The sequence below is a fragment of the Andreprevotia chitinilytica DSM 18519 genome (assembly GCF_000711875.1).
GTDB classification, from domain to species: domain Bacteria; phylum Pseudomonadota; class Gammaproteobacteria; order Burkholderiales; family Chitinibacteraceae; genus Andreprevotia; species Andreprevotia chitinilytica.
This window is the reverse complement of sequence record NZ_JONM01000012.1, coordinates 1-57,671: the sequence shown is the minus strand read 5'-3', so window position 1 is coordinate 57,671 and position 57,671 is coordinate 1. Positions and strand designations below refer to the sequence as shown.

General features: G+C 60.9%; 28 protein-coding genes (1 of these 28 running past the window's edge). 17 read left to right on the top strand and 11 right to left on the bottom strand.

All coding sequences use genetic code 11. The features are described from left to right. The 7 genes from BR41_RS15490 to BR41_RS23695 form a co-directional block, all read left to right on the top strand. Positions 1 to 367, top strand: the end of a protein-coding gene (locus BR41_RS15490) for a methyl-accepting chemotaxis protein (RefSeq protein ID WP_051711083.1). 1,331 nt of this gene lie to the left of the window's left edge; 367 of the gene's 1,698 nt are visible here — the last part of the coding sequence; the start codon falls outside the window, past its left edge; it ends in the stop codon at positions 365 to 367. 227 nt (positions 368 to 594) lie between these two features. Further along, on the top strand, positions 595 to 2,067 hold the full coding sequence (locus BR41_RS15485) for a sensor domain-containing diguanylate cyclase (RefSeq protein ID WP_035058656.1): 1,473 nt from the start codon (positions 595 to 597) through the stop codon (positions 2,065 to 2,067). Positions 2,068 to 2,906: 839 nt separating this feature from the next. Beyond that, complete coding sequence (locus BR41_RS15480; RefSeq protein ID WP_035058654.1) at positions 2,907 to 3,398, top strand: hypothetical protein; 492 nt, start codon at positions 2,907 to 2,909, stop codon at positions 3,396 to 3,398. Positions 3,399 to 3,405: 7 nt separating this feature from the next. Further along, on the top strand, positions 3,406 to 24,552 hold the full coding sequence (locus tag BR41_RS15475) for a CARDB domain-containing protein (RefSeq protein WP_035058652.1): 21,147 nt from the start codon (positions 3,406 to 3,408) through the stop codon (positions 24,550 to 24,552). Between the two features lie 663 nt (positions 24,553 to 25,215). Next, positions 25,216 to 35,583, top strand: coding sequence for an RHS repeat-associated core domain-containing protein (locus tag BR41_RS15470; protein ID WP_169741313.1), 10,368 nt, complete (start codon positions 25,216 to 25,218; stop codon positions 35,581 to 35,583). After that, positions 35,543 to 36,007: a hypothetical protein gene (locus BR41_RS15465; RefSeq protein WP_156970742.1), complete on the top strand. Its 465-nt coding sequence runs from the start codon at positions 35,543 to 35,545 to the stop codon at positions 36,005 to 36,007. Before BR41_RS15470 ends, BR41_RS15465 begins: the two co-directional genes overlap by 41 nt. A 53-nt stretch (positions 36,008 to 36,060) precedes the next feature. Then, positions 36,061 to 36,624, top strand: a complete 564-nt coding sequence (locus BR41_RS23695; protein WP_084187251.1) for an SMI1/KNR4 family protein — start codon at positions 36,061 to 36,063, stop codon at positions 36,622 to 36,624. A gap of 94 nt (positions 36,625 to 36,718) precedes the next feature. Here BR41_RS23695 and BR41_RS15460 read toward each other — a convergent pair whose 3' ends face one another. The 6 genes from BR41_RS15460 to BR41_RS15435 all read right to left on the bottom strand — a co-directional run bounded on the left by BR41_RS15460 (position 36,719) and on the right by BR41_RS15435 (position 42,097). Further along, entirely contained in the window at positions 36,719 to 37,204 is a 486-nt protein-coding gene (locus BR41_RS15460) for a hypothetical protein (RefSeq protein WP_035058646.1), read from the bottom strand. Between the two features lie 258 nt (positions 37,205 to 37,462). Beyond that, the gene (locus BR41_RS15455) at positions 37,463 to 39,007 is read right to left on the bottom strand and encodes an alpha-L-arabinofuranosidase B (RefSeq protein ID WP_035058645.1); all 1,545 of its coding nucleotides are present in this window, start codon (positions 39,005 to 39,007) and stop codon (positions 37,463 to 37,465) included. A gap of 820 nt (positions 39,008 to 39,827) precedes the next feature. Further along, positions 39,828 to 40,103 (bottom strand): hypothetical protein, encoded by a 276-nt coding sequence (locus tag BR41_RS15450; RefSeq protein ID WP_035058643.1) that lies wholly within the window; start codon positions 40,101 to 40,103, stop codon positions 39,828 to 39,830. Beyond that, a complete protein-coding gene (locus tag BR41_RS15445) occupies positions 40,096 to 40,362 on the bottom strand; it encodes a hypothetical protein (protein ID WP_035058641.1) in 267 nt (88 codons plus the stop codon). Before BR41_RS15445 ends, BR41_RS15450 begins: the two co-directional genes overlap by 8 nt. Before the next feature lie 455 nt (positions 40,363 to 40,817). Beyond that, a complete protein-coding gene (locus BR41_RS15440) occupies positions 40,818 to 41,237 on the bottom strand; it encodes a histidine kinase (RefSeq protein WP_156970741.1) in 420 nt (139 codons plus the stop codon). 41 nt (positions 41,238 to 41,278) lie between these two features. Beyond that, complete coding sequence (locus BR41_RS15435; RefSeq protein ID WP_211251770.1) at positions 41,279 to 42,097, bottom strand: COG4705 family protein; 819 nt, start codon at positions 42,095 to 42,097, stop codon at positions 41,279 to 41,281. A gap of 615 nt (positions 42,098 to 42,712) precedes the next feature. On the opposite strand from BR41_RS15435, the gene BR41_RS15430 reads away from it, so the two are divergent. From BR41_RS15430 to BR41_RS15390, 9 genes are read left to right on the top strand one after another with little or no spacing between them, the layout of a single operon-like run. Further along, on the top strand, positions 42,713 to 43,900 hold the full coding sequence (locus tag BR41_RS15430) for a type II secretion system F family protein (protein ID WP_035058724.1): 1,188 nt from the start codon (positions 42,713 to 42,715) through the stop codon (positions 43,898 to 43,900). After that, positions 43,897 to 45,555, top strand: coding sequence for a GspE/PulE family protein (locus tag BR41_RS15425; RefSeq protein WP_035058639.1), 1,659 nt, complete (start codon positions 43,897 to 43,899; stop codon positions 45,553 to 45,555). The genes BR41_RS15430 and BR41_RS15425 overlap by 4 nt, the downstream gene beginning before the upstream one ends. After that, entirely contained in the window at positions 45,542 to 46,864 is a 1,323-nt protein-coding gene (locus BR41_RS15420; RefSeq protein ID WP_035058638.1) for a hypothetical protein, read from the top strand. Before BR41_RS15425 ends, BR41_RS15420 begins: the two co-directional genes overlap by 14 nt. Next, the gene (locus BR41_RS15415) at positions 46,852 to 47,469 is read left to right on the top strand and encodes a hypothetical protein (RefSeq protein WP_035058636.1); all 618 of its coding nucleotides are present in this window, start codon (positions 46,852 to 46,854) and stop codon (positions 47,467 to 47,469) included. Before BR41_RS15420 ends, BR41_RS15415 begins: the two co-directional genes overlap by 13 nt. A gap of 8 nt (positions 47,470 to 47,477) precedes the next feature. Further along, positions 47,478 to 47,990 (top strand): hypothetical protein, encoded by a 513-nt coding sequence (locus tag BR41_RS23080; protein ID WP_051711081.1) that lies wholly within the window; start codon positions 47,478 to 47,480, stop codon positions 47,988 to 47,990. After that, on the top strand, positions 47,987 to 50,368 hold the full coding sequence (locus BR41_RS15405; RefSeq protein ID WP_051711079.1) for a secretin GspD/PilQ domain-containing protein: 2,382 nt from the start codon (positions 47,987 to 47,989) through the stop codon (positions 50,366 to 50,368). The genes BR41_RS23080 and BR41_RS15405 overlap by 4 nt, the downstream gene beginning before the upstream one ends. A gap of 5 nt (positions 50,369 to 50,373) precedes the next feature. Beyond that, positions 50,374 to 50,847, top strand: coding sequence for a type II secretion system protein (locus BR41_RS15400; RefSeq protein WP_035058634.1), 474 nt, complete (start codon positions 50,374 to 50,376; stop codon positions 50,845 to 50,847). A 3-nt stretch (positions 50,848 to 50,850) separates the two neighbouring features. Beyond that, on the top strand, positions 50,851 to 51,246 hold the full coding sequence (locus BR41_RS15395; protein WP_245615926.1) for a type II secretion system protein: 396 nt from the start codon (positions 50,851 to 50,853) through the stop codon (positions 51,244 to 51,246). A gap of 34 nt (positions 51,247 to 51,280) precedes the next feature. Then, complete coding sequence (locus tag BR41_RS15390; RefSeq protein WP_051711077.1) at positions 51,281 to 51,868, top strand: type II secretion system protein; 588 nt, start codon at positions 51,281 to 51,283, stop codon at positions 51,866 to 51,868. On the opposite strand, the gene BR41_RS15385 is transcribed toward BR41_RS15390, so the two are convergent. The 5 genes from BR41_RS15385 to BR41_RS15365 all read right to left on the bottom strand — a co-directional run bounded on the left by BR41_RS15385 (position 51,869) and on the right by BR41_RS15365 (position 56,973). Beyond that, the gene (locus tag BR41_RS15385; protein WP_035058629.1) at positions 51,869 to 53,071 is read right to left on the bottom strand and encodes a glycosyltransferase; all 1,203 of its coding nucleotides are present in this window, start codon (positions 53,069 to 53,071) and stop codon (positions 51,869 to 51,871) included. It lies immediately after the preceding gene. Between the two features lie 48 nt (positions 53,072 to 53,119). Next, positions 53,120 to 53,941: an HvfC/BufC family peptide modification chaperone gene (locus tag BR41_RS23075; protein WP_051711075.1), complete on the bottom strand. Its 822-nt coding sequence runs from the start codon at positions 53,939 to 53,941 to the stop codon at positions 53,120 to 53,122. Further along, positions 53,925 to 54,887, bottom strand: coding sequence for an MNIO family bufferin maturase (bufB, locus tag BR41_RS15375; protein WP_051711073.1), 963 nt, complete (start codon positions 54,885 to 54,887; stop codon positions 53,925 to 53,927). The genes BR41_RS23075 and bufB overlap by 17 nt, the downstream gene beginning before the upstream one ends. A gap of 276 nt (positions 54,888 to 55,163) precedes the next feature. Continuing rightward, positions 55,164 to 55,637: a hypothetical protein gene (locus tag BR41_RS15370; protein ID WP_156970739.1), complete on the bottom strand. Its 474-nt coding sequence runs from the start codon at positions 55,635 to 55,637 to the stop codon at positions 55,164 to 55,166. A 70-nt stretch (positions 55,638 to 55,707) separates the two neighbouring features. Continuing rightward, a complete protein-coding gene (locus BR41_RS15365; protein ID WP_035058625.1) occupies positions 55,708 to 56,973 on the bottom strand; it encodes a ferritin-like domain-containing protein in 1,266 nt (421 codons plus the stop codon). Between the two features lie 337 nt (positions 56,974 to 57,310). Between BR41_RS15365 and BR41_RS15360 the strand changes: the two genes are divergently transcribed. Continuing rightward, positions 57,311 to 57,671, top strand: a 361-nt coding sequence (locus BR41_RS15360; RefSeq protein WP_211251769.1) for a hypothetical protein, incomplete at its 3' end; no start/stop codon positions are given.

Below are 57,671 nucleotides of genomic sequence, written 5' to 3'. Positions count from 1 at the left end.
GATCGATGAAATCCAGAAAGCGACCAGCGGGGTCGTGCTCGCCATCGAGCAAAGCAGCAAGGCCGTTGAAGCCGGCGTGAAACGATCCGGCGAGGCAGGGGAGTCGATCCGCGGCCTGACCAAAAGCCTGGCGGATGCGGCCGCGGCGGCCACTTATATTGCCACCTCGGCACAGCAACAATTGGTGGGCATGGGGCAGGCGGCGATTGCCATGCAAAGCATCAAGGAAGCCAGCGAGCAGAACGTCGCCAGTACGCGGCTGACTGGCGATACCGCGCAGACGCTGCACACGCTTGGGCAAAAATTGAAGGATTTGCTGGAGCAATATCAACTGTCGATTACAGAGCCGGTATTGCCAGTGGTCTAGAGATCGATTTGGTCCATATATGCTTCGGGCTGCCTGATTAGATATGCATGGATATTGATAGGTAATATCTGAGTGCTTGATCGGCCAATCATGGCGATCGTTTGCGCCAGCACGCCAATTCATTGCGCGCCGTTGCTGATAACAGGTGAAGCAATCACAGACCCGCTGTATGCTTTCGGTCGGAATTACGGCCACACGATCCAATAACCCGGCGATAGAGATACCAGATGCAGCCAGGCACCCATAGCAGCGGAAACAATATCGACACAATGGGCGTCGCCCTGATTGATTTCTTTGATGTCACGCCGACATCGTTGTGGCTTGAGGATTACAGCAAGCTGTATGACCTGTTCGAAACCTGGCGCGCCCAAGGCGTTGCCGATTTGCGCCGCCATCTGGAAGAAGATCCACGCCGTATTGCCGCCTGTTCGGCCTGTATCCAGGTACTGAAAGTCAACCAGCGCACGCTGTCGCTCTATGGGGCCAGATCGTTTGACGAATTGGCGGCCAACCTCGATCTGGTATTGCGCGACGATATGCTGGAAGCGCATCTCGATGAATTGCTGCAGCTTTGGAACGGCAAGCTGGCGTTCCAAAGCAAAAGCGTCAACTACACGCTGGATGGCCGCCGTCTCGACATCCTGTTGAAGGGCGTGATCCTGCCGGGGCATGAAGCCCGCTGGGATGGCGTGCTGGTGGCGGTGGACGACATCACCGAACTCGAAGACGCACGCCGACGCGCCATCGCCAGCGACCAATACGCACGCGGCGTATTCGAATATGCGCCCGTGTCCTTATGGGTCGAGAACTTCCAATCCGTCAAACACCTGCTCGACGACGTGCGTGCGCAAGGCATCACGGATTTCCGCACCTTTACCGATGTGCATCCTGAATTCGTCGAACGCTGCATGGCCGAGATTCAGGTGCTGGACGTGAACCATTACACGCTCGGCTTGTTCAAGGCCGCCGATAAAGCCGCGCTGCTGGGCCGTTTGCCGGAGATATTCCGCGACGATATGCGGGCCCATTTTCGCGAGCAATTGCTGGATTTATGGGACGGACGCCTGTTTCAGCAGCGGGAAGTGGTCAATTACGGGCTCGATGGCGAAGTGATCAACGTGCATTTGCAGTTTTCCGTATTCCCCGGCCATGAAAAGAATTGGGATCTCGTCCTGCTGGCATTGACCGATATCACCGCGCGGAAAAAGGCGGAGTCCTACCTTGAATTCCTGGGCAAGCACGATGTGCTGACCAAGCTGAAAAACCGCTCGTTCTACGTGGATGAACTCAACCGGCTGGAAAGAAAAGGCCCGTTTCCGGTGACGGTGATCATGATCGATCTGAACGACCTGAAAACCGTGAACGATCAGCTGGGCCATGCCGCTGGCGATGCACTGTTGCGGCGGGCAGGTGAGGTGCTGATCAAGGCCGTCGATAAACCGTTGCATGCGGCACGGATCGGCGGCGACGAATTCGCGCTGCTGCTGCCCGGCGCCGACACGCGGGCTGGCGAGATGTTGATGGACAATATCCGGCAGCTGATCGAGCTCAACAACCAGTTCTACACCGGCCCCGCACTCAGCCTTTCGATGGGCTGTGCAACCTGTCACAACGGCGAGCGCCTGGAGTCCGCGCTACGCCAGGCGGATGCGGCGATGTATGAAGACAAGCGGGGGCATTACGAAGGGACGGAGGCGTAGCAGCGGGTTTGAGCGCTGTTCACGATCTTTCAAGTTATGCGCCTGCGGCGCGGGTAAAGGCGTTACAGGCTACCCTCGGTCGGTCCGCTTTGATGAGAACGACCTCCTAAGGTCTCGCGACACTCCCTCGGCGCTTAGCGCGAAGGGGTGAAAAGCCCGCAGTGCAACCCACGTGGTTACGAACAGCGGTCGCTGCTTTTGTACGATGAGCTGCGCACAACAGCAATCTGTTCCCTCGCCCTCGCGTGCAAGGCTTTAGCCTTGCTCAGCTATTGGTGGGAGAGGGCTAGGGTGAGGGTGGTGAAAAGAGCTCGGCCAGTGGTAGTGCCCTCACCCCCAGCCCCTCTCCCGTAAACGGGCGAGGGGAGAAAACCAGTTCGTATGGTGCCATCCTCTGCCACACCCCACACCCCACACCCCACACCCCACACCCCACACCCCACACCCCACACCTCATACCAGTTCGTAGGGCGCAATCCCCGTAGGGCATTGCGCCGCACCTGTTCACTGGGGCGCGACATTTCAAAAGCGCGTGAACAGGTTCTGAAAGTCCGCCGTGCCGTTTCTGTTTTCATCCTCCCCCGCTCGATCAAAAGCCCCCCGCATAGCGTCTTTCTACATACCTCACCGCCCTGTCAGTCAAAACGTCCATACCGAGAAATTTCGCAGCTCGGATTTTTCATAAGCTGAAATATGAATGACGTTGACATGCAGAATGACAGTGGTTACATTCCGGCCATTATTTTTGTAATTGCCCAGTAATCAACTGGGAATTTCTAATAAATTTCTTGCCAGTCGTGCTTTCAGAGAACGCGGCGGCATCCAGGGGGCATCTTCGAATGCGCTTGTCAGCGTACGCGTGTCGCTGCGTCTTTCTCCTGCTCGCCTGCTGCCCGCTGCTTGCGCTGGCGGCTGCTTCCCAGAAGCTGGCCGCGCCCAAGCCGGCCACCTCCCAAGCCGCCCCGCATCTGCCCGACAACCTGGAATCCATCGCGCTCATGGCCTTGGCGCCAAACGATGGCATGGCGGTGGTACGCCTGCCGGATGGCAGCCTGCAGCAGCTCAAGAAGGGCACTCAGGCGGACAAGTCCGGTGCAAGGCTGGTTGATGTGCTTCCCGATCGTCTGGTCTTGCTGCGGCCGACTGCCGCCGGCGACGAGATGGTCTGGATGTTTCCCGCCGGCGCAAATGGTAAGGCCGCCCCGTTGCGGGTGATTTCCAGCGCAAGGCCCAAGGCCGAGCTGCGCATGGTCCCGGTACGGACCATTTCCCAGGCAAGTGGCGCAGCGGGTGCTGGCCAGATGTCTCTCCTCCCTCCGTCCACAAAGTAACCGCCAAATGCAGCGCACATTCCGACTCTTCAATTGGCTTGCTGCGCTGTTGCTTTTGACGTCGCTGCAGCTGTTGTGGCCGACCACGGCAGGTGCGGATGCGCTGGTGGTGACGGATTTCCCGACCACGGGTTTCTTCACGGCCAAATTCAAGGGCGACAACAACAACGTTGCCGTGATGGAAATGCTCGGCAACTACGACATGTTGCTGAAAACCGGCGCGCCGAATGGCGAGCCGCGTACGGTGGCGGCCAAGGAGTTCTACCGCACCCACCCGGACAAATACGATTTCCTGATCGTTTTCACGTCCTTCGATTTCGACACCTCGAACCCGAACGCCGATACCAAGAACGCAGAGGCGTTCCACATCGCCGTCCAGAACCACGTCAAGGGTCTGGGGCTGAAGGATTTCGACTACACCCAGCAGTTCGGCAGCAGCAACGGCACCTTGCTGGCCTATGTCGATATGGCGGCCTTGACTCGCTATAACCTGAATCCGTTCGATCCCAAGTTTGAAAACGTGCTGGCGACGCTGGCCCACGAAATCCTCCACCAGTGGGAGGCTTCGGTGCATGTGCTCGGGCCGGATGGCAAACCGAGCGATGTCCTCCTCGGGCCGGATAAATCGCACTGGAGCTTCCTGCTCGATACCGGGGCATCGGTCGAATACGGCAACCAGTGGCAAGACAACGGCGACGGTACGTTCACCTCCGTTTCCGCGCGGCAGTTCTACAGCCCGCTCGATCTCTACCTGATGGGGATGTACAAGAAGGAGGAGGTGCCGCCCTTTTTCTACATCGAAACCACCGATGCGCAGGCGAACCAGTTCCCGCAAACCGGCGTAACGGTGCACGGCACCAAGCACATGGTGTCGGTCGACGACATCATCGCTGCCGAAGGCCCGCGCGTGCCCTCGGCTGCAGACTCAAAGAAGGAATTCCGTCTTGGCTACGTGTTGCTGACCCGCTCCGGCGAGACGGCGACGGATGCCCAGATTGCGTCCATCAACGAGGTCCGCAAGGCATTCCAGACCCGCCTGTCGATCATGACTGCCGGGCGCGCGATCGCCCATACCACGCTTGAGCCGCTGGCTGCCGCAGCCACGCCGTCGAATCCGACCACCAGCACGCCGTCTGGCAGCGCCAACGCCGATCTGGTCAATGGCCTGAAGTGGCTGGGCAACGCGCAAGGCAAGTACGGCAGCTGGCAGGACAACCCGTTCACCAGTGTGCGCGACACCACGGTCGCGATCGATACGCTGAGCAACAACGCCGGTGGCGTGTTCAGCGGCTATTTGCTGGCGCGTGACTGGCTGAGTGCGCAAACGCTCGGCAATGCCGACTATCTGGCCCGGCGTGCACTGTCGCTGAACGGCCAGTCCCAGGCGGTGACGGATATCGCCGCCTTGTTGCTGGCCCAAAATGCCGATGGTGGCTGGGGTGCAGCAAGCGGTTATTTGAGTAATCCGCTGGATACGGCGCTGACGATGCAGGCGCTGCAGCGTGGCGGTGGCAGTACAAGCACCGTCGCCAGTCTGGGCAAGGCCGAAGCCTATTTGCTGGCAACCCAAAATCCCGATGGCGGATGGGGAGATGCCAGTAGTGGCGCCAGCCGAATACTCCCGACCACCGCGGTGGTCAACGCCCTGCAGACCAAACCTTCGCTTGCTTCGATCAAGGCGAAGGTTTTGGCGTTTCTGGCGCAACGCCAGAACGGCGATGGCGGTTTTGGCGAAGGGTCGACCAGCACGGTGCACGATACCGCCAATGTGCTGATCGCCTTGAGCGCCGTGCAAGGCCTGGACGGCATCCGGCAGCAGGATGCGCTCAAGTACGTCAATGGCAGCCAGCGGGCTGACGGCAGCTGGGATGGCAGCACCTATTCCACCGCCTTGGCCTTGCGCGTGCTCAAGAGCGGGGCGCTGGTCAACTGGAACGTCTCGAATCTGACCGCAACGCCGGCCAGCGCGACCGATGGGCGCTACGTGCAGTTGTCGGTCACGGTCTCGAATACCGGGTCGGTCGGCGCGGGTACTGGCTTGTTGCGCTTCTACGATGGCGGCCAGAACGGCGTGCAGATCGGCAGCGATGTGTCGGTGCCGCCGCTGTCGCCCGGCCAGAGTGTCACATTGCTCACCAACTGGAACACGTTCAACAAGGCGGGCAGCCATGCGCTGGCCGCCGTGGTCGACCCGTTGGGCGCGACGGTGGAAACCAGCAAGGCGGATAACACCGCCAGCCTGAATTTCGTCGTCAACCCGGCATCGCTTAAAACCGATCTATCGATTTCTGCGACCGATATTGCCGTCACGCCGGCCAAGCTCGGCACGCTGCCGGCCCCGGTGGGCATTTCCGCGCTGGTCTCCAATATCGGCCAGACCGATGCGACCAATGTGAAGGTGGCGCTCTACGAAGGCATAGGCAGCCAGGCCACCCCGATCGCGCAGACCACCTTGAACCTGCTTGGCCGTGCCACGCAGGTGGTCAATTTCAGCCCGGTGAAGAAAACCCCGGGCGATACCGTTTACACCATCGTGCTCGATCCGGATCAGACGTCCGGCGATGTCGATCGCTCGAATAATTCCGCCTCCGTGACCGTCAGCACCACCAGCTCGCTGGATGTGGCCGTCAGCGCCTCCGACATCACCCTGGCCAATACGCTGTATGTCGGCAGTGATGCCAGCTTCAAGATCAAGCTGGTCAACCAGGGCACCATCGACAGCTCGCCGTTCCATGTTCACTACTCGGTGACCGATGGCACGCAAGTCATCGACGTGGCCGATCGCACGCTGCAGATCGCGGCAGGGCAGAGTGTTTCGCAGGATCTGGCCTGGAAGGCCGTGTCGTCCGGCAACTGGACCTTGAAGGTCGAGCTGGATCGCGAAAACCTGCTGGCCGATGCGGATCGCAGCAACAACGTGGCCACGTTCCCGTTCGTGGTCAGCGATGCGACCGGCGTCAATCTCGCGGTGAGCTATCGCGATCTGACCTTCGACAGCAACCCGACACTGGAAGGCCACGATGTCGGCATCCATGCCGTGGTGAGCAACACCGGCTCGGTGGCTGCGACCAATGTGCAGGTCCAGTTCTACGATGGTGATCCGACCGCGGGCGGCACGCCGATCGGCGCGGTGCAAACCATTGCACAACTGAATCCGGCCCAGTCGGCCACGGTATCGCTGACCTGGCCGCATTTGCTGGGTGCCCGCACGCGCCTCGTCTACGTGGTGGTCGATCCGGCACAGCAAATCACCGAAATCACCCGTGCGGACAATAGCGCATTCAACACGCTGACCGTCACGCCGCTGCCTGATCTGGCGATTGCGGCGGGCAATATCAGCCTGACGCCGGACAATCCCAAGCCGGGCGATCCGGTGGTCATTTCGGCGCTGGTGTCCAACCTGGGCGGGCAAGCCGCCAACGCGGTGGTCGTGCGCGCCTATGATGGCGATCCGGCCGTCGGCGGCACGCTCATTGGCTCGAACACCGTCCCGACCATTGCGCCGCAGGCCACGCTGCAAACCAGCTTCAACTGGGCACCGGCCAGCACGCTGGCGGCGCATACGCTGTTTGTCGTGGTCGATCCGGATAACCAGATCGAAGAGAGCGACAAGACCAACAACAGCGCATCGCGCAGCACGGTGATCCAGTCCGGCAAGACCTTCATCACCGAGCCGTATTTCTCGCCCAACGGCGATGGCATCAAAGACACCACTACGTTCAGTTTCCGCACCGATGCGCCGACTGATGTCACCGTGCAAGTGCTCGATGCCAAGAACCGCGTCGTGCGCACCTACGCCGGTGCCGAGCTGAAGCAAACCCTGGCCGGCAGCTTCGAATGGAACGGCCTGGATGACCTCGGCCGCCTGCAGAAAGACGGCGTGTACAAGATTCGCGCCGTCAATCCGTCCGGCACGTCCCTGGGCGATGTGTCCGTCACGCTGGATAACAACCACTCGCCGATCCTGGCCGCCAGCGGCACGCCGTACGAGACCTATCGCAACCTGACTTGCGAGCTGCCGGAGATCCAGAACGTCCAGTTCGCCGGTGATGAACAGCATCTGTATTTCTCGACCAGCGAGACCGCGCTGACGGCTTCGTATCCGAAGTCGATCTACCAGATGCTGGCCAATGGCACGAACATCAAACCGGTGATTTCGCCGGCCATGTTTGCCAATGACGCGAATGTCACCAATCTGTCCGTCGCGACCAACAACGACCAGATCGCGTTTGTCCGCACCAATTACTACGACGCGCACAACACCTTCATCAATCAGGTCGAGGTGTGGACCGCAGCGGGTGATGGCAGCAAGACCCGCCTGCTCATGAGTAATCAGGCCAAGGCGCCGGCCGGCACCAATATCGCGACCTACGCCAATATCACCATGCAGCAAATGCTGGCCGATGGCTCGGCCGTGGTGGTGGAAACCCAGCAGGGCGATGCCCAGCAGCTGTTGCGCCTGCCGGTGGACGGCAGCGCGCCGACGCAGCTCATCGGCACTACCGGTTACAGCCTGCAACGCGTGCTGATCGCCCCGAATCGCCAACGTGCACTGCTGCGCCTGTATCAAAACAACAAGTGGGACTGGATGGTGATCGATCTGCTGTCCGGCGAGCGCCACAGCATTCCGACTGCCCAGCTCGGCACCGATTTCGATTACGACCAGATTCGCTGGTCGCTGGATTCGTCGCGCTTCTTCCTGGGCGGCGTACGCCGGAAATGGGTCAACGGCACCAACGTTTCCACCGCCTTGTTCAACGCTTTCGATGCTGATTTCAACCTGCTGAAGGGCTTCCAGGCTGATCTCACCAATGCCACGAACGGGGAGTGCGGGGAGTGCGGCTACGGCGGCAACATCCTGGCTTCGGAGTGGAACGGCACGTCTGACGGCTTCATCTTTGCTTCTGGCGCGTCGACCGGTGGCCCTGCCGCTGCCAGCGTCATGAGCACCACATCGAGTGGCGGTAGCTCGAAGACGACCATCTATGCGGCGGATCTGATCACCGGTGCATTGAACCAGATCGCTGCGCCGGCCGCGATTCCGGCCAATAACTTCGATTTGTGGGCCGATCCGTTCAGCTCGCTGGAACTGATCGTCTGCAATCAGGGCATTCCGTGCCTGTATTCGGCGGATACGGATGGCTACGCCTATATGCCGGTCCTGGGCAGCTGGTATGCCGCCAATCCGGCCGCGGCGGACCCAAGCAACGGCACGCAGCTGAATTTCTCCAACACCGCCGACATGACGAGCACCGGGCGGCCGTTCCTGCCCAGCGGCAGAAGTTTGCTGTTCCAGGCGCCGCGTCTCTTTGCGGCCAATGCCGATAGCTGCTATCCGCGCAGCAACAACTGGTCCAACGACATCTGGAGCTACAGCTCGCTGTTGAACCTGACAGCCGATCTGCGCGCGATGTATGTCGGCGCCGGCAAGGGCATTCTGCTGCGCGGCTCGGCGGCGGATCAGAACTTCGCCCGCTATACGCTTGAATACGCCAGCAGCGCCACGCCGACGGATTGGCATTCGGTTGCCCCGTCGTCGACCCAGCCGATTGTCGATGGCGTGTTCACCACCTGGGTGCCGCCGGCATTCGGCAATTACATCGTTCGCCTGACGGTGGAAGACCTGGCCGGCAATCAGAAGCGCGCCCAGCAAAGCATTGCCTACGACGACACGCCGCTGATCACCGATCTCTACAAGGATTTCGACTACATCTCGCCCAACGGCGATGGTGTGCAGGATCAGCTGCAATTGCACTATCGCGTCTTGCAGCCGGTGCACCTTGAGTTCACGGTGAGCGATGCGAAGGGCAACCTCGTGCGCACCTTCAGCCGCGATCACAGCCTGATCGGGCAGGAATTCCAGCTGGTCTGGGATGGCCGCGATGCCAGCGGCCGGGTGGTGGACGACGGTCAGTACAAGCTGTCGGTGCTGGGCTACGACTTCCTGGTGACGGTGGACAACACCCCGCCGGTTGCCAATCTCACCTTCATCAATGCCTATCCGGGGATGTTCAGCCCGCCAGACCTGGCGGTGGCGACATCGGGGCCGACTCTCGTCTGGTCCTATCAGGACAGCAACTTCTTCTCCGCCAAGCTGCAAAGCGCCGATCTGAATACCAGCGACTGGACGGACCTGCCGTCCTCCGTGCTGCAAGCCAAGGGTGCGCAAGGGCTTGGCGTGGGCGACATCGTCGGCAAGCAATTCCGCCTGGTGGTGACGGACAAGGCCGGCAACCAGACTTCCACGGGTGTGCTGACGACGGAACAACTGTTCCTGTTCTCTTTCACCGAAGTCCCGGTGGCTGTGGGCGGAACCAAGCCAACGCCGCCGCCGGTATGGGCCGCGCCGTATATCCGGCAGGCCGATACCGTCGGTAGCCTGCCGCTACTGGACACGCTGACCGGCGCTGCGCCGATCCGCTTTGATTACATCGAGAGCATCAAGGCGCCGTTGCAGCAGGTCTTCGTGCAATACCTAGATGTCACCGACAACGACGGCATGCCTGTCTCCGCGCTCGACAGCCAGCAGTGGACCGAAAAGCCGATCGCGCAATTCCTTGATAGTTTCGGTAAATCCGTTGGCAACAAACCGGTCGACGGCTTGGTCTCGTTCCTGTTCGATCCGGCCAATCTGCTGCCCCAGCACAAGTATCTGGTGAGGATCAAGGCCGTGACCGACAGTGGTCAGGCGCAGCTCGCCTTGTACCCGTACGCGGTCAAATTCAACGATTACCTGGTTATCTTGCCCGATCCGTTTACCGGCAAAGTACTGGTTGGCGATGCGCTGGCCGGTTATAGGGCGACTGGCGCGGGCGCGCATCACGACGGTTACGCCAAGGTCGAGGTCACGCTGCAAAGCCTGGTCGATCAACGATTCGCCACGCCGAGCACGGTGGGTACGGTGATCGCGCCGGATGTGCAATTCGGCGTGAATCTCGACCGCTGGGTCAACCTGGCGCCGTGCGTCGATTACAACGTTCAGCTGGTCGGCACGCCGAACATGCCGACTGATGGCCGTGCCCGTGCGCCGCTCATCTTGTCAGCCCCTGGTGTGTATACGTCCGCGTGTATCGATGTGAACTGGCGCGTCCGCCCTGAATTTGCTCAGGCTTGCAATCAGGCACCGTCCGGCAAGGACACGATTACGCTGCACCCCAAGACCTACGCCGGCAACAAGCTGGTGCATCTGGTGTTCGGGCGTCATCGCGCGGATGGCACCGATGACATCCTGGCCAACTGGACCGATCCGGCTGACAACGTGGATGTCAGCTACACCCTCGATACGAACGGCATGCAGGAGGGTCCGCAGAGCGGCTACTTCACCCGTGCCACCGATAGTGCCGGCCACACTTCCGAAGCGACTGTTTCGTTTACGGTCAGCCGGCAAGCGCCGGTGGCCAAGATCACTTACCCGTCTGCGGGTGCCAAGGTTTGCGGCGTCAAGGTGACCGATCCGTTCGGCATCAAGCGCAATGTCGTCTCGGTGCAGGGCGAGATGTCCGACACCGCCGGGATGTATTACTCGCTGGAATATTCATCGAAAAACACGCCGGATAACTGGATCAAGATCAATCCGGCCGCCGTTCCGTTCGATGACGACATCGCAGGGCCGACCGGCGCGATGGGTAATGCCACACGTATGGCGGTGGATACGAACCCGCTCTGCCGCTATGCGCCAAGCGATCTGTGCCGCGATTACCACCCGGTACAGTGGGCGTCGGATGCCAAGAACAACTTCCCTGGCGTGACGCAATACGCGGGCTCGGCCGGCATGCTCGGTCTGCTGGAAGACAAGCTGAACCCGGATCTGAACCTGCGCCTGAAGGTGTATGGCACATCCGGCGCGATGAGCTGCACCGATGCGATGCCGATCAACTTCGACAACTTCGTCGATTACCAGTACGGCGCGATCGACCACGGCCTGTTCACGACCAATGCAGATGGCACGGCAGTCAATTCGACCCTGACCATCACCGTGGGCGAACCGCTCAATGCCACGCTGGAGATCTACCCGGCGTACTACGACGACAACCACAACCTGAATCTGGTCGACGGCGCCAGCCCGGTTCGCACGCTGGCCAATGCCTTGCCGGTCTTCGCCGGCGACAGCAGCTACACCTGGGATGGTCACGACGACAGCGGTCAGATCGCCAAGGACGGCGTATATGCCTTCCGCCTGCGCCTGAGCGACGGTTGCGTCAACGAACTGGAAAAACTGTTCGCGGTCGAGCTGGACAACACCCCGCCGGTCGTCTCTGTCAGCGATCTGATGCCGGGTTCGCTCATCGGCCTGGAAGTGCGCGTCAACGGCTTGGCAACGGATGCTCACTTCGCGAGCTATTCGGTGCAGTTCGCCACCGACAGCAGCCCGGATGTCTGGTTGCCGATCAATGCCGGCAACAAGCAAGTCACCCCGGCCGGCAAGCTCGCCGACTGGAACACCTTCGGCCTCAATGGCGGCGTCACCCTGCGCGTGCAGGCGGCCGATAGCGTCGGCAACAAGACCGATGTCCGCATTCCGCTGAAGGTGGGCGATCAGAAACTGATCGACGCCGTCAGTGCCACGCCGGACCCGTTCTCGCCGAACGGCGACGGCCGCCGCGATACCGTGGCGATCCGCTACAACCTGCTGCAAGCCGTGAGCGGCACGATCGACATCCTCGCTCCGGGCGGCGCCAAGGTGCGCACGCTGGTCAGTGGCGTCACGATGGCGCTGGGTGCCGGCACGCAGGTATGGGATGGCAAGAACGCCCAGGGTCAGGTTCAGCCGGACGGCATCTATACCGCGCACCTGACCGCCACCTCGCTCGATGGCGTGCAGACGCAAACTGCCGATGCGCAATTCATGCTGGCGGCCACGCCACCGGCGATCACGCTGCTCAATCCGGCCAGCGCGTACATCACCGGCAAGGGCATGTTGACCGCCCGGATCAACGACGCCATTCCGAATACGTATTCCGCCTATCTGAATAGCGGCACGTCGAATACGGCCACCCAGTTGGTCAACTCCGGCGCTTACGACTCAACGCCGCTGCAGATCACCGATCTGTCCTTGCTGCCGGAAGGCCCGTACACGCTGCGCATCACCGCGACCGACGTGGCGGAAAACAGCTCGGAACTGGTCAAGAACTTCGAGATCGACCGCACGCCGCCGAAGGTGAGCGTGACCACGCCGACCGAAGGCGCGTATCTCAGCGCCCGCAATGGCCCAATCGCCATTGCCGGCAGCGTGGTGGAAAAGAACCTCGCGTCCTACGCTCTGGGTATCGTCGTGGGTAACAGCAGCCAGCAGCTGCCGTTGCTCAGCGGCACCTCGCTGCCGCAACCGGCCATCACCACCAGCTGGGATATTTCCAAGCTGGCGGACGGCGCGTATCAAGTGGCCTTGCACGCCGACGATCTGGCGCTGCAGTCGGGCGATGCGCACGTCAATGTCATCGTCGACAACACGCCGCCGGTGGTTGCGATCCGCGTTCCGGCCACGGGCAGTTATGTGCGCATGCCGTCGGATATTCTCGGCACCGCCAAAGACGCCAATTTCAGCAGCTACACCATCGATGTCGCGCCGGGCACGCAGGCGACTGCCACGCGCTGGACCACGATTGGCAGCGGTGCGACCGCTGTCGACGATGGCACGCTGTTGAAGTGGCAGGCATTGCCGCCGGATGGCCCGCAGACCTTGCGTCTGACCGCGGTCGACAAGGCCGGCAACGTCTCGGTGGCCTATGCCGAAGTCATCATCGATACCGTTCCGCCGGCCGCGCCGATCAATCTGGCTGTCACGCTGGCCAATCGCCACGACGCCAAGCTCAGCTGGAACGCCAACCAGGAGCCGGATCTGGCCGGTTACGCCATCTATCGCGATGGCACGCGCATCAATACCGACCTGATCACGGATATCCATTACCTCGATCCGTCGCTGCTGGCCGGCCCGCACGCCTACACCGTCACGGCCTTCGACAAGGCCGGCTGGGAGAGTGCGCCGTCCAACAAGGTCACGGTCGTCGTCTCGACCGCGCAGCTGGTCGCCAAGATCTTCACGCCAACCAACGGCAAGGTGGTCAGCAACCTGCTGGACATCCAGGGCAGCGCCAACAGCGGCAGCGACTTCAAGGAATACCGCGTTTCCATCGCGCCGGCCGGTTCCACCTCGTGGCAATTGATCCGCCGCTCGCCAGTGGCGACGGTGGCCGATTCGCTGGCGAACTGGGACACGACGACCTTGCCGCAAGGCGCTACGTTCCAGATCAAGCTGGAAGCCGAAGCGCTCGACGGCTCGACCGCGTCCGACGTGGTATCGGTCAGCATCGACAACGTTGCGCCGAACGCGCCGTTGAACCTGCAAGCCGCCGCCACCGATGCGAACGTGGCCCTGCAGTGGACCGCCAATCAGGAGCCCGATCTGGCCGGTTATCTGCTGTACCGCGATGGGCATCTCGCCAATGCAATCGGCGCGGTGGTGGGCGATCTCACGCCGTACCTGCTGGTGCCGAACACCTACAGCGACCTGAACGTGGCCGATGGCGTGCATGCGTACACCGTGTTCGCGGTGGACAAGGCCGGCAACACCAGCCCGCCGTCCAATGTCGCCACCGTGACGGTCGACACGCGTCCGCCGCACGCCACCATCGTGCAGCCAACCGATGGCCAGAAGGTGGGCAGCAACACCTATCTGCTCGCTACCTCGCCGGATACCGACGTGGCGCAAGTGCTGTTCCAGTACCGCCCGGCTGCGGGTGGTGCGTGGACCAACATCGGCGCGCCGGTGACCAAGGCACCGTGGGGCATTTACTGGAATCCGACCGGTTTGCCGTTCGGCAGCTATGAATTCCAGGCGATTGCCACCGATCTGACCAGCCACGTGGACCCGGCCCCAACGTCGATCCACCTGACCTACACCAACCTCGTTCCGCCGGATCAGCTCACGCTGGCGGCTGCGGTCAATGGCGGTGACGTCACGCTGAGCTGGCCGGCCAGCACCTCGCCGTATCTGGCAGGTTATGTGCTGAAGCGTCTGAACCCGGATGGCAGTAGCACGGTGCTCAACAGCACGCCGATCACGGCCGTCAGCTATGTCGACGCGAGCCTGAACGACGCGACGTATCAATACTCGGTCGTGGCCGTGGATCAGCAAGGCAATGTGAGCAAGGACAGCCCGCTGGCCAGCGCCATTGTCTACACGCCGACGCTGGAACAACCGTTCACGCCGACCGTGGCAGCCAATACCGCCCTGAAGGGGACCGGTCTGCCGGCCCGCCACGTGCAGATCAGCACCAGCACCGCCGTGATCGCCAATGGCGATGCCGATGCGGCGACCGGTGCGTTCACCGTGCAAGTGCCGCTGGCAGCTGGGGATAACCGCCTGACGTTGCGCGAGCGTGATGACAACGGCAACCTGAGCAAGGCCGTGGCCTTCCACGTGCTGCAGGTGACCAGACCGGCTGCGCCGGCCGGCCTCGCCGCCAACGTGACGGGCAGCACGGTTGCGCTGACCTGGCAGGCCAATACCGAAGCCGATCTGCTGGGCTACTACCTCGCTGCCGACCAGGCGACCCCGACCATCGATCCGCTCGACATGAGCACTGTGACGGGCACGGTATCGAGCAGCCAGCAGTACTACGACAGCACTCAGGGTGCGTGGCTGTTCATGCCGGCGTCGTTTGCCTTCGATAACAACACCAGCACCGAATGGCAGCCGTCACCCAGTCAGCCGGTGTCGGGCCAATGGCTGGCGCTCAAGCTGAAGCAGCCGGCGGTGATCGATAACGTCACCTTCGGTTGGGATGGCACCTACGTTGCGCGCGATTTCAATATCGACGCCTACGATGGCGAAGTCTGGGTGCCGGTCGCCAAGGTGCGCGGCAATGCCGATGTGTTCCAGCAAGTGACGCTGGCGCAGCGCTACCGCACCGATCAGCTGCGGATCACGCTGCTGGCGTCCAATGCCTGCGACGGTTGCACCGTGGGCATCAGCGAAGTGAAGGTCGGCACGCTGCATACGCAGACCGATCCGTCCTACAGCGCCACGTTCAACGATGGTCAGCACCAGCTGAATGTCTATGCCATCAACACCAGTGCCTACGAGAGCACGCCGAGCACCGTGCCGGCTGCCGTCGGCGATACCAGCGTGCCCGCACCGGTCGTGCTGGCGGCATCGGTCAATCAGTCCGATGTCACGCTGACCTGGCTCGCCAGTACCTCGACCAATGTCGCCAAGTACGAAGTCGACCGCGACGGGGTGAAGATCGGTGAAGTGACCGATCTGACGGCGCTGACCTATCTCGACCCGGCGTTGCCGAACGGTAGTTACCACTATGTGGTGAAGCCGGTGGGCACCGATCAACTGATCGGCGCGGCATCGAACGACGTCGTTGCGACCATCGCGGTCGCCGGCCCGCCGACCACCATCACGCTGAGTGCGCTTGCACCGGCGACGGGTGGCGAAGTCGACCTGAGCTGGCTGCTGGGCACCGGCGCAGTGCCGAACACGTATATCGTCCACCGCGCTACTCAGGCGGGTGGGCCGTACGTGACGCTGAATGGCGCATGGACCAGCACGCAATACGTCGATCACACCGTGGTCAACGGCACCAAGTACTTCTATGTGGTGCAGTCGGCCGATGCACAGGGCCATCTTGGCTCGCTCTCGAACGAAGTCTCGGCCACGCCGCGCGACACGGTTGCGCCGGTAACACCGGTCTTCATCAGCCCGACCGTGGCCGGCTCGCCGATCTCGACCCGCGTGCCGAATGCCGATGTGCTCGGTATGGCCGAGCCGGGCAGTACCGTGACGCTGACGCAAGGCGGCGCAACCGCCGGCACGACCGTGGCTGCGGCGGATACGCTGGTCAAACAGCTGCCGATGACCAATCTGAACAACTGGGCGCTGAGCCCGGATGGCCGCTGGTTGGTGAATGGCAACAACCCGCAGCTGATCGACCGGTATACGGCGCAAAGCCAGTCCATTCCGGGTGTGGCGAACGCCAATACCAGCCTGTTCGCGCCGGATGGCTCGTCGATGCTGTTCATCGGTTCTGCCGATGGCAACAACGGCAATCAACTGCTGTATTGGGATCGCACCACCGCCGCCGCCAAGGTACTCAATAGCGTATCGATGTATGGCTCCGGCCTGGCCTATGCGCCGGATGGCCGCCATGCCGTTGTGCTCAACTACGTGCCGGGCGATACCACTTACGGCGGCCTGTATCTGGTCAACCTCACGAGCAACGTTGCAACACCGCTGGTGAAGGCTTACCCGTGGTCGTTCGGCTACCAGCTGAGCTGGTCCGGCGACGGCAAGTATCTGGCCTTCATGCAAAGCAACCAGCTCAAGGTGGTCGATGCATCGAGCGGCAACGTGTCGACCGTCAACGAACCCGGCTCGCCGAATTCGTTGATGTGGTCCAGGGATTCCAGCGCGCTGTACTACACGGCGCAGGACCCGAATCCGCCGTACCTGAACCAGATCCATCGCTATACGCCGCAATCCGGCGTGGTCGATGCGCTCACCAATGTGCAAAGCAACGGCTACCAGTACATGGCGTTGTCGCCGGATGGCACATCGCTGGCCGCGGTGCATGACGATTACACGCTGGTGCGCCGCTCGTTGACGACCGGGGCAGAGGAAACCCTGCTGGGCAACGATGGCAGGGGCAAATACAGCCTGTCGTGGATGGCGTCCGGCCTGATGTTCTATTCCAACGGCAGCGGCATTACCCAGGTCACGCCGAAGGGCACCTTCGCCTTCATGCAGCAACGCCTTGCCAACGGCAACAACCAGTTCGGTGCCTACTCGACCGATGCCGCCGGCAACCGCAGCCCGAACGCGCAGCCGATCTCGGTCACGCTGTTGACGGATGCCTTGCCGGATCTGGTCGTCGCAGCCTCTGATCTGACCGTGATTCCTGCTTCGCCGATGGTGGGCGAGCCGGTTCGCATCGCGGTGCAGGTACGGAATGTGGGCGCGGCTGCACCGGCGACCGATCTGCAAGTGGTGCTGCGCGATCCGCAAGGCCAGCTGACCTCGCTGCTGGCGCAGGCCGTGCCGGCCTTGGCGCAGAACGGGTCGCAGACCTACCTGATCGACTGGAAGGCGCCGGCCACCGGCACTTACACGCTGGTTGCCACGGTGGATGCCAGCAACACGGTGATCGAGGCTGACGAAACCAACAACACGGCGTCGGTCAGCATCAACGTGGTCGATAACGCCTTGCCGACCATCACGGTAGCGACCGATGCCACCCACTACGCGCCGGGCGCGCAAGTGGCGGGTACGGCTTCGCTGTCGAATGCCGGCGCGGCCTTTACCGGCACGGTGCGGGCGCACGTTGAAGATGCGGGCGGCTATCTGGTGCAAGCCTTGCCGGATCAGCCGGTGCAAAACCTCGCCTACGCCTCGGCGCTGACCCTGAACGAACCTTGGGACAGCACCGGCATCGTCGCGGGCGACTATGTCCTGGTGGCCGATCTGCTGGACGTCAACCAGGTGAACATCGGCACCTCGCGTACACGCTTCACGCTGGATGCCGTACAGCAAGCCCAGCTCAGCGTGAGCACGGACAAAGCCAGCTATGGCGCCAACGAAGCTGTGAACGCCACCGGCACCGTGCAGCTGTCCACCAACAGCACCTCCGCGCAAAACCAGACGTTGCGTCTGCGTGTGGTTTCGCCGCAAGGCACGACCGTGGCGCAAGCCGAGCAGGGCGGTGTGACGCTGTTGCCGGGCGTGGCCGCGAGCGAGCCGCTGACCTTCAACACCGGTGCATTGCCGCCGGGCACCTATACCGTGGTGCTGGAAGAGCAGGACGCGACCTCGGGCGCGCTGCAGCAAGCGCAAACCACGTTCGATATCGTGGCCAGCGCCGTGCCGAATCTGGGTGGCACGCTCACGCTCGATAACGCCGCACCGGCCATCGGCAGCGGCTTCAATGCGCAGCTGGCCGTGCGCAATACCGGCAACGTCGATCTGACCGGCATCCCGGTGTCGGCACGCGTGGTCGATACCAGCACCGGCACCGAGCTGGCCAACGTGCCGGCGCAAGCCTCCGCCACGGTCGGCACCAGCTGGACCGGCAGTGCGCACTTCGATACCACCGGCTGGCCGCTCAAGTCGTTGCAAGTCACGCTGGAAGCCACCGTGTCCGGCCAGCGCGTCGTGCTTGATCGTCAGACGGTCAAGGTGATCGACAACGTGCCGCCAGTGGTCAGCTTCGTGCAGCCGGCTGCCGGGGCCTATGTGTCCGGCAACCCGCTGGCCATCGTGGTCAGTGCAACCGATCTGAACTCGCGTGTGGTTTCTACCGAGCTGTCGCTCGATGGACAGACGTGGCAGAAGATCGCGGTGCAGAACATCGTGCAGTCCACCTATGTGTACAACCTGGTGGCAGCCGATGGCCCGCGCACGGTGTATGCCCGTGCGACCGACACCTACAACAATGTCTCCGCCCCGGTTGCGCTGTCGTTCATCCTCGACAACACACCGCCGACCATCACGGTCACGGGGGTGACGGCGGGTACGACCTACACCAGTGGCGTCACGCCGGTCATCGCGGTGGCGGATGCCAATCTGCAGGGCAGCACCATCACCCTGAATGGCCAGCCGTTTACCTCTGGCACGCCGGTTCCGGCCGATGGCAGCTACGTGTTGAACGTCACGGCCACCGACAAGGCCGGCAATACGGCGAACAGCAACATCACGTTCGTCATTGCGCATACGCCGCCGACGGTGCAAATCCAGCTGCCGCTCGATGGCGCGATCGTCCGCACGCCGGTGATGTTGCAAGCGGCTGCCAGCGGCGCGCAGCCGGTCACCAAGGTCGAATACCAGCTCGATAGCGATACGACCTGGACGGCGATGACGGCCGGCACCGGTGGTCAGTACAGCATCAGCCTGACCGGTCAGGCCGATGGGCTGCACAGCGCCAAGGTGCGTGCGACCGACAACCTCGGCCTCGTCTCGACGATGCCGTCGGTGAGCTGGACAGTGGACAACACCCCGCCGGCCATCACGGTGACGGGTGTGGCGGCAGGGATCACCTACGCCACTACAGTCACCCCGGTGATCGCCGTGGCGGATGCCAATCTGCAGTCGAGCACCATCACGCTCAATGGCGCGGCCTATGTCTCCGGCACGCCAGTCACGGCAGACGGCAGCTACTCGCTGGTGGTCAACGCGGCGGACAAGGCCGGCAATACAGCCAGCAGCACGGTCGCCTTCACCATCATGCATACGCCGCCGACCGTTGCGATCCAGGCTCCGGCAGCCGCCTCGTTCAGCCGTACTCCGGTGGTGCTGCAAGCCACGGCCAGCGGTGCGCAGACGATTGCTGCGGTCGAATACCAGCTCGATGCCGATAGCACATGGACGGCGATGACGGCAGGCACGGGCGGCCAGTACAGCGCCAGCCTGACCGGTCTGGCCGACGGCTCGCACACGGCCAAGGTCCGTGCGACCGATAGCCTGGGCCTCGTCTCGACGATTCCGTCGGTGACATGGGTGGTCGACAACACTGCGCCGGTCATCACGGTGACGGGTGTGACGGCCGGCACGACCTACAGCGGCAGCGTGACGCCAGCCATCACGGTGACGGATGCCAACCTGCAGTCGAGCACCATCACCTTGAACGGCGCGGCCTTCGTCTCCGGCACCGCAGTCACGGCGGATGGCAGCTACACGCTCGTCGTCAATGCCACCGACAAGGCCGGCAATACGGCCAGCAGCAGCGTGGCGTTCACGATCACGCATACGCCGCCGACCGCGACCATCGTCGCGCCGACGGCGGGCCTGATCGCCAAGACGCCGATCTCCTTGATCGCGACCGCCAGCAGCGCCCAGACCATTGCCAAGGTCGAGTACCAGCTCGACAGCGGCACGACCTGGACGGCGATGACCCTGGCCGGCAGCCAGTACACCGCCAGCCTGACCGGCCTGAGCGACGGTTCGCATACGGCCAACGTGCGCGCCACCGATAGCCTTGGCCTCGTCTCGGCCATTCCGTCGGTGACGTGGATTGTCGATAACACCGCACCGGTCATCACGGTGACGGGCGTGACGGCAGGCACGACCTATACCGGCACGGTCACGCCGTCGATCTCGGTCACGGATGCCAACCTGCAAGGCAGCACGGTAACCCTGAACGGCGCGGCCTACACCTCTGGCACGCCGGTCACGGCAGATGGCAGCTACACGCTGGTCATCACCGGCACCGACAAGGCGGGTAACACGGCGACCAGCAATGTGGCCTTCGTCATCGCCCATACCGGCCCGACCGCGACGATCCAGAACCCGGTCAACGGGGTGGTCGCCAAGACGCCGATCACGCTGCAGGCGACTGCCAGCGGTAATCAGGCGATCAGCAAGGTCGAATACCAGCTCGACAGCACCACGACGTGGACCGCGATGACAGCCGGCACTGGCAGCCAGTACACCGCCAGCCTGACCGGCCTCGCCGATGGTTCGCATACGGTGAAGGTGCGGGCGACCGATAGCCTCAACCTCGTCTCGGCCAACTCGTCGGTGACGTGGGTCGTCGACAACACCGCGCCGGTCATCACGGTGACGGGCGTGACGGCGGGCACCACCTACAGCACGACCGTGACGCCGGTGATCGCGGTGGCGGATGCCAACCTGCAGAGCAGCACCACCACGCTCAACGGCGCGGCGTATGTCTCCGGTACGGCGGTCACGGCGGATGGCAGCTACTCGCTGGTCGTCAACGCGACCGACAAGGCCGGCAACACCGCCAGCAGCACGGTGGCGTTCACCATCACCCATAGCGCACCGACGGTGACGATCCAGGCCCCGACGGCTGGCGCGTTCACCCGCACACCGCTGACGCTGCAAGCGACAGCGACTGGCGCGCAGACCATCGCCAAGGTGGAATACCAGCTCGACAGCACCACGACCTGGACGGCGATGACGGCTGGCACCGGTGGTCAATACACCGCCAGCCTGAGTGGCCTGGCGGATGGCTCGCACACCGCCAAGGTGCGCGCAACCGACAGCCTCGGCCTCGTCTCGGCCGTGCCATCGGTGACATGGACGGTGGACAACACCGCGCCAACCATCACGGTGACGGGTGTGGTCGATGGCAATAGCTATGCCGCGACGGTTACGCCAGTGATCACCGTGGCAGATGCCAACCTGCAGAGCAGCACCATCACCTTGAACGGTGCGGCGTACGTATCCGGTACGGCGGTTTCGGCGAATGGCAGCTATTCGCTGGTCATCAATGCCACCGACAAGGCCGGCAACACCGCCAGCAAGACGGTCGGCTTCACCATCGCCCATGCCGTGCCGACCGTGTCGATCCAGACCCCGGCGGTGGGCCTGATCGCCAAGACACCGATCACGCTGCTTGCCACCGCCAGTGGCACGCAGACCATCGCCAAGGTGGAGTACCAGCTCGATAGCACAACGACCTGGACGGCGATGACGGCCGGCACCGCTGGTCAGTACAGCGCCAGCCTGACCGGTCTTGCCGATGGTTCGCACACCGTCAAGGTGCGCGCGACCGACAGCCTCGGTCTGGTGTCGGCGATTCCCTCGAACACCTGGGTGGTGGACAACACCGCGCCGGTCATCACCGTCACGGGGGTGACTGCGGGCAGCACGTACAGCATCAGCGCCACGCCGGTGATCACGATTGCGGATGCCAACCTGCTCGACAGCACCGTCACGCTGGATGGCAATGCCTACACCTCGGGTACGGCGGTGACGACGGCTGGCGCACATACGCTGGTGATTTATGCAGCGGATCGCGCCGGCAACACGTCGCGCACGTCGGTGGCCTTCACGGTGCAGGCGCTGAACATCTCCGGCACGCTGACGGCGATTCCGCTGCAGGTCCCGGCGGGTGAATCGACCGTGTTCTCGGTCACGATCAAGAACAACGGCGATGATATTTGCCAGCCGGGCCAGACCACGTCCGCCACCATCACGACGCAGCTGCTGGTGCGCAACCCGACCACGCACGCGGTGATCAAGGAGTTCGACGATTCGTTCACGCTCGCAGCCGGTTCGCAGCGCAACAAGTCGTACACATGGACCCCGCCGGGCGCGGCCGGCACCACCTACGAGCTGGTGTGGCAAGCCACCGTGAACGGCACCACCGTCACCCTCGCCACCAGCACGCTGACCGTGATCTCGGCCGAGCCGCAGGTGAAGTTGTCCGCTCAAGCCAGCATCGATGCCCGCAGCCGCGTGCTGGTGTGGCTGTCTTGCCAGAAGGATTGGTGGGTGAGCGCCAATACCAGCCCGTTGCTGACCAACCAGCCGTGCTTCACACAACGCGCCGGCCAGATCGACGCGTGGCTGAATACGCGCGGCGTGCCGCACCAGATCGTTCTGGATGAAACCAGCTTCACCCGTGCCTTGCGTACCGGTCAGTACAACCAGTACTGGCTGCTGGGTGCGATCGACGCGATCAAGGGTTCGGTGGGCGACGAGCTGCGCGAAATGGTTTATCGCGGCAATACCGCCGTGTTCGATGGCAATGTCACCACGTGGCACGACCAGAGCCTGTTCGACATCGTCGGGGCCAAGTACACCGGCCGCTTCGTCAAACCGAACCAGACCGTGTCGATCAACGGGGCACCGTTGCCGACCGCCACGCTGGCAGGCGCAGGTCAGCCGATCCGTCTGCAAGCGCAGGGCGGCCAAGTGCTGGCCACGGTGCCGGGCACGGGTGCGGTAGAGGATGTGCAGTCGGGTCAGACCGGCGTCACGCCTTATCCGGCCATCGTGTCGCAAGGCTATGGTCGCGGTAAGGCCACGCTGTTCGGCTTTGATCTGGTCGACAGCCTGAACGCCAACGCAACGGCATGGGGCAGCCAGCTCGACGCCGCGCTCGGCGCGATGCCGGGCACCTTGCCAAGCCTGTACGTGCTCGACGACCCGATCCCGGTTGATCTGAAACTGACCAACCAGGGCCCGGTGACCAAGCTCGACGTGGTGAGCACATGGCCGAAGAACAGTGCCGCGTGGTTCGCCGAATCGAACGGTGCCAGCAGCGATAGCGGCGTGGAGTGGGGCAATGTGGCCTTCGGCGACAAGCAGGTGCTCGATCTGCGCCTGGGTTACTTCGCACCGTCGCCGGAAGGCGCGCAGCGTCTGGATACCAGCATCGCGGACTTCTACAAGAACGCCTGGCATCCGTACACCAACGTGCCGCTGAATTATCAGGTGGCGGGGCTGGAAACGCTGGTGACGTCGGCGAACAACGCCTTGACCTTGCTGAACCCGAGCAGCAGCGCCAACAAGACGCTGGTCAGCCAGGCCATCGCATCGTTGCAAAGCGCTGCGCAGTCCATGCGGCAAGGCCAGTACTGCACCGGCCTGGAGCAGGCACTGACCGGCATCGGCGCATTGCGCTCGACCAGCAGTCTGGATATCGCCAGCTCGCGCTGGGCGCTCGACGACCTGCTGCACTTCGCCATGCTCCATTGCAACGAGTGCGACCCGCACGTGTTTGCCCGCCGTGCGGCGCTGACCGTCAAGGATCAGGCCGTGTTGGTGCACAACAGCACCATCGCCGCTGACCCGGATTTCGGCGAGGAGCTGGAGATGACGCCAGTGTTGGTCGGCGGCAGCGCCAGCGGCGCGGATCTGTATCACCAGGTCACCAGCACCGGTTATGAGCTGCTCGGCAAGCACGTGCTGTATGGCGACAAGGCGCTCGTGGCGCAAGCCGCCGATGTCGCCAAGGATGGCGATCGCTTCTTCCTGGAGTACTTCGGCCAGACCAAGGCGCAGGTGAAGCAGGGCGCTTATGTGATCCACGGGGCGAACTTCGTTTCCGAGGTGAACAGCGGTCATCTGAACGGCAGCAAGGGGCATGTGGTGTGGGTGGTCGGTGACGTCACCGTCAACACGCCGCTGGCCAATGTCGGCTTCAGCCTGCCCTTGGTGCCGGGCGTGGCGATCATCGTCGAAGGCAACTTCACCTTGAACGCCGGCATGGACATGTTTGGCGTGCTGTACGGCATCGCACCGGCGCAAGGCACCTGGAACGCCACCCTCAACGCGCCACTGAAGGTGAATGGCGTGATGGCGGTGGAAGGCAGCATGAGCCTGAACGGCGCGATCCACGTGGTGCCGGATGACGAGTACTACGAGTCGTTGATCAGGAAGGATGCTTCGCGGGGTGGGGAGTAGTCCTCTCCCATGTATGAGAGGGGGTGAGGGCGCTTGAACAGGTCGCTGCATGTTGCACGACCCTCACCCCCGGCCCCTCTCCCTCCCGTGCAAGGCTTTTGCCTTGTTCAGGGACGGTGGGCGAGGGGAGTAGTGGCAGGGATCAGCAGACCCTGCTGCGTCTTGTGTCATTGAAGGTTTTGTCCCCTCTCCCGCTTGCGGGAGAGGGTTAGGGTGAGGGTGCATGCAAAGGTCGATGCACTTGGCACGGCCCTCACCCCCGGCCCCTCTCCCTCCCGTGCAAGGCTTTTGCCTTGTTCAGGGACGGTGGGCGAGGGGAGTAGTTGCAGGGATCAGGCAGTGATGCAGTGACGTAGGGCGCAATCCCCGTCGCGTGCGAATCTTTGATTCGCTCAGCAATGAGGCATTGCGCCGTATGCACTGCGTCTCGTGTCATTGAAGGTTTTGTCCCCTCTCCCGCTTGCGGGAGAGGGTTAGGGTGAGGGGCGCTTGCGCATGTTGAACGACCCTCACCCCCAGCCCCTCTCCCATCAATGGGCGAGGGGAGAAAGGCAGGAAAAAGCGGCGTCGCTGGTCGGTTCCAACCAGACAGGCAACGCCACGGTAAAAGCTTGGCAGTCAGGTGATGTTTTGACGTATCAGACTCGAACGACGATGCAATCGATGCAGCAATTTTTCTCTCGCGCCCTTGAATGGTCCGGAGCGACCGCAGCCGGCATGTGCCTGTTGCTGGCCCCGGCCTTGAGTCATGGTGCAGCTGCATCCGCCCCGGCCAGCGCCCCCGCCAGCCGGCAAGCCAGCGCACCAACGACGGCCGAGCTACCCGAGCGCATCCTGTCTGACATCGCCCACGGCCGTAACCCGCGTGGCGGCATCGATCGCTATTTGTCCGCCACCGCCAGCCAGGCGCACGGCAGCCCGTATGTGGATCGCGGCCAGGAAGTTCGCCAGTTGCGCGCCGCCCAGGCCGACTTGATCAATGCACTGCAGAGCAGCGCGCAGGCTGAATCGCTGGCTGGCATCTATAGCCGCTGGCACGCCGCGCTGATTCTGGTGCAGAACAAATTCCAGTCGGTGCAGACGCGTTTGCAGTCGTCGTCCGATGGCGCGGCCTATGTGGGCCGCAACAGCCAAATTCGCGATCAAGTCCTGAGTACCGCCAATCAAGTCGTGGCCCTGCTGGATGCGGCCTTTGCCCGTGATGCCAACGGTGCATTCACGCTCACCGCCGCACAACAGCGCCCGTCGCTGCAACAGGCTTTGGCCTTGTTGCGCGCAGCGCCGACGGTCAAGACCGATCCGGCCATCTTGCGTGCCAGCAATCTGCCGGCGGGCCCGGTCAGCCTGCCGGTGCATCAACCGGTACTGACCCCCAACGTGGTGCCGAGCTACGCCACGCAAACCGAAATCAGCCTCACCCCGGACGACAGCGCCGATAGCGTTGATGCACCGCTGTCGCAAGAGATCTCCGACCAGGCCACGGCCTTGGGTAACGATTACGTGCGTATCTATGAATACGTGCGCAACCAGACCCGCACCGAGTGGTACGCGGGTTCGGCCAAGGGCGCTGTGGGCGTATTGCGTTCCGGCGCGGGTAACGATGTCGATCAAGCCAGCCTGCTGCTGGCCTTGTTGCGCGCTGCCGGTGTGCCCGGCCGGTATGTGCATGGCGTGGTGAGCTGGCCGGTCGCGCAGTTGGCAACCGATCTGGGCTTGTCGGATATCAATCAAGTGCCGGCCTTCCTGAGCAAAGCCGGTATTCCGTTCTCGCCGGTCAATCAGGGTGGCAAGCTGGCGGCGGTGCAGGTGGTGCACACCTGGGTCAGCGCTTACGTGCCCTATAGCAACTATCGCGGGGCGTTCGTCGATGCCAGCGGCAAGACGTGGCTGCCACTCGATGCCTCCTACAAGCACAGCACCTGGCGTGCTGCCGGCACCGGCATGAGCCAGGCCGGTACAGCGGCGCAACTCTCGAAAGCCTATCTGGCAGACCCGACGCTGAATGTCGATCTGCTCGGCTATGTGCAGCAACAAGTGCAAAACGCATTGAACACGGCAGGCGGCGGCGAATACGCCCAGCAACCCGCCGTTGCCACGGTGACGCCGCTGTCGCTCAGCCTGTTGCCCAATACGCTGCCGTACAACGTGCTGGCGGTGAATTCGGAAAGCCCGGCGCTGGCCGATGCCGACCGGGTGACCGCGCATATCGTCATCCGCAAGGGCAATACGCCATCCGATGCCATCGTGCTGGATCGCAGCTTCCCGGTGGCGGATATCGGCAATCGTCGCTTCACGCTGTCCTATAGCCCGGCCAGCATCGCAGATCACCGGCTCATGCTGCTGTTTGGCGGCATGGATCTGGTGCCGCTTTACCTGATCAATCTGCGGCCGCAACTGCGGCTGGATGGTGAAGTGACCGCAGTCGCCACCGATCCGGTCAGCCCCGGCACGCTGCTGCGGGTCGAAGTGACTTTGCAAAGCCCGGCGGGCACCGCCCAGCTGGCGCAAACCGTGTTGGCGGGGGCTTATCAGGCGGTCTCCATCGCGCAAAGCCCGACTCGCCCGGCCACGGACAGCGCCGGCAGCCAGACCGAGCCGCGTGCCGGTGCCTTGCTCGACGGCATTGCCGTTGCCTATGCACGACGCTGGTCGTCCGGCGAGGATGAGCTGGGCGGCCTGCTGGATACCCGCACCGTTCACCCGCTACCGACCGTGACGCTGGTCGGCAACGCCATGCGCACCGATTCGATCGGCGGCGAGCCGTATACGCTGAGCTGGCAGGGCGTGACGGTGGATGCGGCCTTGCATCCGCTGGAGGCCGTTGGCGCGCGCAGTCAGGATGTGCTGGCGCTGGCCGCCTTGCATGGCTCGTCGCTGGAACACGTGGTGTTCAAGGACAACTTCGACGCCGACTCGATCTCGGCGGATCGCGGCCTGGCGGTCGCCAACGCCAATGGCACGCCGATCCTGTCGCTGGATCGCAGCAATATCGCCTCGCTGGATGCCACGCCGCATGCGGCATCGGTCAAGAACGCGGTCGCCAACCTGGTGAATGCGGGCTATCGCGTCGATATTCCGAACCAGCAGATCCAGTATCAGTCATGGAGCGGTTCAACCTGGCGGGCGACCGATCCGGCCAGCGGCGCAGCGGGTTATTTCATCTCCGGCGGCCTGGCCGGTGGTTCGACCGCCGTACCGGGCGGGGTCTGGACGCTCGATTTCCTCGCCGACGCATTGCGTGATGCCAACAGCGACCCGAACAATAGCGACCCCTTGTCTGGCGCGGCCATCTACAAGCTGGGCGTGGCGGATGCGCAAATTGGCACGGTCGGCCAGCCGGTGGGTTCGCCGCTGGGGGTGATGGTCGTCGACAAGGCCGGTCTGCCGGTCAAGGGCGCAACGGTGCATTTCGCCGTCAGCACTGGCGGTGGCCAGATCGATGGCGGGAGCACCGAGGATGTGACGACCGATGCGCTGGGCGTGGCCCAGGTCAGCTTCACGCCGGGCACCAAGACCAACCTCAGCCCTGTTTATATGCAGCGCAATCCGGCCGACAAATTCGTCACCCGTGCCGGCCTGAACCAGATCGATGCCGCCGTGACCACGCGCAAGGGCCTGTTGCGCATCGATAGCCCGTTCACCGCCATCGGCATGCCGGACAAACAGGCCAACCTGCGCCAGACGTCGGTGCCGGTCTCGACCGGCATTGCGTCGATGTGGGCGGATACCGTCACCTATGTGGTGGAGGACCAATACCAGAACCCGATTGCCAACGTCTCGGGCAACTTTGGCGCCAGCACGCAAATCGGTTGTAACTTCGGTGACGTCAGCGCCTACAAGCCCGGCGCCGTGTTCGAGGTTCGCAAAGGCATGCCGGGCGCTTGCAGCGGGGTGCCGACGCTGGGCGATTGCGGCGGTGCGTCGCTGAGCACCATGTCGGATTCCAACGGTGCCGTGAGCGCTGGTGTGCTGATGAGCAATACGCTGGACGGCACGACGACGGTGACGGCCAATATCGGCAACTTCAACAAGCAGACCGCGTACAAAGGCCTTGGCAGCTGCGGCACGCCCGATGGCAATGCGGAATATGCCGTGTCCCTGAACGGCTCGCAGCTGGTGGATGAGAACGGCAATCCGGTAGCGGCGGCATTGCCCTACAGCCCGATCAAACCACCGGTCAACATCCAGGTGCGCGCCACCAACTGGCCCTACAAGATCGTCAATGGCAAGGCTGTATTCGCGCCATTCGTGACCTGGCAGCCGGCAGACGGCACCGTGAATGCAACGATGCCGCAAGGTGGAGCGGTCACCTCGACCAGCCGGGTCGGGACAGGCTCGTATCAAGCGTCGGTGAGCCCGGGCGGCCTGCCCGGCAAGTATCAGGTTGCGGCTAATGCCAACATTCCGGTCACGACCGTGGCCAACACCAGCAGCGGCGTACAGATCCAGACCACCAACCTGACGACGAACGGAACGGTTGCCACCGTCTATGCCGTAAAACCGAAGATTCAGCAGGTGCAATCGGACGGCGCGCCAAGCGGGCAGTCCACCAACCATATTTTCCTGGGTGTGGACGGCACCAGTACCTACCCGGTGCAGGTGCAGTACACCATCGATCCGTCGGACTACAACGCCCTGTCGGCGGATATGGATTTCACCGACAACGGCAACTGGATCGGTTACGAAGTCGGCAACAGCCGCAAGGGCACGGGCGCTGCATATGTGCCGCGCTCGACCCAGTTCGACATCACGCACCAATACCAGGCGCAACTGGTGCTGAACCGCGGCGGCGATATTGAAGTCCGCGCGGATCAGTACACCTTGCCGCTGCGCGAACAGCTGATCCTCAACTTCCCGACGGCGCTGTCGATGTCGCGCCAGATCGATGTGGAAAACCAACGGGTCTGCGATGTCGGCACTTCGGTGGCATTCGCATTCACGCAGGATGTGACGGCAACGCTGAAATACGTCTCCTTGGGCGACGATGGCTCGGCCAACGGCGGTGAAACGGAGCTGTTCTCCGGCAAGAGCTATAGCGCTGGCAGCTACAGCTACGACTTGCTGCCGGAGAATTTCCCGGCCGGCAATTATCAGCTCACGCTGGTCGCCACCTCGGTCAACGATGCCGGCGCGCAGGAAACGCGTGATGCCGAGCTGAAATCCCGCTATACGGAAACCAACAACCTGCCGGTCGGGCAGACGATCGTGAAGGGCGTGAACGTCCGCAACGGCATGCTGACCGCGCGCTCGCTCGGCTTCAGCCTGCAAGGCCGTGGCCCGGATCTGGATTTCACGCCGACGTATTCGTCCGGCGGCAATGGCGCGATTGGCGTGATGGGCGCCAACTGGTCGCACAGCATGGATGCCGGCATCCAGATCAATAGCTGCGGCGAGGTGATGGTGGACGCCGGCGACGGCGGCAGCCTGCGCTTCTTCCCGCAAACGGATGGCTCGCTCAAGCCCGATAAGGGCTACCACGGCACGCTGATTGCCAACGCCACCGATCACAGCTTCGATTTCTACAGCAAGGACGGCACGCGCTATCACTTCACGTTCATGAGTGCCGGCTCGAACTGGAAACTCGCGTTCGTCGAGGACAGCAACGGCAACCGCAGCACCTACACCTGGGATCTGAACGCCACCCCGGAACCCCGTGTGACGCAGGTGACCGACGCCAACAAGCGCACGGTGACCTTCAAATACACCGATGTGCTGCTCAATTCGCTGGTCAAGACCAGCAACCACCAACATAGCTTTCCGATGGTGTCGGAAGTGGATGGCCCGGATGGCATCCAGCTGCTGTTCGAGCACGATGAATACGGCAACCTGACCAAGGTGACCCGCACCGGCTCGCCGACCAAGATCGAAACCTTCAGCTACCACACCGATGCGCCCGAATGGCGGCAGCGCACGCTGATGAAAACGGCCGTTGATCCCAACGGCAATAGCACCGGCTACACCTTCAACAGCCAGAGCATGAAGCTGCAGAACGGCGCGATCGTGATCAACATGCCATACGTCTTTGTGAGCGAGGTGCAAACCCCGCTGGGCAAAGTCGGCTTCTCGATCGATACGGTCAGCTGGAACAACACCACCGTGACCGACGAGGACGGCCACACCACCCAGTACACACTCAACGCGCACGGCAGCCCGCTTTCCATTGCCGATGCGGCCGGCACCACCAAGATGTCCTGGTCCAACGACGACGTGGTCATGCTCGGCAAGGTCGACGGGCGCGGCGTGACCACCAGCTACGGCTATGACGTCAGCGGCAACATGACCAGCGAGTTCGTTGGCGGCTTCACCCAAAGCTGGAGCTACATGCTCCAGACCGCACCGCCGTATATCAAGAACCGCATGCTCAGCCATACGGATCGCAACAGTCAGACCTATGCGTATAGCTACGACGGCAAGGGCAACAAGACCCAGGAAAAGAACCCGGATGGCGGCGTCATCCAGCACACCTATCTGGGCAACGGCGATCGTTCCAGCACTACCGACGCCATGCACGGCGTTACGCGGTATACCTACGATTCGTGGGGGTATGTCGATACCGTCACCGATCCGATCGGGGCCGTCAGCAAGGAAGGGCACGACGAACGCGGTCGCACCATCGTGCGGCAAGACGGCAACGGCAACAGCACCACCTACGCCTACGACGGCCAGGACAACCTGGTCAGCCAGACCGATGCCAAGGGCGGCTCGAAATCGCATACCTATGATGCCAACGGCAACAAGCTGACTGAAAAAGACGAAGCCGGCCACAGCACCGGCTGGTCTTACAACGCCATCAACCTGGTGACGCAAGCCACCAACGCCAAGGGCGACAGCAAGACCTATACCTATGACCCGGTCGGCAACAAGACCGGCGAAACCGACTGGCTCGGCAATGCCACCAGCTATCAGTACGACGGCGCCAACCGCCTGACCCTGCGCACCGAACCGCTCGGCAAGAAAACCCAATACGCCTACGACGAGGTCGGCAACGTGCTGACCGAAACCGATGCGCTCGGGAATGCCACCACCCATAAATACGATGACCTGAGCCGGCGCAAGCAAACTACGGACACAGCCGGCGGCAACTGGGCATTCACCTTTGACGGCAACGGCAACCGCCTGAGCCAGACCGACCCGCTCAACCGCCTCACGCAGTCGAAGTACGACCCGATGAACCGCTTGGTGGAATCCGACGAGCCGCTGAACCGCACGCTCAAATACACCTACGACTTCAACGGCAACAAGACCGGCGAGACGGATGCACTCAACCAGAGCACCCAGCACGGCTACGACCTCGCCAACCGCCTGATCCGCACCATCGATCCGCTCAATCAGCAGACCACCCGCGAGTACGACAAGGTCGGCAACCTGACCAAGCTGGTCGACGCCAACCTCGGCACCCTGCTGTACACCTACGACGCGCTCAACCGCAAGGTCAGCCAGCAAGATCAGGAGAAATACGTCACCAGCTACGGCTATGACGCAGTAGGCAACCTCACGCAGGAAACGCAGCCCAACGGCAACACCATCACGCATGCTTACGATGTGCTCAACCACCGCACCTCCACCAACGACCTCGTGGGCGCGGCGGGCACCTGGAGCTACGACAGCAACAGCAACCTGCTGACCGAGGCGGATGGCAACGGCAACACCAGCACCCACGGCTACAACGCGCTGAACCAGCGCATCAGCAGCCAATTGCCGGAAGGCCGCAAGCTCAGCTTCAAATACGATTTGCTGAGCAACCGCACGCAAGCCACCGATGCGCGCAGCAATGCCACCGGCTATGTGTACGACAAGCTCAACCGCCTGACCGAAACCGACAACGCGCTGGGCGGCAAGCTGCTGCAAGGCTATGACGCGGTCGGCAACAAGGTGAGCAGCACCGATGCCAATGGCAATGCCACCAGCTATCAATACGACGACCTGAACCGGCTCACGCAGATCACCGATCCGCTCAGCAAGACCAACCTCTACAGCTACGACCTCAATGGCAACCGCACCAGCGAAACCGACAAACGCGGCATCGTCACCACGCATAAATACGACGCGCTGAACCGCCTGCTTGTGACCACCAAGGCCGGCCTCGCCATCCGTGGGCTGACCTATGACGGCGTCGGCAACGTGCTGTTCGAAGCTGATGCCGCCGGCAACAAGGTCGGTTACGAGTACGACAAACGCAACCTGCGCACGGCCGAGAACCGCCTGCTGGCCGCCATCACCCATTACAAGCGCGACAGCATGGGCGATGTCACGCTGGAAACCGATCCGGAAGGGCGCAAGACCAGCCATATCTACGACCAGCGCCGCCGACTCACCAGCAGCACCAATGCCGCCGGCGAAACCACCAGCCAAAGCTACGACCTAGCCAACAACAAGCTCGGCATCACCCACCCGCTGGGCAATGCCGATAGCTTCCAGTACGACACGGCCAATCGCATGGTGCTCGTCACCGATGCGGTCTCCACGACCAAGTACGGCTACGACACCAACAGCAACCATACCGACCTCACCGACGGCAACGGCCACCACACCAGCTACGCCTACGACGCGCTCAACCGCCGCACCAGCGTCAACTACCCGGACGGCGCGACGGAGAGCTTTGGCTACGACGCCAACGGCAACCTGCTGACGCATACCGATGCCAACGGCACCGTCATCACCCGTGGTTATGACGCGCTCAACCGCGACACCAGCCAGGCCTTCAGTCGCAGTAACGACGGCCTGAGCGGGGTCACCACCGGTTACGACGCCAACAACAACGTGCTTTCCGTCATCGAGAACTACGGCAGCGGCACGTTCACCACCACCAACGGCTACGACGATTTCGACCGGCTGCAAACCCGCACCGATCCGTATGGCACCGTTGCGCAATACAGCTACGACGCCAACGGCAACCGCACCCGACTGCTCACCCAGCCGGATGGCCGGATCACCAACTACAGCTACGACGTCCTCAACCGCCTGACCCAGATCAACGGCCAGGGCGGGGTGGATACGTTCGCCTACGACCGCTCCAGCCTGCTGCTGACGCAAGCCGCCATTACCAACAGCATTAACAGTGTTTACAGCTACGACCTTGGCAAGCGGGTTAGCACGGTCACACACGGCAAGAGCGGCGCGCCGTTCAACAGCACCAGCTACCAGTACGACAAGAACGGCAACCGCTTGCAGGAGAAGGTCAACCGTCCGACCGGCGCGCAGCTCACCACCTATACCTTCGATGCCGCCGACCGGCTGACCGGCACCACCGTCGCCGACGCCAACCAAAGCAGCAGCACCGGCTACAGCTACGATGCGGTCGGCAACCGGCTGACGGAAAACGTGAGCACCACCGTTGGCGCTACTACCAGCAGCCTCAACAAGACCTACAGCTACAACACGCGCAGCCAGCTCACCGGCATCACCGTGCAGGACAGTACCAAGGGCAATAGCAGCATCACGCTCAGCTACGACCCGCAAGGCAACCTGACCAGCAAAACCAGCGGCGCAGACACCACCGTCTACACCTACGACGGCCGCGACCAGCTGATCAGCATCGCCCGCAACGGCACCCCGCTCGGCCAGTACCGCAACAACGCCGACGGCTACCGCGTGGAAAAGAACGCCACCGTCAACGGCGTAACGCAGCAATTCCACACCTACTGGGACGGCGTCAACGCCCTGCAAGACACCGACGCCACCGGCCTCCTGGCCCGCTACGACTTCGCCGGCCACAACCCGATCGGCATGTGGCAGCGCGACCAAGGCGCGCAACAACTGGCGCACGACGCGCTCGGCAGCATCATCGCCACCACCGACGCCACCGGCACCGTGCAATCGGAAACCCTCTACGACGCCTGGGGCAACCCGACGCTGAAGGTGGGCAGCAGCGCCAACAAGTTCGGCTACACCGGCCACCAGATGGATGGCGAGAGCGGGCTGATTTACTTCAAGGCGCGGTATTACGATCCGGAAATTGGTCGCTTCATTACCCAAGACCCGGCCGCGGGCAAGGATGAAGAGCCGCTGTCCTATCAGAAGTATCTGTACGCCTACGCAAATCCGACGGTGTATGAGGATTTGGATGGCTACGAAAACTCGCAACACTGCTATGGCGATCCTGGTACGTGTGATACGCGGACCGACGAGGAAAAGGAGCGCGACCACCAGGCCAATTTTGAGCTCCGGAAGCGAGAGGCGCTCAAGAAACGAGGGAGCAGTGATCCGTTCAAGCGCGCTGAGCAGCAAGAGGCAGAGCAACGTGAGAGCGACAAAGCCTATTCGAAGAAGCAGATTACGCAGGAAAGCGACAACCTCAAGAATTGCAACGGTGATCAAGACTGCCGAGACATTGTTCAGCAGCACGAACGGGTTGGGGATGCTGCACACACGACGGCAAAAGTGGTCTCAAAGGCTGGGGATGCCATTGAAGACTGGTACTGCTTCAAAGGCGTGTGCGCAGCTGGTGCTGGTGTTATTGGCAGAGCAGGGAAGCTCGCGCACGAAGTAAAAGTGCTGGAGCAAGAGATCAAGGTGGCAGAGAAGGCGGGTGCGGAGAAGAGCGCGCTTGCTGAGTTGTATGCAAAGTTGAAGGGGCTGTTGAGCAAGGGTAAGGCGGAAGCTAAAACGGAGGCCAAGGCTGAAGGGGCGACTGCGAATGCGAACAAGCCGAATGTGGTGAGGAAGGAGGAGGAGGAGGTCATTGGTGGCCCACATCGCGAGACTTCGAAGCCGGTGAACGATGGTTGTGATTCTCACCATTGCCCAGCTAAGGATGCTTATAAGGGAGCACCAATTAGTTCTGCGGATGGCCCAGCTATAAAAATGAAGCCAGAAGATCATCGGAAGACAGCGAGCAGTGGCTCGTCAGATGAAGCTGTTGCCTACCGAGCTCAGCAGCGTGAGCTGCTCAAGCAAGGTAAGCTCGATGAAGCCATCGATATGGATGTGCAAGATATTCGATCAAAATTTGGCAATAAGTATGATAAGGAAATCAAGCAAATGCTTAAGTATGCGAAAACGCTTGATCCCAAAGACTTTATTTCCAAATAAGCGAGGTGGTGGTATGGAGTTAACGTATAAGCCGCAACTGCAGATTGGCCCAATTTGCTTAGGCATGAGCAGGGCCGATGCTCGTCAAATCTTGGGCCGGCAATGGACGGAATTTAAGAAGAATGAATTCTCGCAAAGTACGACCGATGCGTACGATGAGCTTGGTATTTACATTTATTATGATGTCCACGATATTGTAAAAGGTGTGGAAACATTCCCTGAGTCCAAACTGGCGATTAATGGCTTGCAATTGTTTGGTAAGGGTTTGCGAGAGATATCGGTGTTGTTGGGGGGGTTAGGGTTTCAGTCCGAAGAGACTTCTTCTGGCATAAATTTCTTGAATGGCTCATTAAGGTTTTATGCCCCTGACTACGACGAAAATGCCGATGCAAAAGTTGAATCTATATATGTGGTTTTTCCTTGACTTGAGGCTCAATCCGCACACTTCTGGCATCAGACGTATTCGGTGTTCTGCTTATGAAGCAAAATTCGAATCTCAAGCCAATTGAACAGTATTTTGAATATGTCTGTTCAATCGCTGGTGAAGGAGATGATTTTTTGACAAGCAAAGGCGGCGTACGTGTGACTGAAGATTTCGAAGAAATTGATCGGATTTTGGAAGAGCATGCCGATTTCGTTGATAGCTCTGGCGAAAAGCCCCTTAGTCTTATTGATGAGGCGCAGAGGTATTTGGGAGTGGTGTTTCCTCCATCATATGTTGAGTTTCTGATGCGCTGGGGGACGTTGGATTTTGGTCCAAATGAATATTATGGAGTGATTGATCAGGATTTCGACAACTCAGGAGTGCCTGATGCAGTTTGGTTTACCATGACAGAAAGAGTGGGACGGGGCTTCCCACCTCATTTGATCGTGGTTCGAAATATCGATGGGGATGAGTATCATTGCCTGGATACGACAAATTATGACGCAGATGGCGAGTGTCCCGTTGTTGTTTGGGATTGCCCATCACATGGTGTGTCAAGAAAAAAGGCCGACCGATTTTCTCAGTATTTGTTGCAGGATTTAAAAGACTTTATATAGCTAGCCGGGTTTATGTTGTGAGGTTTTTTAAAGACGAGCTGAAGTGTCGTTGTAGTATGGTTACTATTGGCGGAGAGCAGGGCGCTCTCCGCGTTTACTCATCAGCATTTTCATCAAAGATTCTGGTGTAATCTGCAAATTCCGTATCAGCCAGGTTCCCGCTTATCACCGACTTCGCAAGATCAAAATCAACAACGAAGTTGCAGACTTCCATCGTGCCGCTTCCGATGCTTCCGCCGTCACAGAAACCCAAGCCCGTCCAGCCTAGTAGCGAATTCATTCGCTTTTGGAGCCGATGACGTTTTTCAATGTCCTCTGCCGTACCCATATCATTCACTGCATACTCGATGAGTAATGTGAAATGGTCTTTCATGTCGATTGGGCGGAATCCTTGTGCAATAAGGTTGTCCACTTCCTTTTGAATTGACGCTTCCGCTTTCTTTATAAGAGATGACTTGACCGTTTTATCTGTACCAAGAGTGCCTAGTTCACCCCAGTGAACGGTATGCGAGCCATCGCCGCTATCCCATGTTTCCCAGTATTCTTTTTTGCTGTCGGTAAATTTGTAGAGTTTTAGCATCAATACCTCATGATTGCGTCGATGGTAAATTAGATATGCTGATTGATGTGTTGTATTGATAATGCGGAATCGTTTTGGCGTCAATGCCAACTTGAATCTCGCCCTAAGCCGCAATTATGCAACAGAGCCGCTATCGCTGAAAAACACAAACGCCCGATGTACCACATCGGGCGTTCTTGCTTGGGTAAATGCCGGCCTGTTTAACCGCTCTGAATCTCAACACTATTCAGGACCGGGCTCGGTACGGATTGGCTAGCCTTAAGGTGCCAAAGGTGCCGTGATGAGCCAGCTGACATCGGCAGCCCATGAAGTAGCCGAATCGAAATCGTTCGTGCCGCCGTCGGTGCTCACGTAAAGAATGTTGTTGTAATGGCGCAGATAGCGGGTCGGGTAGTTGTAGGAAGCGAACGACTTACCTTGCCCACTTTTGCCGGTTTCCGCGCAGAAGGTGGCGTCCTGCCGGAATTGCAGGCTTCCGTCCATGGGCTGCCGGTAAATATGGAAGTTGAAGTGGCGCATGAACTCGCCAGGATAGTCCCGTGATTCGAAGGAGTAGCAGGTCGAATCTGCAAGACCGGCACGCACGATCCAGGTGGCGTCTTGGCGGGCCGAAAGCGAGCTTGAGCTGGTGACCACTGCGGTATCTACCGTGCCACTTTGCGCCGTGCCGCCGCTTTGCTGGCTGATGGAACGGGTCGTGCAGCAGGTAGTGGTTGCTTTCAGCGAAATTGTTGAGTCTTGGCTCAGTGTGCCGGAGACGGAAGTCGGGCCACCGTATCCAACGCTCACGATATTGGCCTGAACGGCGTTATCGACGCTGTCGCTGGACACCCCTGTGGTCATCACGCCTTCGAAGAAAGACCCGATCGAACCGTTGCTGTTGTCGCCGCCAGTGCCGAGAACGATGGAGCCCTCCAGATGCATCGGGGTGTAGCCACCGGTGGGCAATGCACCCGAGTAGCTGGTCGCAAGCGTCCCACTCTGCGCATTACCGTGTTTAAGCGCGAAGCTGGTTTGGCCATCGTTTTTCAGCATTGCGGTCACGTAGGGTTCCGTGTCGCCCGTATAGGTTGAGTCTTGGCTCGGCCCTGCGCCAGACTGGAACAGCCCGTTTTCGAGGTCGGCTTGCACCCAGGGGCCGCTGCCGATGCAGGGGGAGAACCAGCATTCGCTACCGAAATTGATCGCATCCATGTGCCCGTTGCCGGTGTCCGTGATCGATGTTTCGGCGTTGCCATAGTCGAAGCAGCATGCGCCGTTGTAGTGGGTGCCGGAGGTGACCATATACATTGCCTCCGGGCTGCCGCTCGTTGCGACCCGCGTGGTGGCTACGTTGCGATAGCCCATGACGCCGGAGAACGATGCGCCATAGACCTTGACGCCGCCTGCGGTGATCGGCAGGGCATCCGCGGGAACGCCGTTGTCTGCGCCACCGTTACCGCCCTTGGGCTCAACGGTCAGGTGATTCAGGTTGGTCGTCTGGTCATAGATGACGCTGATGATGCACGTGGTGCCGGCACAGAATGCGTCCTGGGTGGCGGCATTGGCGTAGCCCCCTTTGGCGAGCAGACCAATGTCCTTCGTCTGACCGTCCGAAGCGCGCTTCACTTGGTACAGCGATCCGTTGTAGTTGGCGAACAGGGCCCGCGTCGTGCTATGTGCGGCGACGCAAGGCGTTCCTCCGCTTGCGTAGAGGTCACAGGGCAGGCTGGCGGCCATTGAGGCAGTCGGGCCGATCAACAAATAAGTAAATACGAAGACGGTCGCGGCCCATAGGCGGCGAAGTAATGACCCATGCTTCATTTCGAATTTCCCCTCTTTTGCAGCGTGACTAGTAAGACCGTATCGGCGCGATAGGCGTCGAATGGGCGCTCTCGAAACCAAGTTCACTCGTCGTACTCAAGAGACCAAGCTGCCCGGCAGAAACGCACCAATCAGGTGCGGTGCCGGACGGTGGAAGGTATTTGCAACCAGCCGACCCACTCAGCTTCCTTGCTCGAAAATGACGCAATCTGTTATGTCATTCGGGCTAAATCATGTTAGGAACAGGCCGAAATAACCGTCAAATCATTTTTTTTGGCCAGATTGATGCCGATTTTCATCTCAATCCTGCATTTTTGAGCCGCCCAGAATGGGTGCGCGTTGTATCGTGCAGTGCACCAAATCAGCATTTTTACGCACAATAAAAGCTCAAAATGTCAACGTAAGTCATTAATTAAAAAGAGATATGTTTGTAATTGGTGCGAGGATGACAAAGTACCATTGCCGTGACGAGGGGAATCGAATAAGGCGGGCGAGTGTGAGCTGGGGGAGGGTGAATGTCAGGCTGTGCGCCGGATATCCGCGCAAGGTTAGTCCATAAGAAAAGCTATTTTTGAAATCACTGCGAACGGTGTTTGGTAACGCGCCGATGAGGTCGGAGCTGCTTCGTTTCGGGTTGCAGGGCGAACGGGTGATTGCACAGCCCTGTAGACCGGGTCGTTTGACCCGTGCGGGCAATGTATGAATTGCACGCTGAATTTGCGGGTTACGCCTTGTGGCTAACCGGTGCTACAGGACCAAAAGGCCAGTGCCTTTTAAAGCACTGGCCCAATACGGATTGATTAAATCCGCCATTTGACTACTAACGCCGATCCGCAATCCGATTCGCGGGCGGCGTCACCCCAAGCCGTTGCACCGTCTCGTAGCGGGTTGTATCCAGCCCGAAATGCCATTCCTCCGATAGAAATACACCGACTCGCGCTAATGCATGCAGATCAGATTCCGGTTCGGCGATGCCGACGATTGCGCGGAACACACTCCCTAATTGGGCAATGCGATCCAGGCCGATATCGGCAATGTCGTTGAAATCGCTGACGGTCAGTTTGGGTGGGGTAGGGCAGCGATGAAGTTCAGCCATAACGACCGCCAATACGCGCATATCGCGTGCTGAGTGTGGCGGTGATTCGATCCGTGAGCGGCAACGTTTGCATCGCTGCATGGTGTCGCTCTGCCAGCCGACGGCCATCGCGTACCAATTGATAGCCAACGCTGCGCTGGTCGATCAGGGAAGTGAGGATGGTAAAAATCTGGTCCAGCTCGGCAAAACCGTCACGGGCTTGTGCGATGAGATGACCGGGGTCGGGCGGTGCGGGGGTTGAATGCTGAGAGTTGGGCATGAGTGCCTCCAAAGTGAGTTACAGCGCTCACCGACCCCAAGGCCAATCGGGGTGGCGGGCACTAGGCAAGGTTGGCCTACCGGCACTTTGGAACCGGCGCACCCGAGGGTGCCCTCACCTAGCCCCCGCCATTGCTGAAGGCGTGCCTAGGTGTTGCAGACAAAAAAACCGCTTCGCAGCGGTTGTCCGCCAAAGTAGCCAGGAGGCCAATCCCAGGTCGCGTAACCAAACGCGACCAGGCAAAAATACCCCAGCCACGCAGGGAGGGTCAAGAACGCTTGTTCTAGCCGGCTTTCGATTACAGCGAAAGGCTCGCTTGCAATTATTCATCCACCAAGGGAAGCGAATGAGTGATTTTGAAATAAAAAAACACCGCAGATTGGCCTGCGGTGTTTTTATTTGGTGACCTTGATGCCGGCACATTGGCCGATGCAATTCCGGTCAGCTTGACGGATTTATGATTTCCCGTTGGCCTTGTCAAATGCGGCCAGAAGTTCAGTAATGGCTTGTTTGCACGCAGCAGCATCGGGATTGCTGGCCCGCAATGCGGTCAGTGCCCGATCGATGGCTTTATCGACGACATGCCAATCCGCGGCTGCGCGGGGCTTCAAGCCCGCCTCGGCTTCATCCCAGCTTGTTTCGAGATCCTTGATTCGGGTCTTTGCGCCGGCAAGGTTTCCCTTATCAATCAATGCGGCCGTATCTTGGGTAATCTTTCGGAACGACGACAGATCACCCAGTTTCGACGGACTTGCTGCTTGCGCAGAGGCAATCAGGGAGAGGGATGGCACGAAATAACTCCCTGCGCCGAGCAGTGCAATGGCGACTACTGCTTTCAATACGCGTGCGGTTGTTTGTTTCTGTTTCGCTTGCATGAGTAATCTCCTGAATTAAATGGAATCAAACGGAATCGCAATCACTGAACTTGGGCGCGAGGGCGTTCCTTGGCCAAACTCACCGTGAGAACAAGGGATGCGATGATGACGAGGAATACAACGCTGGTGTGGACGGTACCCCAGCCGAGGCCGCCATATTCCTTGGATTGTGACAACAGATCGCCGAGCGATGCCCCCATTGGCCGCGTGAGGATGTAGGCGAGCCAGAAGGTCAGCACTGCGCTTGCGCCAAGCCGATACGCCAAGGCGATGGCGGCGATCAATGCCCAGAACACGACCACGCCAACCCTGAACCCGAGGCCAAGCGCTTCGGTCGCCAGATCGCCAGCGGCCGTGCCCAGCGCGAAGGTCAGCAGGATCGCGCCCCAGTAGAACAGCTCGCGCCGCCGGGTGACGATGGATTTGATCGACAGCGTGCGCTCGCGCCGATACCAAACCGCAAAGAGCGCCCCCAACAACAGGCTGAATACAGCAGTGCTGACGTAAAGGCTGACCCCCAGGCCATCGGTCAATGCATCGGTAATCTGTGTGCCGACCACGCTCAACAGCACGACCGTCAGCCAGTAGACCCAGGGCACATACCGATCTGAGCGAAGCTGCACCACCAGCGAGATCGCCAGGAGGGTCGCCATGATGAGGCCGGTTATTGCAGTGCCCAATCCGGCATGCACCGCGAGGTAATCCGCGCCCGTTTCACCGACGGTCGTCGACAGGATTTTGATCGTCCAGAAAGCGATCGAAATCTGCGGAACTTTGTTGAGCATGGTGCCGCTGTCGAGCGCGGTTTCGCCGGGGTCACGCAATGGCGTGGGGGTGTTGGACGTAGTAAGTGGCTGCATGGGTCAGTGTTCCCGATTCAAGGTTGAGTCATTGAGCGGAAGCTTAAAGCGGGACACTTAGATCACCCTTAGAGGGTGTTTACGATCTATTTCAGGCGGGGTTTTTCCCCTCGCCCATTGATGGGAGAGGGGTCGGGGGTGAGGGTCGTGCCAAGTGCGGCGACCTTTGCATACACCCTCACCCTAACCCTCTCCCGCTTGCGGGAGAGGGGACAAAACCTTCGATGACACAAGATGCAACACGGTTTGCTAATCCCAGCCTGTCCTCCCCTCGCCCATTTATGGGAGAGGGGTCGGGGGTGAGGGTCGTGCAACTTGCAGCGACCTTTGCATGAGGCCCTCCCACGATTACGGATTTGCTGGAAATCCATTCCCACGCAGCCCCAAGCCACCAGCAGTCGGTCTGTCAGCAACCCGAATTGACATTGTCATGTTCGACTGCTAAAAGCTGCTTACCAAAAAATTCACATCATTTGACGTGATTTTTACGTCTCAAGTGGTTTTGCCAAGGGAATTTGCAATTGTGGGGAGCGGGGGAAGCATGCAGCGGCGTGCCTGCGCGGCTGTATCGGGTGTCGGCGTGATTGCGGCGACATGCTGGCCTGGGGCCGGTGCATGCTGATGCGTTTGCAGGTGCTGGCTGCGGATGGCAGCAAGCAGACCATCACGCTTGATGTGCAGAGCGAGCACGAGGCGGTGCGCAAGGCGGTGAGCCTGGGCGTGCAGGTGGTGTCGCTGGAGCAAGCCGTTACCGCCGCGACCGAATCGGGCAGCAAGGCCCGTTTTCCGCTGTTGTTGTTCAGTCAGGAGCTGCTATCGCTGCTTGAGGCGGGCCTGAATCTGGCCGAGGCGATGGTTACGCTTACCAATAAAGAGCGCCGCCCGGCTGCGCGTACCGTGCTCACCGGCGTTCTCACACGCTTGCAGCATGGTGAGAACTTCTCTGATGTATTGGGCCGCTATCCCGAGCATTTCCCCGAGGTGTATGTCGCTACGATTCGCGCCGCCGAGCGCACCGGCAATCTGGCGGACGTACTGGCGCGTTATATCGCCTATCAATTGCAGTTCGATGCCATTCGCAAAAAGCTGATCGCCTCTGCGATCTACCCGGCCATGTTGATGGTGGTGGGCGGCTTTATCACCTTGTTCCTGCTGGGTTACGTGGTACCGCGTTTCAGCGCGGTGTACGACACGGCTGGGCGCAATGTGTCGTTCTTCTCCGGCCTGCTCTTGGGGCTGGGTAAATATATTCATGCGCACTGGATGGTGGCGTTGACGGTGCTGATCGTCACCATCGTTGGCGCGGTCGCGGTGATCGCGCATCCGGTATCCCGGCAGAAATTGATCGATCTGCTGCTCAGCCTGCCGATTCTGGCGGCCAAGACGGCGGAGTTCCGGCTGGCCCGGTTTTATCGCGCATCCAGTTTATTGCTGCAGGCGGGCATTCCCTTGCCCAAGGCATTGGGCATGGTGTCCGGCTTGTTGACGGAAGGGCAGCAGCGCCGCCTGGCTTTGGCAAAGCAACAGGTAGAGGAGGGCAGATCGCTCTCCGATGTGCTGGTGGCGCATCAATTGGCCGGGCCGATCGATGAATCGCTGATCAAGGTGGGCGAACGCGCCGGGCGGCTGGCGGAGATGCTGGAGCGCTGTGCGCGTTTTTACGATGAGGATTTCGGCCGCTGGATCGATTGGGCATCCCGCCTGCTGGAACCCATCATGATGATGTTGATTGGCCTGATCATCGGCGGGGTGGTGGTGTTGCTCTATATCCCGATTCTTGATCTGGCGGGCAGTTTGCAATGACGGTATTGACCAAGAGCCTGATCGAACAGGCGCGCCATTTCGCGATCGACCAGGCCCGCCCGCTGGTGGCGGTGCTGGAAGAACTCAGCGGCCTTGCGCCGGATGCCTTCGCTGCCGCATTGGCCGAGGTCTTCCACTATCCATTGATGACGATGGCGGACATGCAGGCGCTAGAGCCGACCTTCGAGCGCATGCCGTACACGGATTGCATGCAGCGCCACATCGCAGCCGGCACCGATGCGCAAGGCACGTGCTGCCTGGTGATTGCCGATCCGTTCGATCACGAGCTGGAAAACTGGGCCGCATCGCGCCTTGGCCGTGAGTTCGAAACCTTTCTGGCGCATCGCAGCGACATCACCGCGTATCTGGCGCAGCAAGAAGAGCGCATGCGGGCGATGCAGGATATGGGCGGGGCCGAGTCGGTCGAGTCGCTCGATCAAGCGCTGGACGACATCACGCTGGTGCGCATCAACGAAGACACCAGCCCGGTGGTCAAGCTGGTGAACTCGACGATCTACGATGCGCTCAAGCTACAGGCCAGCGATATCCACCTCGAATGCGATGCCGGCTGCCTGTATATCAAATACCGCATCGATGGCGTGATGGTGCAGGTGGGGCAAGTGAGCGGTCAGGATATGGCCGAGCAGGTGGTGTCCCGCGTGAAGGTGATGGCCGAGCTGGATATCGCCGAGCGCCGCGTGCCGCAGGATGGCCGCTTCAAGGTGCGCGTGAAGGGCCGCGAGATCGATTTCCGCGTCTCGGTCATGCCCAACATCTTTGGTGAAGACGCCGTGCTGCGTCTGCTGGATCGCCAGTCGCTCACCGAAGCAGCGCAAACGCTCAGCCTCGATACGCTGGGGCTGGATGCGCACACCAAAACTACGCTGCGGCGGCTCTCCGCCAAACCCAACGGCATGTTGCTGGTCACCGGCCCGACCGGTAGCGGCAAGACCACCACGCTGTATGCCGCGATCACCGAGATCCACACCGGCCGCGACAAGATCATCACCATCGAAGACCCGGTGGAATACCGCTTGCCGCGCGTGCTGCAAATTCCGGTCAACGAAAAGAAGGGCCTCACCTTCGCCAAGGGCCTGCGCTCGATCCTGCGACATGATCCGGACAAGATCATGGTCGGCGAAATTCGCGATGAAGAAACCGCACAGATCGCCGTGCAAGCCGCGCTCACCGGCCACTTGGTGCTGACTACCGTCCACGCCAACAACGTGTTCGACGTGCTGGGCCGCTTCATGCACATGGGCGTCGATCCCTACAGCTTTGCTGCCGCGCTCAACGGCATCGTGGCGCAACGTTTGCTGCGGCTGAACTGCCCGCAATGCACCGTCGATCACCAGGCCGAGCCGGAAATGCTGCAGGAGTTCGATCTGCACACGCTGGATCTGGCCTCGTGGCGGTTCCGCAGCGGGCGTGGCTGCGGCCATTGCCGCGGCACCGGTTACAAAGGCCGCCGTGCGGTGCTGGAAGTGATGACAATGAACGACGAATTGCGCGAAATGATCATCACCAAGGCCCCGGTCGGCCGCATGAAAGAAGAAGCGACGCGGATGGGCATGCGCTCGCTACGCCAGCATGCGCTCGATTGGGTGGCGCGTGGCGAGACGACCTTGCAGGAGGTTTCCCGTGTCGTTGGCTGAGCGTGTGCTTTATATCGGCGCTACCACGCTGGAATGGGTCGTCGCCGAAAAAGGCCAGGTGTTTCCGCAGGTGCATCAGCTATCGCTGCCTGATCTGGATCACCACACGCAAGAATGGCTGGCCGCGCTCAAGGCCGGGTTGCAGGGCGAGTTGTCGCAAACCGGCCCCAAGCGCGTGCGGATCGTGCTGGGCGGTGCGCTGGTGGCGTCGCTCACCTTGCCGTGGAGCCGCATGCTGCTCGATCAGGCCAAGGCCGCCGGTCTGTGCCGTTTGCGTTATGCCGCGCAGCGAGATGACGTCGCCGCCGCTGCGATCCAATGGGTGCAGGAAGCAGACGTTTTTGGCCGCAACCGGCTCGCCCTGGGTATCGATACCGCCTTACTCGCCGTGTTGCAGCAAGCCGCCACGCAAGCCGGGTGCGAACTGGTGTCGATCCAGTCTGCCGCCGTCACGGCATGGCAGGCATTGAGCCAGCAACACCGGGCCGGTTTTGCCTTGGTGGAAAACGACAGCTTTACCTTGCTGCGGGCCGACCAGCATGGCGCGTTGACCGTGGTTGGCGTGCGGCGTTGGCAGGGTGATTGGTCGGCACCGCTGGCCTTGCTGTGGCGACGTACGTTGCTGCGCGACGCGACCGCTGCCGCGACAGAGGACAAACTCCATGTGCTGCACGTTGGCGAGACTGGCGAGTTGGGGCCGGATAGCGGCATCGAACTGGTCGCACTCCCGGCCCAAGGCAACGCACCGCGCTCGCTGGCCGCGCAGTTCGCCGCGTGGCCGCTCACCGCTTCGCTGAATTTCGCCCCGGCGCGCTCGGTACGCCGACATGGCACCGGTGCCGTTGCACTCGCGCTGGGTTGTGCAGTACTGGCCGCATCCGTGTGGTGGCTGTGGTCCGCCTCAAATCAACTGGCCGCGACGCAAGCACTGCAGTCGGTACGTTCCTCGGCCCCACGGCCGGTCAAAACTGCCGCCATGTCCGAGCCGGAAGCACGCGCACTGACGGCGCAGGTGCGGGCGGTCAACCAGCTGGTCGATCAATTGAACTGGCCGCTGGATCAATTGATGCACACCGTCGAGCCGCCCGCTGGCACCAAGGTGGCCTTGCTGGGCATCGAGCTGGCCGGGCAGAACGAGCGGGTGAAACTGCTGGCTGCCGCGCAATCCCTGCCGGAAATGACCAAGTATCTGGCCTACCTCGCCAAGCAGAATCAGCTGTCCGGCGTGTATTTGCTGCAGCACGATGTCACCACCGACAACCCGTCCGCGCCGATTCGCTTCTCGCTGGAGGCGGAATGGCACAGCTGATGCATTACCTGGAAACCTGGCTGGAGTGGCCGCTGCGGCGGGCGCTGGAGCGTGCCGGCGTGTTGACGATCGGCGGGGTGATTGCATTGGCGATTGCGCTCGGCTTCACCGTATCCGCCTACCAGCTGCACCGGGAGCAAGTCGCCTTGCTCAAGACCATCCCCAAGCGGCAACGCGCCACCGTGCCGGAGCCCGAGGTGCCGCAAGATGCGCTCACCGCCAGATCCTTGACTGCGTTTTATGGCGGCCTGCCCACCCAGCGCGGCTTGCCGGCGTTGGTGGGAGCCTTGTTGCAGCAGGCGGAAAGCGAAGGGCTGACGCCGGCATCCGGCCAGTACAACGTGCAGCGCGATCCGCGCGCCAAGGTGCTGCGCTATCGCATCCAGCTGCCGCTGAAGGGTGATTACCAGAAGGTGCAAGGTTTCCTGCTCAAGTCGCTACGCGCTCAACCGGCGCTGGCGCTGGAAACCGTGGCGTTCTCGCGCAAGAAGATCGATGCGCGTGAAGTGGAAGCCAAGATCAGTTTCGTCGTATTCCTGCGCGATCAAGACCCCACCCATGAGGCTGCCCCTGATGCGGCGCATGAAGCAGCGGGGGCCCTGTGAGCAAGCCCATGAATCCGCAAAAACGGCGTCAGCTCATTTTGGGCATCGCCCTGAGCGTGACGCTGGCCCTGGTGTTCTGGGTGAGCCGCGATCAGGCCGAGGCCGTGGTGCAGCCTGCGCCGCGCCATCCATCGGGTGTCTATAAGAGCAGCCAGATCAAGGTCGCCTCCAGCGCATCAGCGGTAGAGAAACTGCATGCCTTGAGCCGACGCGGCTCCGGGGTGATGGCCGATGCCTTGGCCCCGGCCAACTGGCTGGCTACGCCCGTACCGGCGCAAAGTGCCAGTGCGGCCGCCATGCTGCCCCCGCAAGCGCCGGCACTGCCGTTTCAGGTGCTGGGCAAATATATCGAAGACGGCAAACTGGCTGTTTTCCTGCAGTACGGCGAGCGCAATATCGTCGCCCGTGCCGGAGACACCATCGACGACTATCGCGTGGATCAGATCGGTGGCGGCCTGATGGCCTTTACCTATCTGCCACTGAATGAAAAACAAACGCTGGTCATTGGAGAAGTGAATTGAGTTATCTGCTCGGGTGGCCGCGGCTGAAGAAATGCCTATTGCTGGCTGCGGCGCTGTCCATTCTGACCGGCTGCGCAGGCCAGCAGGCGTATGAGAATGCCAACAAGCTGTTCGATGCCGGCAAGAATCAGGAAGGCTTTGAATTACTGAAGCAAGCCGCCAAGGAAGCGCCGGGCAATGTGGAATATCGCATGGCGCTGGTGACCAAGCGTGCCACCATCATCGAAAACGACCTCAAGGGCGCTGATGCGGCAAGGCGGCGCGGCGATCTGCAAACGGCGGAGAACCTGTATCGCGAAATCCAGCTGATCGAGCCGCGCAACGATATGGCCGCACAGGGTTTGGACGCGGTGGCGATGGAAAAACGCCATCGGGCCTTGCTGGCCGATGTCGAGGCGATCCTGAATAAACGTGATCCGGCGCAACAGCAGGAAGCACGCGAGAAACTGCGCATCGTGCTGTCGGAAAACCCCGGCCAGAAAGAAGCATTGGCATTGAAAGCCCGCGCTGATGCCACGGTTGAAAAGAGCATCACGCCGGAGCTGCAATTGGCGGCGGCCTATAGCAAGCCGATTACGCTGGAATTTCGCGATGCGCCGTTCAAATCCGTTTTCGAGGTGATTTCCAAGGTATCGGGCTTGAATTTCTTTTTCGATAAAGAAATCCGCCCCGACCTGAAAGTGACGGTACTGGCGAAAAACACCTCCATTGAAGATGCCGTGCGCCTGATGTTGGCGACCAATCAGCTGGAACAGAAAATCCTGAGTGAGAACGCCATTCTCATTTATCCCAGCACGCCGCAGAAGATCAAAGACTATCAAACGCTGTCCGTGCGCTCGTTTTTCGTTGGCAATGCCGATATCAAATCGGTAGCCAATACCTTGAAAACGATCCTGAAAACCAAGGACATGGTGATCGACGAGCGCCTGAACATCATCATCATGCGCGATACGCCCGATGTCTTGCGCATGGCGGAACGCATCATCAGCCTGCAGGATTTGCCCGATCCGGAAGTGATGCTGGAAGTGGAAGTGCTGGAAATCCAGCGCGCCAAGACGATGCAGCTCGGCATTACCTGGCCGGATCAAGTCGCCTTGGCACCGGTGGCCTCGAACGGCACCACGCTGACGGTGAGCGATCTGGCGCATCTTCATGTCGGCACCATGTCGGTCAAGGTCGATCCGGTCACGCTCAATGCGCATAAAGACGATCAGGATGCCAATTTGCTGGCGAATCCGCGCATTCGCGTCCGCAACAAGGAAAAAGCCAAGATCATGATCGGCGACCGCGTGCCGGTGGTGACCACCACCTCGACCGCGACCGGGTTTGTGTCCGAATCGGTGACGTATGCGGATGTCGGCCTGAAGTTGGAGGTCGAGCCCAACGTCTATCTGGATTCCGATGTGGCGATCAAGATCAACCTTGAGGTGTCGACGATCGCCAAGGAAGTCCAGACCAAGAGCGGGTCGCTGGTGTATCAGATCGGCACCCGCAATGCCACGACCGTGCTGCGTTTGCGTGATGGCGAAACCCAGGTCTTGGCGGGCCTGATCAACGATCAGGAACATTCGAGCGGCGTACGGATTCCGGGGCTGGGTGACTTCCCGGTGCTGGGTCGCTTGTTCGGCAGCCAGAAGGACGACCATTCGCGCAGCGAAATCGTGCTGGCGATCACGCCACGCGTGATACGCGGCGTACGCCGGCCTGATCTGGATGCCGCTGAATTCGAATCCGGCACCGAGACATCGCTGGGCGCGAAGCCGCTGCTGCTGAAGACCATCACGCCGGACAAGAAAATCAAAACGCGTGAAACGGATGATGCCGCCAACGCCGGCGCGAAAAACGCTGTGCCCACCACCAAGGAGCCGGCCGCCACAGCAGCCAAGGAATCCGCAGCCAAAGCCGGTGACGCGCCCAAGGCGGCGGCCGCCAGTGCTCCCGCAGTCAACGACAACCCGCCGGCCCTGTCGTGGAACGGCCCGGCACAGGTCAAGGAAGGCGAGCCCTTCACGCTGGACATCAAGCTCGATAGCGGGCGACAAGTGCAGGGCATGCCGATGTTGCTGAGCTTCGATCCCAACGTGCTGCAGGTGGTCGCGGTGCGGGAAGGCGACTACCTCAAGCAGCAAGGCGGGGTGACTACCTTCAACCAGCGGCTCGATCCACAGCAGGGCAAGATTTTTGTCTCGGGCGCACGGCGTTCCGCCAAGGGGCAGGCGGAGGGCGTAGCGGGTAGCGGCACGGTGGTCAGCGTGGTGTTCAAGCCGGTGACGGCATCGGCCGACAGCAGCGTGGAATTGATCTCGGCCAGCTTCGAGCCGGACGACACCGGCAATACACCGATGCCGGCCGGTTTTAGCTTTAGGGTCGGATCGTAGTCGCGATGCGCAAGCAGCAGGCATTCACCTTCATCGAGCTGATGGTCACACTGGCCATCATCGCCGTGCTGGCCCTGATTGCCGTGCCGCTGGCGCAACGCTCGTCGCAGCGCATCAAGGAGCAAGACCTGCGTATCGCGCTGCGTGAAATCCGGGGTGGCATCGATGCCTACAAACGCGCGGCGGATCAAGGGCGCATCACGCTCAAGCCGGGGGAATCCGGCTACCCGCCGTCCTTGGCGGTGCTGGTCGATGGCATCGAGGACATCCACAGCCCGACGCACAAGAAGATGTATTTCCTGCGCAAACTGCCGGCCGATCCCTTCTTCCCGGATGTCTCGGCCGAACCGGAGAGCACGTGGGCCAAACGCAGTTATGCATCGCCCGCCAATGAGCCGCAAGAAGGCGACGACGTCTTCGATGTGTATTCCATGTCCACGCAAACCGGTTCCAATGGAATCAGCTACAAGGATTGGTAAATCGTGCTGACGTCCCCCCAATCCCGGATGAAATGGTGCGGTTTTTCCTTGATCGAGCTGATGGTGGTGCTGGTGATCGTCGGCCTGCTACTCTCGATTGCCGTGCCGCGCTATTTCAGCGCGCTGGATCGCTCCAAGGATACGGCGCTGCGCGAGGATTTACGGGTGATGCGCTCGGTATTGAGCAAGTTTTATTCGGATCGCGGCCAATATCCGCAAAGCCTGCAGGAATTGATCGATACCAAATACCTGAAAGACATCCCCATCGACCCGATCACCGAAACGGCCGATAGCTGGGTCACGGTTGCCAGCAAGGAAGAAGGGGTGGAAGGCATCGCCGATATCAAGAGCGGCGCGACCGGCAATACGGTTGATGGTGTGCCGTATGAGTCGCTTTAGCTGCTTGCCCAAGTTCTTTCGAGCCCATTGTAAATTGGGCAGATGTGGGCAAAGCGGCTTCACCTACATCGCCTTGCTGTTCGTCATCGCACTGATTTGCCTCGGATTGACGCTGGCCGTCGAAATGGATCGCACCGTCGGCCAGCGCGATAAAGAGCGTGAATTGCTGTTCGTCGGCGAGCAATTCCAGCAGGCGATCCAGCGCTATTACGAATCCGTCGCCCAAGCTGGCCGGCGGGAATATCCCGAATCGCTTGATGCCTTATTGAAAGACCCGCGATTGGCCGCATCGCACCGCTATCTGCGCAAGGTTTACGTTGATCCCATGACCAATAAACCGGAGTGGGGCTTGGTGACCTTGAACGGGCGGATTGTCGGCGTTTATTCCAAATCGCCCGTCGTCCCGATCAAGCAAGATAACTTCGATGTGCCAGAGGCGGCCTTTCAGGGCGCAAGCGCTTATCGCGATTGGCTATTCACCTATCCGTACGATCTGATCCAGAAAGGCGGCTTTACCAAGGTCGTGGCGGACGACAGCATTGTTTTGACTGGCGGGACGGGCGTGCCCGCAACGGGCAATGCATCGGCCCCGGCTGCCGTTATTCCCGCCGCGTCCAAGTAATCAACGCGCTTCCAGCAACTGCCACAATCGCGCCACAACGCGCTCACTGGTTCTAGGTGGGTGATTGGCATATTTGCGGCGCAGCTGATCCAGATTCTGGCGCAATACCGGGTTGGCGATGGTCGCTTGCAAGGCTGCGCCATATTGCGCGCTCGCTTTCGGGTCGAGCACGATCGCCAGCTTTTGCTCCGCCAATCGGCGCGAGATGGCAAATTGCTCCATCTGCGATGGCAGCAGCAATTGTGCTTTGCCCTGCATCAGCGCCGGGCCGACCAGCCCGGTGCCGCCGTGGCTGATGACCACATCCGCTTTGGGCAATTCAATATTGAAATCGACCGGTTGCGTGTGCACATGCACGTTGGCGGCCACTTGCCCCTGCATGCCGACCGGTGCATCCGGCACTGCCAGATGGCTTTCCGCTTTGAGTGTTGCCAGCGCCGCCGCCAGCGCTGGCAGATCAAAATGCTTGGCCCGTAAATAGCCGGCAATTCTTGTTTCCTTGCTCGCGCTGCGCCAATTCAAGGCAACGCCATTGCTACCGCTGGGCAATTCCAGCGGCCCCCAGTATTCATGCATGTCGCGGGGGTGATAGATATCCAGCTCTTGGAGCGAAATCAGCGCCTGAAAATCAACGCGCAAAACGTCCTGCACCGTGTCGGCCGCATCGGCAAAACCGGCCTGCTGAATGTGACGGATCAGCTTGGTTTCAAGATCCAGCAAGGCGCTGGCCGGTGAGGGTGACCAGAAGCGGATGCTGGGCAGGGGCGTGGCAAGCGCTGGCAGGGCGTGGCTATTGCCGATGGCGCAGGTCAGCCACGGTTTGCCAGTGCGGGCGGCACATTGCGCAAAGGGTGAGAAATCAAAAATGATGGCATCCGGCGCAATTGAATCCAGCAGCTTGCGCCACGCCTGAAGCGCCTGGCGCACGTACGTTGCATCGCGAAAACCGATATTCCACAGGATCGACGCAAAATTATCCGGTGTGGTCGGTTTGCCGGATTTGGGCGGGGGCAATGCAATCAATGGCGATTGCAGGTAGTCGATGCCGGCAATGCGAAAATGCGCCGGTACGGCATCTGGATTCGGCACGATGCAGATGACTTCGGCCCCCAATGCCAGCGCTGCTTTACCCATGTTGTAGAGCGTTGCGTAATGACCGAAATTGCCGCCTTGTTCCCAAATGATGGTGATTTTTTTCTTCATGCGGGTGGCGTGGCGGTCATTGGGTTGGCGGAGATCATTGCGCGGATTTTACGCGATGACCATCAATCCCGCCGTAATCCACGTCCGTAACCACGCCTGCATTGGCGGCTGAGTTTCCGGCCCGATGATTTTGATCGCTTCCGCCAAAGCATCATCCAATGTCTGCTCCGGCCGCAATTGCGCCAGTCGATCCAGCAGCACATATTGCGCCGGCAATAGATTGAAGATGCCGATGCGGTAGTGGCTTCTGACCAGCGCCACGTCACTCTCGCTTGGCAGCGGGAAATCAGGATCGGCCTCATCGGCCACTTGCTGGTAATACGCGCTGACCGGGAAGCGATAGCGGCGCAGTCGAATGCACGGCTGCAGTCGCAGCGACGGGTTGCCGGCATCTTGCAAAGTGGCATAGCCGCGCTCTTCCGCGCCCGGCGCATCGAACAGCGTGTAGAGCGTCCACTCGAAGTCGGCCAGTTCGATCATGAAATCGATCCAGACTTCTTTTTCGGCTTGAGCGGCATCGGGGCGATTGCGTTTCAGCCATGCGGTGAAGCCATCACCCAGTTTGGCTAAGGTCGGGCTGCTCGATGGGATTTCGCGCAGGTATTCGCTGGCAAAGTCGCGGAATAGCTCCGGCCCCAAGGCATGATTCAGCGCCTTGAATTGGCCCTGCATGCATTGCAACAGCCGGGATAGATAGGCGCGTTGGTAGATGGCAAGGTGTTGCGCGGCATTCAGATTCGGGGTGGCGGCGATGTATTGGTCGACCTCGGTTGCATGGGGGCCGAGATCGCTGGCCAGCAAGACGTCCTGCATGAAGCGCTGCACTTGCGCCAGCTTGTTCTCAAGTTGGCCATCAAACGTGGGCGGCATTTTGCGGCTCCATGTCGTTGGCGGCCGTCTGGCGTGCTTCACCCATCAGCGGTGCGATCAGGAAGTCGACGGGGGTCGAAATCGCTTCTGCTTCAGGTCTGATCGGTGATGTATCCAACGCAGGCATCGTGCCCCGAATGTAGTGCGCGGCCTTGTGCAGCTCCGTCAGGCACGTATCGAACGAGGGAATGTTGCCGTCCCACTCCAGCAGGATCGCCGGGTGATCGCAGAGTGCCCAGGCTTGGTGGAAAAGATCCCACACCGGGGCGGCCACCGGGCGGTCGTGCGTATCGATGATGTGCGTGCCGCAATGCTGATGCCCGGCCAGATGCAGCTGAACAATGGCCTGATGCGGCAAGGCTTGCAGGTATTGCACCGGATCGAGGCCGGCGTTGAAGCAGCTGACGTAGCAATTGTTCACGTCGAACAGCAGCTGGCAGCCGGTCTGCGCCACCAGCTCGGCGAGGAAGGCTGGCTCTGACCAGCTCGACATCGTGTAGCTCAGATAGCTGCTGGGGTTTTCCAGCACCAGCGGCCGCTCCAGCACGTCTTGCACCGTGCGGATGCGGCTGGCGACGTGCTGCAGCGTTTCGTCGGTGAGTGGCAGCGGCAGCAGGTCGTGCGTGTTCTTGCCGAGGATGCCGGTCCAGCACAGGTGGTCGCTGACCCACATCGGCTGTACCTCGGCCGCCAATGCCTTCAGCGCCCGCAAGTAGTCGAAATCCAGCGAGTCGGTGCTGCCGATCGACATCGAGACCCCGTGCATGACCAAGGGATAGCGCTCGGCGATCTGGCGCAGCACGTGGCGCGGCCGGCCTTGGGAAAACATGAAGTTTTCCGAGATGACCTCGAACCAATCCACCTGCGGCCAATGGGTCAGGATGTGATCGACATGGGTGTGGCGAAACCCCAAGCCAAGCTGGGGGGAGGGGGGCGATTGCTGCATTCAGTGCTTGGGGCCTGTTCGAAGTCTTTTTCGGCTATGGCTTAGGTTTCCATTCCCCCCTTTTTGAAGGGGGGTAGGGGGGATTTCTGCGACAGTTCAACATCCTCCGGCGTTGAAACCCTCTGGCTGAGCGAATCTCTTCGTGCAAATCTTTGATTCGTTCAGGCATAGGGGAATGAGGGAGATTTCGACGTCATCACACATTGTGATGCCGCAGAAATCCCCCCTAGCCCCCCTTCAAAAAGGAGGGGACGCATGGCGCCTCAGTGAAGCTTTTCAAATGCAACTACCACCACCACTCATGCCGCTAGCGCCGCACGCCGTGTAATCCGGATCGACATTGGCTTTCAGCCATGCGGTGGTCGGGCCAACGGCGGATGGCGAGGGCAGTACCTGGCGCTTGGCTTCCTTCATGCGTTGCTCGAACCGCTCCCGTGCGCGCAGCCACACGCTCTTGCCCTGGTTCGGGCCATCGGTGGAGAAGCGCTCGGCGTTGATCGGCACGGCGCACGAGCCGAGCCACGAGCAAGGATTCTCGCCGGGGTGGTTTTGTTCTTCGCCCGTGCCGTACAAGCCGCAGCCGCCCTGGCCCCGGCAATTGTTCAAGGTGTGGCAGGAGTGCGCGGCGGCGGTGGCGCAGCTGCCGCTGCCGGCACAGCCATTGGTGCCGAGTCGGTCATGGCCCTTGCAGGCGTTCAGGCCCATGCAGGCATGCAGTTCCATCGGGGGATGCTTCGCGGGTGCAGTCATGGTTTTTTCTCTCGCAATCTCGCAATCAAGGGGTCGGGATGAGGTGTTCGCGTCCGATCAGGCTGTCCGGTCAGAAACGCACGATGCCATCCGGCCCGATATTCACATCCGGCAGGTCTTGAATCCGGCCGAGGATATTGCTGTCCAGCCCCAAGCTGGCGGGCACGGCCATGCAGAGGTTGATCAACTCCTGCTTGGCGGTCGCCAGACTGGTGAAGCTGTAGTTCTCGAACGTCGGTGCCAGCACGTTGCCGGCCGGGTTGTTCAAGGACAGATAGCGCATGCCGCCGAGAATCTTGTCGAGGATGAAGATCATGCCCTTGTGCATGCCGATGTAGAAAATCGACTCCTGCACATCGCCCTTGTGCCGGTAGGCGGTCTCAGTCAGCAGGAACAGATAGGAGTAGACCGCGTTCGCCAGATCCACCAGCGGCAGGAATTGCGCCGGGTAGCTGGCCCGTGTCGGGTTGACCGGGAAGGGCATGACGATGTCGGCCAGATCCTTGGCGCTGAAGTCGGCGATTTCCTGGCGCAGCTGGTCGTACTTGTACCAGTGCGAAACCTCGTTGTGCTCCGGGTCGTCGCGCTTGTGGGTCGGGTCGGTGGTATAGCCTTCGCCCTCCAGCATGATGGAGTGGATGGCCCGGTGCGCATCGGCCTTGCTGCGGATGCGGATCAGGTGGCCGCTGTCGCGGTTGTTCGGGTACTGCGCCTGGCTTGCGCCGCGCTTGACCGGATCGAACGGGTTTTCCGGCTGCTTGAGGTAGTAGCCGTCCTTTGGGTAGACCGTGTCGACGTTGTTGGGCGAGTAGTAACCGCGATGCGCTGCCACCTGTTCCTCGGCGTGGCCGAAGTCTTCATCGCTGGTTTCGTCGATCAATTCGAGGATGTAGCGGTAGAACTGGCCGATCGAGGTCCAGTTATCGCGCTGCGGCGGCGCGCCGGCGGCTTCGGGTATTTCGATGATCTTGAACTGGTCCAGCTGGTGCGCGGATAGCGGCTCCAGCCCGACGCTGAAGCCGGCCTTGTGGTGCGGCAGATTGGTCGGATACGCGCCCGGCGAGCGGCAGTACAGCTTGGGCTCCCCACCCAGCGCCCGCAAGATATTGCAGCTGAGCGACATGTGCAGCATCTCTTCCACCGCCACGCTCATCAGGATGCCGCCGGCCTTGTTGGCAAAGGTCGCCAGCGCCTGGCCATTGGGCAGATTGTCGGTGTTCTGCGGCTGACGCTGGATCGAGTAATAGGTGTAGAGGTAGATCGGGATGGTGGACAGCTCGATTTCGATGGCTGTCTGCAGGTGGGTGTACAAGGCCTTGCGAAGCTCTGGACTCATCATGTGTGCATTGTTCCGGCGAGGAGTAATCAACGGGCTGATCGGAGAAAACGGCTGATCCCACAGGCCGGATGTGCCGTCATGACATAAGCATGGAATCCGGGCCCCGCTGAATACTAGTCAACGAAAATCACGAATGCACCCTGCGTTGGTCAAGCACTTGTCGAGACAGGTATTTGGTGGTTTTTCCGTTACTTTGCGGGCGAGGGCGGCCCCTTATCGATCTACCCGGCACATCCAATTGGAGGGGCGGTGGCTTATGCGAATAAAATCGCGTGATCGCCATGAGATGCCGCGCCTCTGCAGCTTCTCGCTTCACCGATGCATAAGGTTTCAGATGACGAATACCCCTCCGGCCATGCCTTCCGATTCGGACAGTCTCGACCCACAGGATTGGCAGGACCTGCGCGCGTTAGGGCATCAAATGCTCGACGACATGTTTGATTTCATGGCCGGTCTGCGGGATCGGCCGGTGTGGCAGCCGATGCCGGCCGAACTGCGTGCCGAACTCAAAACGCCGCTGCCGCATGCAGCCGGCAGCCTTGCGGATACCTATGGTGATTTCCAGCGGCTGGTGCAGCCCTATATCGCCGGCAATATCCACCCGCGCTTCATGGGCTGGGTGCAGGGTGGCGGCAACCCGGTGGGCGTGCTGGCGGAGATGCTCGCGGCCACGCTCAATGCCAATCTGGGCGGGC

Excerpts from the sequence above, each read along its gene's own strand:
- BR41_RS15400 (WP_035058634.1), top strand. The coding sequence starts at position 50,374 with ATGCGCAAGCAGCAGGCATTCACCTTCATCGAGCTGATGGTCACACTG.
- BR41_RS15450 (WP_035058643.1), bottom strand. The coding sequence starts at position 40,103 with ATGGCTGAACTTCATCGCTGCCCTACCCCACCCAAACTGACCGTCAGC.
- BR41_RS15445 (WP_035058641.1), bottom strand. The coding sequence starts at position 40,362 with ATGCCCAACTCTCAGCATTCAACCCCCGCACCGCCCGACCCCGGTCAT.
- BR41_RS15425 (WP_035058639.1), top strand. The coding sequence starts at position 43,897 with ATGACGGTATTGACCAAGAGCCTGATCGAACAGGCGCGCCATTTCGCG.
- bufB (WP_051711073.1), bottom strand. The coding sequence starts at position 54,887 with ATGCAGCAATCGCCCCCCTCCCCCCAGCTTGGCTTGGGGTTTCGCCAC.
- BR41_RS15370 (WP_156970739.1), bottom strand. The coding sequence starts at position 55,637 with ATGACTGCACCCGCGAAGCATCCCCCGATGGAACTGCATGCCTGCATG.
- BR41_RS15465 (WP_156970742.1), top strand. The coding sequence starts at position 35,543 with ATGCGAAAACGCTTGATCCCAAAGACTTTATTTCCAAATAAGCGAGGT.
- BR41_RS15435 (WP_211251770.1), bottom strand. The coding sequence starts at position 42,097 with ATGCAGCCACTTACTACGTCCAACACCCCCACGCCATTGCGTGACCCC.
- BR41_RS15470 (WP_169741313.1), top strand. The coding sequence starts at position 25,216 with ATGCAGCAATTTTTCTCTCGCGCCCTTGAATGGTCCGGAGCGACCGCA.
- BR41_RS15440 (WP_156970741.1), bottom strand. The coding sequence starts at position 41,237 with ATGCAAGCGAAACAGAAACAAACAACCGCACGCGTATTGAAAGCAGTA.
- BR41_RS15385 (WP_035058629.1), bottom strand. The coding sequence starts at position 53,071 with ATGAAGAAAAAAATCACCATCATTTGGGAACAAGGCGGCAATTTCGGT.
- BR41_RS15475 (WP_035058652.1), top strand. The coding sequence starts at position 3,406 with ATGCAGCGCACATTCCGACTCTTCAATTGGCTTGCTGCGCTGTTGCTT.
- BR41_RS15480 (WP_035058654.1), top strand. The coding sequence starts at position 2,907 with ATGCGCTTGTCAGCGTACGCGTGTCGCTGCGTCTTTCTCCTGCTCGCC.
- BR41_RS15460 (WP_035058646.1), bottom strand. The coding sequence starts at position 37,204 with ATGCTAAAACTCTACAAATTTACCGACAGCAAAAAAGAATACTGGGAA.
- BR41_RS15485 (WP_035058656.1), top strand. The coding sequence starts at position 595 with ATGCAGCCAGGCACCCATAGCAGCGGAAACAATATCGACACAATGGGC.
- BR41_RS15365 (WP_035058625.1), bottom strand. The coding sequence starts at position 56,973 with ATGAGTCCAGAGCTTCGCAAGGCCTTGTACACCCACCTGCAGACAGCC.
- BR41_RS23075 (WP_051711075.1), bottom strand. The coding sequence starts at position 53,941 with ATGCCGCCCACGTTTGATGGCCAACTTGAGAACAAGCTGGCGCAAGTG.
- BR41_RS23695 (WP_084187251.1), top strand. The coding sequence starts at position 36,061 with ATGAAGCAAAATTCGAATCTCAAGCCAATTGAACAGTATTTTGAATAT.
- BR41_RS15430 (WP_035058724.1), top strand. The coding sequence starts at position 42,713 with ATGCTGATGCGTTTGCAGGTGCTGGCTGCGGATGGCAGCAAGCAGACC.
- BR41_RS15455 (WP_035058645.1), bottom strand. The coding sequence starts at position 39,007 with ATGAAGCATGGGTCATTACTTCGCCGCCTATGGGCCGCGACCGTCTTC.
- BR41_RS15415 (WP_035058636.1), top strand. The coding sequence starts at position 46,852 with ATGGCACAGCTGATGCATTACCTGGAAACCTGGCTGGAGTGGCCGCTG.
- BR41_RS23080 (WP_051711081.1), top strand. The coding sequence starts at position 47,478 with ATGAATCCGCAAAAACGGCGTCAGCTCATTTTGGGCATCGCCCTGAGC.